Source organism: Paenibacillus sp. Soil750 (genome assembly GCF_001428045.1).
Lineage (GTDB): Bacteria > Bacillota > Bacilli > Paenibacillales > NBRC-103111 > Paenibacillus_E > Paenibacillus_E allorhizoplanae.
This window is the reverse complement of the sequence record NZ_LMSD01000040.1, coordinates 288357-346027: the sequence shown is the minus strand read 5'-3', so window position 1 is coordinate 346027 and position 57671 is coordinate 288357. Positions and strand designations below refer to the sequence as shown.

Genomic DNA, 57671 nt, shown 5'->3' with positions numbered 1-57671 from the left:
ATCAAAAGCTTCCTCGGCAAAGAGCCGCAGCGCCGCCTCCCCATCAGGGGCATGTCGAACGGTGAGACTCTCTTTGGTTAAATGGCCCAGGACCATTTCAGCAATTGCCGGGTCATCTTCTACAAGCAAAATGTGATTAGCCATGTCATTTCCACCTTTATGTCATATGCTTCCAGTATACTGCTTTGTCCGCTCATAATGAAACGGATGTAGCTTATATAGAAACATCACGCTTCGCGAACACATACCAAGCTAGAGCGAGGAAGAGCAGCTGATAACAGGCCAACATCATCAAGGAAAAAGATAAAGACATACTGGCTATGAGCGGTTTGCCATCCACATAACTCAGCAAATTCGTGTTGGCAAAAATCAGAAATTTGGACCATTCAAATTGTTTAAGCACGTAGGCTAATTGCCCACTGGTCAATAAGAAGAACAAGGAAATCCCGATGGCCATGGAACTTGCACGAAAAACAGAAGAGAACATGAACGCTAGTGTGACCATGACGATCATTTCGATGCCGCTATAGCCGATAGCTTTCCAGGAGTAAGCCACATTCGAGAACGCAGCCCCGGCATGAAGCTCGGAAGCACCGTCAAATCCGAAAAACATGCCACCTGTAAGAAAAGTGGTTAATACAAGTAATAGCATAAGGCCAACCCCGAGCAATAGGACGGTCACGAACTTGGAAAGTAAGATCGTTGAGCGGCTGAAGGGCCGGATCAGTAGTAATTTGATCGTACCGCCGGAGAACTCGGAGGCTACGATGCCCGCGGCAACGATAATCGTAAACAATGTGACAATATCCATGAGATTTGGAATGGCGGAAAGGCACAAGTCTAAGAACTCCCACACATTGTTCACGGTAAGCTCGTCTTGATTCGCATACTTACAGAGAAAGGCTACTGCAATAACAAGAATCGGAATGAAGGCAATCATCACCCAAGTTCCGATTTTGGTGAAGATCTTAATGCCCTCATTTTGCACTAGTTTGATGAAATTAAGCATAGTTGGCAACCTCCGTGAGCTCGATATATTTCTCTTCGAGTGTTTGTGTGTTCGTCTGCGTCTGAAAGTCTGTAAGTGCGAAGGTCGTTCGCAAACGCCCTTCGATTACGACGCCGAAGCGGTCGCACATTTGCTCCATTTCGGCGAGCAGATGAGAGGAGACCATCACCGCGATGCCTTCTTCAGCGGCTAACTTACGGACGAGCTGGCGCATTTCGCGGATGCCTGCCGGGTCAAGACCGTTGGTCGGCTCATCGAGGATGAGCACGGCGGGCTTATGGAGCAGGGCCTGGGCGATGCCTAGCCGTTGGCGCATGCCGAGCGAGTACGTCTTCACTTTATCGTGAATGCGGGCTGACAACCCGACTAGCTGCACGATCTGGTCGATGCGGCTCTGGGGGATATTCCCCACCATGCGAGCGAATTGCTTCAGATTTTGCATCCCGGTGAGATGCTTGTAGAGCTCTGGATTCTCGATAATGGCGCCAACGTGTCGAATCGCTTCCCGGAAGCTAGTGCGAATGCTGTGTCCGCTGATTGCGACATCACCGTCGCTCATGCCGATGAGGCCGACCATCATGCGGATGGTTGTCGTTTTGCCAGCACCATTGGGCCCGAGAAAGCCGAATACCTCGCCCGGAAAAAGCTCAAAACTAATCTGATCCACGATGTTCTTATGTCGAATCCGCTTCGTCAGATTGCGTACTTCGACAACGGGTTGAATGCTCAAACGGTTCATATGTGTACCTCCAATAAGTTTCATACACTTATCTTACTAGACACATCATGCATGACTCTTTCCTAAACCTTACGAAAGTCTTTCGATGTGCAGGGGAGTAGGAGGGGCGGGGGTTTTCTGAGGACTTTAAGGACATTCTGAGTACCCACGTGGGACTCTCTGGGGTCCGCTGTCGATTCCGCCAAGGACTTACTGAAGACTCTTCAAAAGCACCACCGTCTCAACTTACTGGAAAACATACAGCTATTTCCGCTGATTTCAGCCCATTCCTCCGATTAACTGGAAAACCTACAGCTAATTCGAGCATATATGCTCCATTGAGCCGGATATAGGGGAATTACCTGTATGAAATCCATCTAATCATCCATTCAAGGTTATATTGGTGAAAATAGATGGAATTTTTCCCGCTAATCAGCAACTAGCTGCTCATAGCTAAATCCACGCTCACATTCTCGTTTCCTCATCCAAATTCACGACCATGCTCCGTCTTTCACAAGCCAGCCCCTAAATGTTCCTCCTTATGGCAAACCCTGCATGTGCAACCCTCACCGGGTTCATACTAAACAAAAAGCGTCCCCTAGCGGACGAATGCGCTGATTAGGAGGTGCCACCATGCGAAATAGAAGCTGGACGCTCGGTCTGCTGGGCTTATTTCTCGTTTTTTGCTATGTGATGCTTCAATTTCTCCTATCCACCGCGCATATTGGCCAGCTCGTGGGACAGATGGAGCCGCGTAGCGAGGCTCAGCAGCCGTTCAAACACATTGTGCTCATCGCCCAAGAGCTGGACAACCCATTCTGGCGAACGGTCGAGAAGGGCGCGAGTGAAGCCGCAGCAAGCCGTGGTATGAAGATTGATTACTTGGGTCCAATCCGTATCAATCCAACTGAGCAAACGAGCCTGTTGGAGAAGTCGATTGCAGCGAAACCGGATGCCCTTCTTGTGCAAGGGATTAAGGAGCCGCAGTATGACATGTTGATCAGCAAAGCGATCGATCAAGGCATTCCTGTGATTACATTAGATGCGGATGAACCGGACAGCCGAAGATTGACTTATGTGGGCACGGATAATCGGGAAGCGGGCAGACGGATGGGGGAGCTTGTAGCAGGGGCAGCAATCGGCAAGGGGCGAATCGGCGTTATTATCGGAAGTGAGCAGGCGGAGAATCAGCAGCAGCGTTTAGAGGGATTCCGTGCTGCTATTGCGAATATGCCCTATTTTGAAATTATAGATATCCGCGCATCGAATATATCCCGCATTCAGGCCGCGAAGCATACAGAGGCGATGCTCAAACAATATCCCGCCATCCAGACGATGGTGGGCTTCAGCTCCTTAGATGCCGCAGGCATTGTGGAAGGGGTGAAAGCTGCGCATCGGGATGGCACGCTCGTGTTCGGCTTCGATGATATCGCAGCGACAAGGCAGGGGATCCGCGAAGGAACCATCAAGGCTTCCATTGTGCAGCAACCTTACGAAATAGGTGCGGTATCTGTACAGCTATTAGATTCGTATTTCAAAGGGGCGGCTTTACCGCAACAACATGTAATAGGCACCTACATTCTCGATGCGACGACGCTAACGCCTGTGAGTTCCCCGTGAACATACGTCGCATGCTGTTTATAGTGCTGCCTGCGCTGTTTATTTTGAATAACGCCGTGGCTTATTTCATCTTTCATAGTGGCAGATCCGTACAAGAAAGCTATAATGTTATGCTCAATCGGGTATTATTGTACAAGCAAATTGCCGGGCAAACGCAGGACAATCTTCGTGCTATGAACGGCTACATCGTGGACCGAAGCGAGGACAGCCGGTTGGCCTTTTTACGCCAGAAGGAAGCGTTGGAGGTATTGCAGCAGAAATTAGCTTCACAAAACACGATTCCAGCGACCGACCTCACGTTCCGCAGCTATACCCATATGGTCGATACCTTCATGACACAAGAAGCAGGCGTGATCCAAGCAGCCAGCAGTCCAGATCCGCTAGCGTATACAGCCTTTTATGAAGAAGCAGAACGGACAGCGACATTCATACAACTGGAAGGCTACCAGTTGATTGATTTGGAGTTGAGCTACTATCAGCCACTCTATCGGCAAATTTTGATCCAAACGGAGGGGATGAATCAGTGGGGGGTTGTTATTTTCATCCTGACTACCTTGATCAGTATCGTGCTGGCCTATCGCATTTCACTCGGTATCTCGCGCCCAATCAGACAGCTAGCACACGCGGCACAGCAAATGTCGAACGGTGATCTGCATGCACCCATTCCTCACTTGCCTGCAGAGCATGAGTTTGGTGTGTTAGCGCGAGCTTTTGGACATATGCAAGATAATCTCAAAGCGCTTATTGTGAAGGAAACGGAAGGATTGGAGAAAGACAAGCAGTTGAAAGAAATGGAGCTCGAGGTGTTGCAAAATCAAATGAACCCGCACTTTCTCTTCAATTCCTTGAATGTGTTGTCCAAGCTTGCCCTGTTGGAGGGCGCTGAGCAAACGAGCGATTTGACGGTCACCATGTCGAATCTACTCCGATATAATTTACGAAAGCTAGATCGACCTGTGAGGCTTAGAGATGAGGTGGAGCACGCCAAGCAATATTTCACCATCCAGCAAGCAAGGTTCCGTAATCGCATACAGTTTGTGCTGGAGATTGATGAGGGCGGCCTGGACGTTCCTGTACCGATGCTTACGCTGCAGCCGTTACTTGAGAATGTGTTCGTACACGGCATCGAGGGAATGGAAGAAGGAGCCGTCATTCAGCTTAAGATTACACAAGGGAGCGGCGAAACGCTAGTCGCAATATCGGATAATGGGGTGGGGATGAGCGAGGAGATCCGTGCAGCTCTGCTTGATGTGGACGGGGAACCGCAGGTTGCCCACCCTAACGGCCAGTCCACAGGTTTAGGAACACGAAATGTGTTCAAGCGATTAGCTTTATTTTATGGCAAAAAGGATCTCGTGCACATTGAAAGTGATCCTGGCCGAGGGACGAAGGTCGTCCTGCGGCTGCCTGCCGAAGGAGAGGAAGTTGGAGATGTATCGCTTACTGATCGCCGATGATGAAGCGTTAGAGAGAGAAGGCATCGAATGGATCGTCGGGCGGATGATGCCGAATACATTCGAGGTCATTCATGCGGAGAATGGCCGCACTGCGATTCAAAAAGCGGACGAGCACCGTCCCCACATCATCCTAATGGATATCCGTATGCCAGGTATTCAGGGCTTAGAAGCACTAAGGGAAATCAAAGCGCGACATCCTCAGACGAAAATGGTGCTAGTGACCGCCTACGAGCAATTTGAGTATGCGAGAGAGGCTCTTTCCTTAGGGGTTAAGGACTATCTAGTCAAACCAGCCAAACGGGATCAGATCGTTGAGCTCCTACAGCGCCTAGTTGCCGAAATTGAGCAAGAAGGGCGGAAGCGGGAGGGAGAACTCGCGATGCGGGATAACTATTTTCAACTGCTTCCGTTGGCCGAAACGGAAATGGCGCTGGTCATTATGTCCGATCCTGTGAATGAAACGGATGCCGGGTATTTGGCGGAAATACTGGAGATATCCACCGATCAGGGATGCGGGCTTGTGCTTGCCCTGCCAGAGCTTGGGCCTATATCTGATAAGGAAGCAGGCACCAATAAGAAGAAAATCTACGAAACTGTCAAAACCTTCACGAAAGGTTATCTCAAGAATCGTGTCGGATGTGTGGTCAGCTCGATGGTTCATTGGCATATGGCCATCTTTCTAGTTGATCGTGCGCAGCTGAATACCGAGGTTTTGCGGGAAGAAGCTGCTTCCTTAGGTGAGAAGCTCATAGAACACCTGCGGCAGATACGCGGCATTGACGTGAATATAGGCATTGGTTCGATTCGATATGAGATGGAGGGGATTCGAACTTCCTACTTTGAAGCGGTATTTGCTGCGACGTATGATAAAAAGTGGGGCAACCTGCGGTCCTTCGAGGAACTGAAAGAGCTCCCCACAGAAGGGCAGCGAAGCCTGGTCGAATCGCGTGCCGCCGACAATTTGTCGGAGCGTACTTACGTGGAGTTAGCCATTAGGCGAATCCGCGAGGAGCGTGAGCACCAGACGTGGACGGTACTGGATCGTGCACTGACTTACATACACGAGAAGCTTCAGGAAGATATTTCACTTGAGGATGTTGCGGAGCTTGTTCACTTGAATCCCCATTATTTCAGCAAAGTGTTCAAACAGCAAACCGGAGAAACTTTCATCGACTATGTGACACGACTGCGCATTGAGAGGGCCAAGGAGCTCATTAGCGAGGGTCAGCTTAGCCTGAAGGAAGTCTGCTATTTGGTCGGATATAAAGATCCGAATTACTTCAGCCGTGTGTTCAAAAAGGTAACAGGTGTTACCCCGACGGAATACCGTACGGGGCAATAAGGGAAAATAGTCCATGCTGGCGCAAGGACTATTTTGCTATTTCGGGACAAGATTGTGCTAGCCGGAGGCTGAGAAGAGGCGTGAGTCTGAGACGGAATATTTTTATGCTGGTATACCACAAATAAGTGCAGGGAAAGGTTCCCCAGCTGTCATATTACCCATGCTATAATGAGTCTCGCTTCATACAAAATGTAAGATTAAAGACTCGCATGAAGATGCGGTAGATGTCAGAAGGGACCATCATTATGAGTGCACATATAGACAATTCAAGTCAACAAGTTAGCATAAAATTCGTCACGCTTGTGTCCATCGTTGCTGCGCTCGGCGGGCTTCTGTTCGGGTTCGATACGGCTGTTGTATCGGGAGCAGTTGGTTTCATGAAAGAACGCTTTACGCTAAGCGAAGTGGAGGTAGGCTGGGCGGTTTCCAGCTTAATTATTGGGTGCATCGTGGGTGCAGCAGCATCTGGTGTCCTGAGTGATCGTTTCGGTCGGAAAAAGGTGCTCATTGCAGCGGCGCTATTATTCATTATTGGCTCTATTGGATCTGCGATCCCGGATACGTTCACAGGGTATATTATTGCGCGTATCATTGGCGGACTCGGCATTGGGATCACCTCAACGCTTTGCCCGCTGTATAACGCGGAGATTGCACCTGCGAAATATCGCGGCCGACTTGTGGCATTGAATCAATTTGCTACAGTGACGGGGATTTTCCTCGTCTATTTCATCAATACCAGCATTGCGAATCATTCGGATGAAGCCTGGAATATTGCGACGGGCTGGCGTTGGATGTTCGGCTTTGGAGCATTTCCTGGCTTAGTGTTCTTAGTTCTACTTTTCTTCGTACCCGAAAGCCCGAGATGGTTAATCAAGCAAGGAAGAGCAGCGGAGTCACTTCCGATCCTGCTTCGCATTCATGGGGAAGAACTGGCAAAAAAAGAAGTGATGGAGATCAAGGAATCTTTTAAACAAGAAAATGGCTCCATTCGCCAACTGTTCAGCCCAGCGCTGCGGCTTGCATTAATCGTCGGTGTGGGTTTGGCCATTCTCCAGCAAGTGACGGGCATCAACGCCGTTATGTATTATGCGCCAGAGATTTTCAAACAAACCGGCACAGGCACGAATGCTGCGCTGACGCAGACGATTTTAGTTGGATTAATCAATTTCCTCTTCACAATCCTTGCTATTTGGCTCATTGATAAAGTGGGCCGGAAGGTGCTGCTGCTGGTCGGTTCTGCTTCCATGACGATCTGCTTAGCGGTGATTGGCATTGCTTTCCACACGGGTCACACATCAGGGAATCTTGTACTCGTCTTTATCCTACTTTACGTAGCTTCCTTCGCGGTGTCCTTAGGGCCTGTTGTCTGGGTGATCATGTCCGAAATTTTCCCGAATCGTATTCGCGGCAAAGCAACGGCCATCGCTTCGATGGCACTGTGGATCGCAGATTATGTGGTCTCGCAGACGTTCCCTCCACTGCTTAGCTCTGCAGGTCCAGCGATAACCTTCTGGATCTTCGGCATCCTCTCCTTGGTGACGTTCGTCTTCACGATGCGAGTTGTGCCTGAAACGAAGGGCAGATCACTCGAAGAAATCGAGTCCCTATGGTCCGCGAAAAAAGCATAAAAGCATGAACAGAAAGGCCGGGGCCCTAACCTCGGCTTTTTTGGTTATTTCTTGATTTAAACCCGCACCTACAGGTAAGATGAAGCTAGGACAATTGGATGTACTTGTAAAAGGACAAAATGGAGGAGGCGTCGTATGATAGCTGCTCTGCAACCCGCCCAAGGTGGATATTTGGCTCGTTATGAGCGTCATTGGCAGCATGATGTGAAGGAAGTATGGTCATGGTTGACGGAAAATGACAAGCTCACGCAGTGGTTTCCCGAGTTAGAGGTGGGCGAGCTCCGTGAAGGCGGAGTGATAAAGTTCAACATGCCTAACGGGACAGTCATTCCTATGGACATTCTGGAGCTTTGCCAAGATCAGGTGTTGGCGTTTACGTGGGATGAGGATCGTGTTCGTTTCGAACTTCATGTGGAGCCACACGGTGGATGTCGTCTCGTGTTCAGTGAGTACTTACATCAAATAACGGAGCACACGCCAAGAGATTTGGCTGGGTGGCACGTGTGTCTAGATGTCATAGAGGCGTTGCTAGAGGGTAGAACGATTGCCTCACGTAAGGATATGTGGAATAGCTGGTATGTGAAGTATAAGCAGCTGACAGACACAGTTCTGACGAATCAGGCGTAATACATACATCAAAATGGGGATAATGGAGGCGAAATCATGAAGGCACTATTTATTGGCGGCACGGGCACCATCAGCTCGGCGATTACGAAACAACTGCTAGCCGCAGGTTGTGAGCTATATTTGTTGAATCGAGGCACGCGCAATGCGGACTTGCCAGAAGGTGCACGCATCCTGCAGGCGGACATTAACGACGAGGAGCGCGTGGCGAAGCTGATCGCGGACTTATCGTTTGATGTTGTCGCGGATTTTATCGCGTTCGAGCCGTCTCAGCTGGAGCGGGATTACCGTCTTTTTCAAGGCAAAACGAAACAATTCATCTTCATCAGCTCGGCTTCCGCATATCAGACACCTTTATCTGATTACCGGATCACGGAAGGAACGCCATTATCTAACCCCTTATGGGCTTACTCCAGAAATAAAATTGCCTGTGAAGAGTACTTAGTGAAGCAGTACAGGGAACAAGGCTTTCCGATAACAATTATTAGACCGAGTCATACGTATGATGAGCGCTCAATTCCACTTGGCGTCCATGGGACGAAAGGGAGCTGGCAGGTGGCCAAGCGTATGCTGGAAAACAAGCCAGTGATCATCCACGGAGATGGGACCTCGTTATGGACGATGACACACAACAGTGATTTTGCCAAAGGATTCATTGGTCTCATGGGCAATCTTCATGCCATTGGGGAATCTGTTCATATCACTTCTGATGAGACATTGACGTGGAATCAGATTTACGAAGCCATCGCGGATGGGCTAGGTGTGAAGCTTCACGCGGTGCATGTGTCGTCTGAGTTCCTTGACGCTTGCAGTGCACAGGACTACCGTGGAGGCTTACTTGGGGATAAAGCGAACTCCGTTGTTTTCGACAACGCGAAGTTGAAGCGGCTTGTGCCCGAATTCGTGGCTACAACGCGATTTGATCAAGGGATGAAACGGACGATCGCTCATATTTTGGCTAATCCTGAGCTGCAGAAGGAAGATCCGGAATTCGATGTGTGGTGCGACAAGGTAATTGGAGCGCTAGAGTCTGCGAAGAAAGCGATTCTCGCGTAAAAGAAGAGGCACCCTCGGGGTGCCTCTTTATGTTTGGGTAAGCGAAGCTTATGTGTGCCTAGGAAATCACACTTCACGTGATTTACAGCTTACTGTTCGCAGCCACCGCTCACTCTTCGCCCGCACCCGATTAAATGGAAATTATCCAGTTAAATCTTGCGAATTCTTCCGAAATCGACAATTGAATGGAAAATATACAGTTAAATCATCCGTTTCCGCCAATTTTCTCTCAAATTCTTGAAATTAGATGGAGAATTTCCAGTTATTTTACTGAAAGACGAAATAGCGTTGGAATTAGCTGTATAAAAATACAGTTAACCTTATGTTCGGCCCAAGGATGCTGCTGTATACAAAAAGGGACGTACTTGTCAAAGTACAGTCCCTTGTTCTCATGTAATGGCCTAAATCAGAATATCCAACGTACCGTTGGGATTCGTGTTCATTTTCTTGCTTGCAGCGCTGTTTGGACCGCTAGAGATGTTCGGGTTCCTAGCGCCAGATTCCTGCTGGCTAGAGCTGCCGTTGCTGCTGGATTTCGAGCTCGTTTGTGCGATCCGCTGATCAATCTGTTGGATTTGTTGCTGGATGAGCCGCACCTTGCGCTCCTTCGTCTTCTGGTCGTCTTTACTCTGCTGTTCCTTCGTTAGTTCGGCTTGCAGTTTGGCCTTTTGTTTCTCAAGAGCGACTGTATCCGTTGAGCTGGAGGTGAAAGAATACGAGCTGCTGCTAGATGTGGTTGACGCAATGGAAATCGACATGTTGATCTCAGCCTCCTTTCTAGCTTCAATTTGAAAGTGTAGGAAGCCCACAGGCGATTATGGCATGCCAAATTGAGGAAACGCTGAAGGTGGACTGAGAATTTGCTTAAAATGATATGTCCGGAGGGGGCAAGCTGGAACTTGTTCACCTTATTCCCAATGAAATCCGTATAATGGAGATATATAAGGACACGGATTTGAAAGGTGGATGACGATGTCGAATTTCATTAGAATCGGACTCTTTTCCAAAATCGCACAGGTGACCATACGTACCCTGCGCCATTACGATGAGCGCGGATTGCTAAAGCCTGCATATATCGACACCGTGACTAGCTATCGGTATTACACCTATGAACAGCTCATTCGAATTCATCATATCTTGGTGCTGAAGGAGACGGGGTTTTCGTTAGATGAGATCGCGACGATGATCGATCAAGCACTCACAATGGACGACATGAAGCAAATGATGCATAAGAAGAAAGCGGAGCTAGCGAATCAGATAGAGGAAGCTGCCCAACAAATGGCGCGCATTGAGTCTAGATTGCATCAACTAGAACGATTGGGTGAGAAGCCAGCGTATGAGGTTGGGATTAAGCAGGTGCCAGCACTCTTTATGGCCGGGCTTCGCCGAATCGTACCTCGCGTACAGGATATGCCCGTCTACCGCTGTCAGATGTTCGAGGAGCTCGAAGAAGGGCTGGGGGATCAGGCATTGATCGGGCATATGCAGCAAGAGTACGTTCTGTATCATATGACGGAGTTTATTGAGGAGAATTTCGACATTGAAGTGGGGTTTAGTTTTGATTCATTAGCCCGCCTACACCCAACTAGCCCCATCACCGTATATGAAATTCCAGCTGAGCCCATGGTAGCAAGCCTGATTTACAAAGGGCCTTTCATGGGTGTTGGAGAGGGAATTCTGGCACTTTTTACATGGCTCGGGGCAAATGGCTATGCACAAACCGGTCCGGTACGCGAGCTGCACCTATTCGGAAGAGAAAATCATCTTCACGATTACAACAATGTAGTTGTAGAGCTTCAAGTACCTATTTCCCAATAGGCTGCCAACTATTTTCTGAATGTCTCTTGACTCTCCCGTTACGGTAGACAATATCGTTAGGGTATCGAAGACGAGGGGGCATGATGAATGAGTAATCAAGTGCATGTAATTGTTGGAACGGGGTCGCTCGGGATGGCGGTTATGCGGGAATTAAAGCGGCGTGGGGTCGAGCGTATACGCATGGTGAATCGCAGCGGCAGATTGTCCGAGGCGGCAGCGGTGGAAGTGGCCAAAGGGGATGCGTCCCGACTTGTTGATGCAGTAGCGCTGTGCAAGGATGCTGCTGTGGTCTATCACTGTGCTCATCCGGGCTACACGAACTGGCCGACCCAATTCCCCGGCCTTACCGGAGGGATTATGGCAGGTGCTGCTGCTGCAGGTGCGAAGCTGATCTACGGTGACAACCTGTATATGTATGGCCAAGCAAATCAGCCTCTGACAGAGAACCTACCGGACCTAGCTACTGGCAAAAAAGGGCTAACACGCGCCCAGATGGCGGAGGAATTGTTGCTTGCGCATCAATCGGGGAAGGTCCGCGTGGCGATTGGCCGCGCATCGGATTTCTATGGGCCTGGGGTTAAGCAGTCCTCACTGGGGGAGCGCGTTTTTGGATTCGCTTTGGGCGGTAAGCCCGTTAGTCTGCTGGGTAATCTGGATATGCCACATACCTATACGTATATTGATGACTTTGCCAGAGGACTCGTAACACTCGCACAAGAGGATCGCGCTTTGGGAGAAGTCTGGCACATACCAAGCGCGAAAACACACACAACCCGGGAATTGCTCGAACTGATTTTCGATGAGCTAGGCTCCACAAGTAAAATAAGTACATTATCCCGTCCGATGGTGACGATGATCGGTCTTTTCCATCCCATGCTGAGGGAGCTCAAGGAAGTATTATACGAGTTCGAGCATCCCTTCATCCTGGATCACAGCAAATTTGAGGCTGCTTTTGGCCCGCAAACGACGACTCCGCATGTGGAAGCCATCAAGCATACCTTGCAGTGGTATAAGGAAATGATGCAGGAGCAGCGGGCTCGGTAGGGGGCCAACTACTGGGTGCCACGTTCCGTTTCTATCACAAGTCGGCGCACCCTTCACGTGGATGCTGCCTCCAAACCCAAAAAAAAGGCACCCCTACAGGGTGCCTTTCCTTCAATCCCTAATACCCGTCCGTCCGCTGCCCAGCGTTCTCCGCTAATTCAGCCCCAGCCTTTGCAGCGGCTGAACCCAAGTGCTCCAGCTCAACCTTCGCTTGAGCGAGCCCCTCAGACACACGCCGTCCGTAATCCGGATCAGCCTGCTCGAAATAACTGATCATGTTCGCCTGTATCACAGGCTTACAGATCTTCAAAGCATCGACCAGATTCGCGATCAACTCATCGCGCTCCCAATCCTCGAACTTGCGGTACGTATCGCCCGCCTGCCCAAAATCATTCGTGCGGCTTATCTTCTCGCGAACTAGCCGATCATTATACATCGGCTGATGCTCCTTGCCCGAAGGCGCCGCTTCCTGTAATCCGCCGAGCGAAGAGGGCTCGTAATTCACATGTGGATTTTGGCCAGGGGCCTTGTCCACCATCAACGTCATCTGCCCATCCCGCTGGTTCGTGGCAACTGGCGCCTTCGGCGCATTGATCGGCAGCTGCAAATAATTCGTTCCTACGCGATACCGCTGGGTATCTGAGTAGGAGAACGTCCGACCCTGCAGCAGCTTATCGTCCGAGAAATCAAGGCCATCGACGAGTACACCCGTCCCGAAAGCGGCCTGCTCTACCTCAGCAAAATAGTTCTCCGGATTGCGATCCAGCACCATTTTGCCCACTTTCCGGAAAGGAATCTTCTCATGATCCCACAACTTCGTTGGGTCTAACGGATCGAAATCGAGCTCAGGGTGCTCGTCGTCGCTGAGAATCTGCACGCACAATTCCCACTCTGGATAATCGCCACGCGCAATCGCTTCGTATAAATCCTGCGTGGCATGGCTAATATTTTTACCTTGAATCGCCTCGGCCTCGGACTGCTTCAGGTTCTTCATCCCTTGCTTCAGCGGCTCCCAATGGTATTTCACGAGCACCGCATCGCCGTTCTGGTTCACCCACTTGTACGTATTGACGCCCGACCCCTGCATCTGCCGATAGTTGGCTGGAATGCCCCATGGCGAGAAGAGGAAGGTGATCATATGCGTCGCTTCTGGCGTATTCGACACGAAATCGAACATTTTCTCCGGGTTCTGCAGGTTCGTGACCGGGTCCGGCTTGAACGCGTGCACCATATCAGGGAATTTCAACGGATCGCGGATGAAAAAGATTTTTAAATTATTGCCGACTAAGTCCCAGTTGCCATCTTCCGTATAAAATTTCGTCGCGAAGCCGCGCGGATCCCGTAACGTTTCTGGCGAGTACGTGCCGTGTACAACGGTCGAAAACCGCACAAAAACAGGGGTACGCTTCCCCTTCTCCTGAAAAAGCTTAGCCCGCGTATATGTAGAGACCGGCTCGTCGCCGACGGTTCCATACGCTTCGAAATACCCATGAGCCCCCGCGCCGCGCGCATGCACCACCCGCTCTGGAATACGCTCCCGATCAAAATGAGAAATCTTCTCGATGTAATGATAATTTTCGAGCGTCGACGGCCCGCGATTGCCTATTGTGCGGATGTTCTGGTTATCCGAAATCGGATGGCCTTGGCGGTTCGTTAAAGTCATATTCGTTTGATCTTCTACATTAGTTGGATCAATCTTGTCTTTGCTCATATCGTTAAGCAGCCTCCCAGCAGTAGTTACAAGTAACTTTTACCAATTAGAGGGAAATTATTCCTAGCAAAAAAGCCCTCAATCACTTTCCGAAGAAAGGAGCGAGGACTTGCCATGTTTCGTGAAATCTTCATCATCCTACATGGATTAAAAATCAAAATTGTCCGGATCCGGGCCGACACGCAGATTCTGATTCATGCTATTGATTGCCGCCATGTCCTCGTTCGTGAGCTCGAAATCGAAGATCGAACCATTTTCCAAGATGCGATGTTCTTTGGTCGATTTGGGAATGGTGACAATACCGCGCTGCAAATCCCACCGCAGGATGACTTGAGCAATGGATTTGCCGTGGCGTTCAGCCAATGATTTCACCGTAGGGTTATCTAAAAGCTGACCTTGCATCAGCGGGGACCACGCTTCTAACTGAATGCCATGCTCCTTGCAAAAGTCGTGTATGTCCGTTTGGGCTAAAAGAGGATGAAGCTCCACTTGGTTGACCATCGGTTTAATCGTCCCAGTGCCCATTACATCCTCCAAATGATGAATTTGGAAGTTGCTCACGCCAATCGCTTTGACGCGGCCCTCTTGATAGAGTGTCTCAAGCGCTCGCCACGCTTCTACGTATTTGCCTTGAACAGGCCAATGAATGAGGTACAAATCGAGATAGTCCAAGCCCAGCTTCTCCAAGCTCGCTTCATAGGCAGCAATCGTGGACTCATAGCCGAGATCGGCATTCCACACTTTTGAAGTTACGAAAAGTTGATCTCTTGTTAGACCATGCTCGGCCATACCTTCGCGAATCCCTTGTCCTACGCTGCTTTCATTGCCATAAATGGCCGCGGTATCGATGCTGCGATAGCCTATTTTTATGGCTGCTTTCACGGCTTGCACGACCTCTGGGCCGTCCTCTACTTTAAATACGCCAAGCCCTAGCCAGGGCATAGTTACGCCGTTATGAAGTGTAGTTTCAGCTTGAAGGTTGTTATTTATTGTGTTTTGTAGATGGTTTGTTTGATTTGTCATTGTGGTATTCCTCCTAAAATGGCTGGTTGTAATTGTTCCGTTTGATCTGATTTTTCAAGTTTGCGGCTCCAGAAGGTAAGTAGTACGGCACCGAAAACCATTACTCCACCTACCCAAGTTGTATGAATAAGACCGATGGAATCGGTAATGATGCCACCGAGGAATGCTCCCCCGGCAATGCCGGCGTTGAAAGCCGCAATATTGAAGGCAGATGCGACATCTTTGGCCTCTGGGGCGAACCGCTCAGCGAGCTGAACAACATAAATTTGTAAGCCAGGTACGTTCATGAATGCCAGTAATCCCATGAAAAAGATGGTGATTAAGCCAGCGGCTTTAAATGGTGCTGTGAACATAAAGAGAAACAGCACGAGGGATTGTAATAGGAACATAATGAGCAAGGCTTTGCTTGCATTACGGTTCGCGGCGCGACCTCCAATGATATTGCCGATCGCGATCGCAACCCCATACAGGAGTAGTATTAACGCAACTGTATGTTCTGCAAACCCAGTAATCTCATGTAACAGTGGAGATAAATACGTGAACACCACGAATGTGCCGCCGTAGCCTAAGGCTGTAATGGAGAAGGCGAGCAGCAGTCGCCCGTTGGTGACCAGCTTCAGCTGTGTACCAAGCGGTGTCCGAATGCCTTTGCGCAAATCGGAAGACACCAAGATCAGGTTTGCGATCAGAGCCACCACGCCAACCGCGACAATGGCGAAGAACGCAGCACGCCAGCCTAGCTGCTGGCCGAGGTAAGTACCGATCGGCACACCGGTCACGGTGGCGACGGTAAGCCCCGAGAACATGAGCGCAATCGCGCTGGCTCTGCGGTTCTCGGGAACGAGATCAGCGGCGATGGTTGAGCCGATCGACATGAAGATACCGTGCGCCAGCGAAGAGATGACGCGAGCGACCAACAGAACGACGATGCCACTTGCCGTGGCAGCCATTAGGTTGCCTGCGATAAACACGAGCATGATCCAGAGCAGCAGTGTTTTGCGCGAAACAGTTGAGGTTAGTGAAGTTAAGATAGGGGCCCCTAAAGTAACCCCTAACGCATATAACGTAACAGTTAACCCTGCACCTGTGATGGATATATGAAGGTCTTCAGCAATGAGCGGAAGCAGTCCGACACTGATAAACTCGGTTGTGCCAATGGCGAAGGCGCTAACCGCGAGGGCAAGCAGCGCTAGTGTATTTCCTTTGGTTTCTTGTTTCATAGCTATCACTCCAAACTTGTATGTCCCGGCCGGTAAGTGCTATTATCAGACATAATAGTCGGATTGACCAGTACGTACTTTTTAGTACGGTAGGTACTTTTCAGTGCCTATAGAATGGAAGGAGGGAAATCATCAGATGGCAAAAAAGCTGTACAACATCTCTGTAGAAGCCACGCTGGAAGTGATCGGCGGGAAGTGGAAATGCGTCATTCTCTGCCATTTGACCCATGGTAAACGGAGAACGAGTGACCTCAAGCGATTGATGCCTAGAATTACTCAGAAAATGCTGACACAACAGCTTAGAGAGCTCGAAGACGATGGGATCGTGGATCGGATCGTGTACAATCAAGTGCCGCCTAAAGTGGAGTATGCGCTCAGCGAGTATGGTGCAAGCCTGAAACCGATTTTGGATTCGCTCTGCAATTGGGGAGAAACGCATATCATCAAAGAATATGGAGATAAATTCGTTGTTCTAGAGGAAAATGTGCTGAATAAACGGGACGAAGATGTCCTAGTCGACGAACTTATGGAGAAAGAGGTAGAAATGACATGAATACAACGATCAATCAGAAGGGCGATTCTCAGGTAGCCATCGTGGAGAGCACGGACATTCTCATCAGCAACGTGCAAGATGCGTTAGATTTGATGGCATCCGTCCAATACCTGACAGGTTGCGATAAGTTTATTATTAATCAGTGGAATTTGACGGAGGATTTCTTTGAGCTCAAAACGAAACTCGCAGGCGATGTTCTCCAGAAATACACGAACTATCATATGAAAATGGCCGTTATCGGCGAATTCGATCAATACGACAGCAAAAGCCTCCGCGATTTCATCTACGAATGCAATCATGGTAAGCAATTCTTCTTCGTAGCAGACGAGCAGGCTGCTTTGGACGCTCTGCATGGTGTGAAGTAGCAGCATTGCTGACGCCAAACATCTAACACGCACCACATAACACCAATAAATTCAGCTACTCAATTCATTGAATCGGACGCATACTTAGTCAGCACCAGTGTCGAATGTCAACGTCCCAGCCCCCAACGTTTCCTCAAGCAGCCCCCGCGGCAATGATTAACTGGAAAAACTACAGCTAATCCTGCCATTATTTCGCCGAGACACGATTTAACTGGAAAACATGTAGCTAATTTGGCGCTTTCGAGCTGGATGAGTTCAAAACGCTAGAATTAGCTGTAGGAAATCCAGTTAATCGTATTTTTACCGCGGAATCAGCTGATTTAGCTGTACTTTTTCCATCTAATCTCTGTAAGCGTGCGAGCAAAAGTGTCCGCTATTGACGGACGGGTAGGTAGGCGGCAATGCAATGTTTGGGGCATTGTGCTTCTGTACCGCGCTGCCGCGAGTGCCCCTGCCAACCAACAAAAAAAGCAGCGCAGGATCTCCCCGCGCCACCTTTTTATTTCCCGAACTGGCCGGGCCGCACTTTCTTCACATCAAACATGCTTACATTTGACGAAATAACGTATTCAGGACGTTCCTGCCCTTTACTGTTACGGTGGCCCGCCAGATGCTCGGGGCTTTTCTCCCAGTTTTTCCACGCCTGCTCGGATTCCCAACGAATGAAAACGACGACCTCTTCAGACTCTTTGCTCCGTTTGTTGACCATAACGGTCACATCGATTAGCCCTTCCATACCGTCCAACGGACCTTCCTTGCTAAAGCGTTCAACGACTTTGTCGCTATTACCAGGTTGTACAATAATGGTTCTTTGTTGAATAAGCACGAAGCTCAGCTCCTTTTTAACAATACATGATTATGAGAATCATTATCATTTAAAAAGAGGAAGCCGTCAACATGTGCTTTTTATGTTTACTAAATCACCTGCCACCCTCGACCGCCTCCAGCAAAGCTTGCAGCGATAGTTCCGCCAAAGTCCCCACTGTACGCGGCTCCCCGTCAAAAGACAGGAGGTTCGTGACCGGGTTAGGCACCACGATGTAATGCATGCCAGCGGCCGCTGCCGCGCGAGCACCGTTAGGTGAATCCTCAATCGCAATCGCTTCATCCGGCTGTACGCCAAGGTCTTTCAACGCAAGCTCATACAGCTCGGGATGTGGCTTCACCAAAGCGACATCTTCAGCGGTGCGAATCGTTTCGAAATAATCGCCGATTCCCAACTGAGCTAAATACGTATCGACCCAAGCTCGCCGGGAGCTGGAGGCTAAACCAATGCGCAGGCCTAATCCTTTGGCCGTCTCTAAATAATCAAGTATTCCCGGGCGAATACCTTCATGCGCCATCTTCTGGGTATGTCGATCATGCACGCCTTGCCGAAATGACTCCCGATCCAACGGAATCTTCAGCTCCGTGATCAAATATTCATAGGGATCGAAGACATGCGAGGATGTTCCAATGCACTTTCCGTACATGTCCAAAGTCAGCTCCACCTCATGCTCGAGATAAGCTTCCCTGAACGCTTCATACCAAGCTGTCTCCGTATCCAGAATCGTGCCGTCAAAATCCAAGATCAATGCTTTTATCCTAGCCAAACTGCCATCCTCCTTAAGAACTACAACAAATTCTAAATAATATTGGGAAGGGTTTCTAAAAACTTTGTCGAAATCTAGAAGACTAGCCTGTATGACCTATATGACCTAGGTGTACCAAACCGCTATGCTGTACAATTCTGGAGGTGTTTTTGTTAATCATGTCACAAGCTAAATCACAAGGCAAGCAAACATCTGTAAGGTTCTTTCGATCACTCTCTTTCAAAATTTCAGCTTGGACAGCCGCCTGCTATATTGTACTTTGCGTGTTGCTTACCTTCGTTTCCTATCAACAGCATAGGCAGCAAATGTCAGATAACTTGGTCGCACTTGAAGGGATTTTCCATGCTCCCCTCATGCAGAAGATAGATTATATTGAGAAATCAAAGGAAGAATTAAAGAAAAATAAAGAAGCTTATAAGTATGAACCTGCTGTTATGAACGTACAGGAGGATATGGACCGTGTTTCTAAAGGGGATTTGGTCGAAAACGCCTACTTATTTTACCCAGAATGGACAACATTGGAGGGAGAGCCAGCTCTTCTGAACTTGCTATCCAATGCGGAGTTATATGTGGATGAGAAGCCAGCAGATCCATATGCACCAGTTCCTGAGTTGCTTGAGGCACTTAAGGAAGCTGAGAAAACAGGTTTCGGTATCACGGGTGTCTACCAAGATTCATTAGGAACTTGGGTGAGCGCGGTAAGTACGATTCGAGATAAGGACGGCAAACTTGTTGCTTTCGTTGGATTAGATTTCGATTATGGCGTTCTGCAGGCACAGATGAATAAATATACGCTCCAATCGATATGGACGGGGTTAATCGCCATTGTGATCGGGACACTTTTCATCGTCTTCATTGTACGATTGTATCTGCGCCAGATTACCCCATTAATGAAGCTGGCACAGTCGGCTGCAGCAGGGGATTTATCGGATGCATCGCTAGTCAAAAGCAAAAGCAGTGATGAATTGGGTGTATTAGGCAATCATTTGAAAGACATGGTCGGGAACCTACGTGGACTCATTGTTCAGATTGCGCAAGCAGCGCAACAAGTTTCGGCGGCTTCGGAATCGCTGCAAACGGGTGCTGAGCAGACGAGCCAATCTACCGCGTCTGTCTCGGAGATGATGGGACAGCTTGCTTCACATTCGGAGCAGCAGCGTCAAGGCACAGAGGAAAGCAGTCATGCCATGAATGAGATGGCTGTTGGGATTCAACGCGTAGCGGAATCAGCAGGGCATGCCACGGACATTTCAGGCCATGCACGCGCTCATACGAGCGAAGGCAACGCGCGGATGGGGCAGAGCATGCTGCAAATAACGGAGGCCCTGCGCTCCGTCCAACAGGCGGTACAAGCGATTCAGAGCTTGAAGTCGATGTCCGAGGAAATCGGCGAGATCACAGTCCTCATTACGCAAGTGACGAGACAAACCAATTTGCTAGCACTGAATGCCTCTATTGAGGCAGTGAGAGCTGGCGAGCACGGCAAGGGCTTCGTAGTCGTTTCCACGGAAATCCGCAAGCTTGCGGATCAATCTCGACTGGCGACAGAGCGTATTGCTGAGCTCGTGGAGCGTGTCCAACACGAGACAGGAGCCGCTGTTATCGCGATGGATCGCGGCCTTGGGGAAGTGGAGGCTATGCAGGCTGTCGTTGAACAAACGGACGGTACATTCAAGGATCTTTCTGGCACGGTGCAGGAGGTCGTCGATCAGATGACCGATGTATCTGCTGTATCGGAGCAAATGTCAGCGAGCTCAGAAGAGGTACTAGCCGGAATCGTGGAAATGGCGGAGCTAACTCGCATGACAACGGAGCTTACACAGGCTGTTGCGGCTGCAACGGAGCACCAATTAGCGACGATTTCGGAAGTTGCCAGGACGGCTAATGAATTAAACGGAATGTCGAATGAGCTGCAATTGGCTGTGGCTCGGTTTAAAGTTTAAGTCTCATAACAGGTGGAAGAAGTAGGATGCCTTCAGGCATCCTATTTTTGTATGAAAAGCCTTGACAATTTCATTGATAATGATTATCATTTTTAGTTGATGGAGAGAAATTATAGAATCATTGGGCCCTATATACATATTGGAAAAGGGGATGTTCCTCATGGCAATAGCAACGAGAATATATACCGAACAATTACATGTTTCTTACGATAAATTGAAAATCATCAATGATCTAAGCATCGAGATTCCAACGGGCAAGATCACCGCATTAGTCGGTGCTAATGGCTCGGGGAAATCAACGATTTTGAAAGCTATGTCGCGACTGTTGAAGCCAACAGAAGGGACCGTTTTCCTAGACGGTCATTCCATTCATCATCAATCGACGAAGGAAATCGCGAAGAAATTAGCGATTCTACCGCAGTCGCCATCTGCTCCGGAAGGTATTACAGCTGAAGAACTCGTAGGATATGGTCGTTTCCCGCATCAGCGCGGTTTCCAGAAGATGTCCAACGCCGATCGTGAGATCATCAACTGGGCATTCGAAGTGACAGGGATGACAGCGTTCAAGGATCGTCCGATCGATCATCTATCGGGTGGTCAACGCCAACGGGTATGGATCGCAATGGCGTTAGCGCAGCAGACCGATATGCTGTTCTTGGATGAGCCAACGACTTATTTGGATATGGCGCATCAGCTTGAGGTTCTCTGCCTGTTGAAAGAGATCAACGAGCGTCACAATACGACAATCGTCATGGTTGTGCATGATTTGAATCATGCGACGCGTTATGCGGACCATTTGATCGCGATTAAATCAGGGAATGTCGTCTATGAAGGCGCACCGATGGATATTGTAACACCGCAAATGCTGCTCGATGTGTTCGCTATTCATGCCGATGTCATCGTGGATAAACGTGCCGGCGTGCCGCTCTGTATCCCTTATGGCTTGGTATCGGATGATGAAGTCGTGGCGAAAGAGGAACGTAAAGTAGCAGTAACGAGTGCTTGATTAGCTCAGATGAGCCTGTGATAGAGGTGCCCCCGGATCGGGAGGTGCCTTTTCTTTGTGGAAATGATAGGCTTCCCTTGTGTTCAGGGAGGATTTTTGGCACAATACTAACTAGAGAGATTGAGATGGTACGCTTCGGCTGCTTAGAAGAACTGGACTGCATGTGATAGTCTTGAAAAGAGGATAACGGAATGAAACTTTCATCCATATATGGATTAACTTTTGATCAATTGGTCGCTTGGCTGGCCGAAAAAGGCTACAAAAAGTCGCGCGCCCTGCAAGTATGGGACTGGCTGTATCGCAAGCGGGTCGCTTCGTTCGCGGAAATGACGGATGTGAAAGAGGATTGCTTGGCCACCTTAAGCGAGCATTTTGCTATTCATACCTTGAATGAGCACACGCGGCAGGAATCGGCGGACGGCACAATGAAATTCCTGTTCAAGTTATCGGACGGCAATTTGATCGAAACTGTGTTGATGCGTCATAAATTCGGGTTATCCGTCTGTGTGACGACGCAAGTGGGTTGTAACATTGGCTGCAGCTTCTGTGCCAGTGGCTTGTTAGCCAAGAGCCGTGATTTGTCCGCCGCGGAAATCGTGGAACAAATTATGAAGGTCCAATTTCATTTGGATACTATGGGCAAAGCTGAACGCGTTAGCCATATTGTGGTGATGGGGATTGGCGAACCGTTCGACAATTTCGTGAATATGGTTGATTTTATCCGCGTCGTAAAGGATCAGAAAGGTTTGGATATTGCTGCTAGACACATAACAGTATCCACCAGCGGTCTTGCGCCTAAAATTAAAGAGTTTGCAGACTCGGATTTGAAAGTGAATCTAGCAATTTCCTTGCATGCGCCAACGAATGAGCTTCGTACACGCATCATGAAAATCAACAAAGCGATTCCGATCGAGACGTTGATGGAAGCGATTGAGTACTATTTGGAGAAGACGAATCGCCGTATTACGCTTGAGTATATTTTGCTCAAAGACGTGAACGATGGCAGAGAACATGCGCTTCAACTGGCTGAGCTAATTCAGCATATCCGCCAGCTGGCGAATGTGAACTTGATTCCGTACAATCCGGTGGATGAGCACAGCCAGTATCAACGGAGTGAGCGCGAATCGGTGCGCGCTTTCTACGATACGCTCAAGAAGCAAGGCATCTCATGCAGTGTGCGATTGGAGCACGGGACGGACATTGATGCCGCTTGTGGACAATTGCGAAGCAAACAAATCAAACAATCCACAGGGGATAACGTTGTGGCGGGATAATAGAAAGGCCTGTGAATGATCTTCATTCACAGGCTTATTTCTTGTCCATTTTTCCAAATAGAGGAATTAAATGGCTGAAGTAGAATGAGTAAAGTGAAGATCATTAAGTTTCACCAACCGGATTGAATGCGTTTACAATAGATGTAAGCTTAGTCATACAATTTTAAAAGAGTTCTGGGGGAGCGTAATGAAACTTATTCAAGTAGAGGAACTAACCAAAAACTTTCGCCAAGCTGTCAAAAGTCCAGGATTGGCCGGTGCTGTTAAGCATTTATTCACCCAGTCCTATCGCGAGAAACTGGCTGTTGACCGTATCAGCTTCTCGATCGAGGAAGGGGAGGCAGTGGCCTATGTAGGACCGAACGGGGCAGGGAAGTCGACCACAATTAAAATGCTGACAGGCATTCTTACGCCCACCACGGGAAGCATTGTTGTCGATGGGCTAGTCCCGTACCAGCAGCGCAAGCGCAACGCCAAAACGATAGGGGCTGTATTCGGTCAACGCTCCCAGCTTTGGTACGACATCCCAATCATTGAATCGTTCTCCTTAATCAAAGATATTTATGAAATTCCGTCTGACGTTTACAAACGAAATATGGATCGGTTTACAGAAATGCTTGGTTTGGCTGAATTTCTGAATCTTCCCACACGCAAGTTATCGTTGGGGCAACGAATGCGAGCCGATTTAGCGGCAGCCCTGCTGCATAATCCGAAAATTATTTATCTTGATGAGCCCACGATTGGACTGGATATTTCGGTAAAAGTGAAAATCCGTCAATTCATCAAGGAGTTAAATAAGGAACAAGGGACAACCATCGTGTTAACGACGCATGATCTTGAAGATATCGAGGATATTTGTCGCAGGCTTATCATTATTGATCACGGAAGGATCCTCTATGACGGGTCGCTTCAGGCGGTGAAAGATTCATTTGCGCGCGAGCGGACGTTTCACGTGCAATTGAAAGAGGAGGCTCCTCAGCTCGGTCATATCATCCGGCAGCACCCGGAAATGATCCTCGAGGAACAACAAGGACGACAACTGTCCATTCGTTTCGATCGGCTGCGATTTACAGCGGGCGAGATTCTCGCACTCGTCATGCAGCATGGCGAAATCATCGATTTTCGCATCGATGAACCGAAAATTGAACAGGTGATTCGCAAGCTATATGACGGAGAACTGGAGTTGAGTCAAGAACTCATGGGGGCTTATAACCGATGAGAAAATACATCACACTCGCCAAGTTGGCCATGCAAGCTGCCGTCGCGTATCGGATGTCTTTCTTGATTAATATGTTAGGCGGGATGTTTTTCATCATTGCCATGTTTTACTTGTGGGAAGCGATCTATCAAGGGAAACCAGTGTTTGTTAATTTTACATGGGAACAGATGAAAACATATTTATTTATCGCCTATTTGTCTAACTCTTTACTCTCCTTTTACTCGGAGGGGAAAATTGGAGGTCGTATTCGGAGCGGTGAGGTGGCGATCGACTTACTTAAACCGCTCGATTTTCAGAAAGCTCGTTTTGCCGAGACGATCGGAACGAGCATTATTGAAGGTGGTTTGACCGTTGTCTTGATGGTCGGGCTGGCCATCGTATTTGAAGGCATTCAGCTGCCGACACATGCGCTAACATGGGTGTATTTTATCATCAGTATGTTGGGAGCGGTTGTGATCAAATTCGGAGTCGTTTATTTGTTTGCGCTATGCTGCTTCTATACGGATAGTTTATACGGCATATCATTAGCACGAGCAGCGCTGACGAATTTGTTTTCAGGTGCGTTAGTGCCGTTTGCTTTTTTGCCAGGTTGGCTCAATACCATATGTGAGGTGCTCCCATTCAAGGGGATTGTGTATGTCCCTTCCATGATTTATTTAGAGCAAATGAATGGAAGTGTGCTGTGGCAAGCCATTGGCGAGCAGTTCCTATGGGCTGTCGGATTATGGGTGCTTGGCGCCCTATTATACAGCAGAGCCGTTCGTCAAGTGACGATCTATGGAGGGTAACCGTATGCGTCGGACTATGTATTTATATGCGCGTCTGTTTAGCCAGCAGCTGAAAGCGATTCTGGAATATCAGGCGGATTTCTTAATTCTGGTGGTTGCCGCTATGCTCACACAGGTGCTTGGATTAGTGTTTATTTGGCTCGTATATCAGCGGATTCCTGTGGTGCATGGATGGAGCTACTGGGAAGTGATATTTGTATTTGCGATGGTGAACTTCTCTACGGGGATCTCACAGTTTTTCTTTGAGGGAACGTGGCGCATTAGCGGATTAATTAACACGGGTGGCTTTGATCTTATTCTCCTTCGCCCCATTTCGCCTACCTTGCAAATCTTGAGCGGTGCTGTTGGGATGAATGGGCTCGGGAATGCCCTGCTAGGCGGTATCATGCTGTTTCAAGCGCTATCACATGTTGCCATCGATTGGTCCATTCTTCGCGTAGTGATCTTCATTCTGCTCTTTCTATGTGCGCTAGTGATTCGTGTGGCGATTAATTTGGCCTCGAATAGCTTATCCTTTTGGACAGGCGCGCCAGGCAACGCATTTCCCATGATGGTGAGCAGCTTGTCAGAGTTCGTGAAGTTTCCTTTGACGATCTACGCTACGGGTGTGCAACTGTTTTTCTCGATCATTATTCCTTATGCATTTATTAATTTTTATCCTGCATCCTACTTGTTTAATAAGCCGATGGGAGCGACGATGGGGTTGCTGACACCGATCGTAACAGTGGTTTTTACAGCTGCATCCATCTGGATGTTTAGAAAAGGTCTGAAACGGTATGAAGGTACGGGGAATTAACGTGTACATAAAGGGAACGAGCACTTCTGGCGGATATCGGGGGTGCTTTTTGCTTGTATCGGTATATGGAAAAAGAATTGATCTGATGCTGATGTGGACAATCGCGGCATACAATGAGTACAAATGGTCAACACTGTCAACCTGCTGTCTAAAACTTTTCCAAAGTGACTCGAAGGGAGTGGTGAACTTGAACAAATGGTTGTTGACTCTAATCTGCAGCATGGCTTTATTCACAGCGACAGCTGTCTACGCTTCTGACACGATTCAGAAAGGCAGACAAGTTAAGGTGAATGGCAAAGTGCTCGACACACAGGTGGAAGTAACGAAAGATGGAACAACAATAACTTCGACTCGGGCAATTGCGGAGGCACTCGGTGCTAAAGTGATTTGGAACGCACCTTCGAACACGGTTGAAATTCATCGTGCAGAAGGCAAAATGACGTACGATGATAACCAGATGTCATATGCCCATTATGTATCCTTGCTGCTTCACGGTACATATAGCTTGAAGGTTGAGGTTATAGGAGAGAACCTTGGGGCTCATTCAGACACGACAATCGTGTTTGCGGATGGTTATGTGGATGTGCCAGAAAATACGGATTTTCAGAAATTGTTTCTTTTACTGCTGGCAGATCAAGTGGGGGAGTTACCTAACAAGCGTATCGAGTTCTGGTCCAATAAAGAGCTTGCTAAGGCGTATGTCTCTGGGGAATATCGCGTGGATGGGCTGGAAGGATGGTCGGGGTTGAATGCCCGGTTCGGCTTGTTAACGAACGAGGGAGGAAGCGTATCGCTTTCGCATATTCTCAGTGTTCATGAGCATGACAACGTCTCGATTGGTAAATATAAGCCCCAATGACACCGAAAGCCGTCCCTGCAGTGAACCTGCGGGACGGCTTTCTCATTGGTGATTAGTTTCGACTACGTACGATCATCATGAGGCCGCCAACAACGATAAGCCCAATAGCGATGATTGAATTGTTATGGAAGAGCGTCCCGAAGATAGAACCGATGGAGAAGATCGCGAAGAACAGCAGCGACATCACGGATAGGATGTTAATCGGAATAAGCAAGTACTTATTGCGGCCACCGAACCAATATAGTTCGAACAAGCCGACAGCCACAGCGAGCATGAAACCTGGCCACATGAGGTGCCAAATATCAAAAAGCGCTGAGATTTGGCACACGATACCTGCCGTTAGTAGAATACCACCCGGAACAAGTACGCCTACGCCCCGTCGTTGCGTGATGAAGAAGTACAACCAGTGGAAGAAGACTCCGACGGGAATAACGAAGAGTGTCGGCCAGAAATATTCAAAAATAGTGCCTGAGCTAAACGATACATCCCCTTTTAAGAACAAAAAAACACCTAGCAGAATCAAGATCGGGCCGAGAAAGGCGCTGCGATTCATATTCATATTCAATTTGTTCACTCCTATTGTTGGATTCATTATTCTAAGAATACCATGACAGGGTACAAGTGTCTTCAGACTATAGGGAAGGACGAAGATCGGTCTGAGGACTGATTTAACTGGGAAACATACAGCTAAATTTGCCCAATTCGTCATTGGAAAAGGAATAACTGGATTTCCTACCGCTATTTTCGCACATCCCGTCCCAAACCGCCTTAAACCCGAAATTTAACTACCTAAAATCCATCTAATTGAATAAACTTGCCCATTTTTGCTTGAATAGATGTAGTTTTTCCAGTTAATCCAATTGCAATCTACTTAAGTCCCTGAGGTGTGCTAATTGTGGGCTTGGAGGGGAGGTGTTTGTGGGGAAGTCATGCAGGTGGTGTAGCAACAGGAGTAAGTGATGGAGGAGCAATAATAAGGGTGTAGTAGCTGAATAATAAGGTCGGGGATACAGATAGAAGTAGTAGTAGTAAAAAAGGATCCCCCACACGCCAAAAAGCCTTCCCTCCACAACGTGGAAGGAAGGCTTCTACAGAAGGGGCAGAAGCCCCTATAAACCCTTACTAGAAAAACTTCACGAGTTCATTCTTGATCTCGTCGTTCGAACCGCCAACCACCTTCTGGAACTGTGGTTTGTCGAACAGCGCTTGGATTTGCTCTGGATACGTCTGCGCAATACCGCGCAAGCGGATCGACTCATCGAACTTCGCCGGATGCGCAGTGGACAAGGATACCGTTACCTCGCCAGCGACGGCGAGTTTATCGGCTGCAGCAACACCGCATGCGGTATGCGGATCAAGCAAGTACTCGTACTTCGCGTGGTAGTCGCTGATCGTGTCGAGACACTCGTCGTTCTTCACGCCGTACGCAGCGAAATCAGCCTGTACGGTCTTCAACTTGTCGGCTGGGATGACGACGCGGCCCTCGGCCTTGAACTGCTCCATGATCGCGTTAACAGCCGCAGCGTCCTCGCCGTACAGATAGAACAAGTAGCGCTCGAAGTTGCTCGCCACTTGAATGTCCATGGACGGGCTATACGTACCGCGGAACTCGCCTGGTTGATATATGCCTTCTTGTACGAATTTCTCAAGAATATTGTTTTCATTCGTTGCAAGAATGAGCTTGTTGATCGGAAGTCCCATTTTCTGAGCTAGGTAGCCAGCAAAAATATCGCCAAAGTTCCCCGTCGGCACGCTGAAATTCACCTTAGCAGCCTGCGCCTCTTGTGGCAGTTGGAAGTAAGCGTAGAAATAATACACGGTTTGCGCCAAAATGCGGGCAATATTGATCGAGTTAATCGCGCGTAAATGGTAGCGGTGCTTGAACTCAACGTCAGCGAAAAGCTCCTTGATAATGCGTTGGCAATCATCGAAAGTACCTTCAACGGAAAGATTCAATACATTCTCGTCATTGACGGTTGTCATCTGAAGCTCTTGCACCTTGCTCACCTTCTGGTGCGGATGCAGGATACAAATACGGATGCCCTCTTTACCGCGAACGCCCTCGATTGCCGAAGCGCCTGTATCACCGGAGGTAGCTCCAAGGATGTGGATGATGGAATTCGTTTTGCGTGAAACATACGAATACAGATTGCCAAGGAACTGCAGGGCAATATCCTTGAAAGCAAATGTAGGCCCGTGGAACAATTCAAGCACATATGTGTCATCGCTTAGGCGCTTAACCGGTGTAACTGCTTCATCACGGAACGTTGCGTAGCTTTCATCAACAAGCTGCTTCAGCTCATCGCGAGGAATTTCGTTGTTCACAAAAAGTGAGAAAATTTCAAGAGCGAGCTCTGAATAGGAGAGCTTCGACCAGCTTTGAAGTGTGTCAGCGGATAGCTGCGGGAGGCTTTTCGGTACGAGTAGACCGCCGTCATTGGCCAATCCCATCAGGATCGCATCGATGAAGCCGATAGGTTCTACTTTGCCGCGAGTGCTAATGTATTCCATATGAGTCCCCTTATACGATTGAATTTTCAGTTATTGTATCAAAAAACAGAACATTTGGACAGTGCACATCCGTCACGGATAGGACTCTTTCAAAAACAAAGAAACCTTCCCCTTTAGGGAAGGTTCAACGAAGGTTCTATCAAGCAAATATGTTATTCTTGCTCTGCTTCTACAACGATTTTCCAAGCGTTGCTGATAGGCGGCAAGCTTTTGGTCATCATAGGGCCGTAGAATCCGATAACGTTCGTGCCTTTAACAAGCGCGGATTTGTCAATGGCCTCACCTTTACCGTCTACTATGGCTGTGTCAGCACTAACTGTAAGAACAACCTCACCTGGGGCATCTTCAGTAAGTCCTTGGCCTTTGACAAGAAGGCTGCCATCTTCGCGTACAGCTTCAATCACGCCAGTTGTACCTAAGGCACCCTTATGAGCTGCTGTATCAAGCACAGTGATGTTGGATGCAGACGTTTGCGGCGGCAAGCTAAGTGTCATCGCCATGGAATGCTCTGCAGTGATCGTTAAACCAACGTGAAGATCAGCAAGTGTCAGCTTCGTGCCGTCAAGCATTTGGTAAGTCGTTTCCGGGCTCACATTGAGAACGATACCGCCAGTGCCCGTGTCTTGAATTTGAATTTGTGCGTTATCGCCTGTTGTACGAATGGAGGTAATGACGCCGGTCGATTGCACTTTCTTGGTCGCCTCTTTCATTGTAATTCCGACGGAGCTTCCTTTAGCAGAAACGGTCCCATGAAGAATCGTGCCAAAGAAGGAAGCAGGCACATACATCATGCTGTTCACTAATTGAGGTGCTGTGCCGAGTTGTGTCAGCATTTTATTTATCGTGTAGCGATCTTCGCCTATTTTCACCGTTGTAAATAGATTCGCCTTCGTCAGATCAACCGCATAGGTCGTAGGATTCCATGTGAGCGTGAAGCCAAGGCTTTCAGCAACAGCGCGTAGTGGGAGCATGGGCTCTGTGATTCCCGTTTTCTCAAATCCGGATTCACTAATCGCATTACCATTAACTTGAACGGTGACAGGGGCTTCGAAAATCGTCTTAACAGGCTGAATTTGCTTAGCGTGCATATCTGGAATAACAGCTTCTGTGGTAGCAGCATAAGCAGCTCCAGTTGTCAGCATGCTGGATAAGGTGAGGATGGTTAGCGTTTTTTTCATCATAGGTTTCATCGTGTGTAACTTCCTTCCTGTATGTAAAATATGGGTAATGTTCTGCTTTCTCTAACGCATGGTTCTGTGACAAGGTTGCAGACGAGCTGAAAGTTTCATTTTAGATAAGATACAGAGTGGACTTCATTGGGTGGAAACTATAGAATCAATGAGTGTGCCAAGAAATTGTAAAGAGGTGGTAATGGTGTCTTTTGTTATGAAGCTTCGCTGGTTTTTCAAAGAGAGATGGAAGTATTATGTACTAGCAGTCTCCCTCTTAATCGGTGTGAATATCTTAGCGACGATTCCGCCCAAAATGATCGGGAATATCATTGACCATATTCGTACTGGAAATTTAACAGCTTCCGGGCTTCATTATACGGTTTACTTGCTGATTGGGCTTTCGTTGCTTCTGTATGTCATGACCTATTTGTGGATCACGAACTTATTCGGGAACTCCGCTTTGGTGGAGAAGTTGCTTCGAGGGCGATTGTTAACGCATTTGTCCAAAATGTCTCCTCCGTTTTTCCAACGCAACACGACGGGACAGCTGATGGCACTGGCGACGAATGATATTCTAGCCATTGGTCAAACCTCCGGGTACGGCGTCATGACGCTCGTTTCTACGATTGTAGGGGCTTCCGTTGTCATCATCACGATGGTGTCGCTGATCTCCTTCAAGTTAATGCTAGCGGCGTTAATACCGCTGCCTTTTCTAGCTGTCATGATTAATTTGTTAGGCAAAAAGGTACGCGTACGCTTCCTTGCGGCTCAAGCCTCCTTCGGTGTGATGAATGATCATGCACTGGAATCAATCTCCGGTATCCGGGTGATTCGTTCTTATGTGCAAGAAGCGCACGATTTAAAAGCCTTCGATGAAGTTACATCGGATGTGATGAACAAAAACCGCCGCGTATCGATGCTCAACGCGCTGTTCCAACCATTGACTTCGTTGATCGTTGGTCTCAGCTATTCGATCGGTATCGGATACGGGTCGTATCTCGTGTTCCAAGGCGAAATCACGCTGGGACAGCTGATTTCGTTCAATATTTACCTCGGTATGCTCATCTGGCCGATGATTTCCTTTGGCGAGTTTATTAACGTTCTGCAACGGGGCAGCGCCTCGGCAGATCGTCTCGATAAGGCACTGACGCAACAAGCTGATATTGTTGACGCTGAGAAGCTTGTCCACGTCGCTGTGCCTGAACGCATTGAGATGAACGATTTAACGTTCACCTACCCGACAGCGAATCATCCGAGCCTCGTCCATGTCTCCTTTGAGTTGGAGCGAGGACAGACGCTTGGGATCGTCGGCCGGACCGGCAGCGGCAAAAGCACGCTCCTTAAGCAACTGCTGCGTCAATATCCCATTGATCCAGGCAAGTTGAGCATCTCGGGTGTACCCATCGAGCAAATTACCATAGATCAAATCAAACGCTGGGTTGCCTACGTGCCACAGGAGCATCTGCTGTTATCGAAATCCATTCGCGACAATGTCGCGTTAGGTAAACATACGGCTTCACCGGAAGAGATTGCGCACGCCGTGGAGATGGCTTCTTTTACTCAAGATATTGCCCAAATGCCAGAAGGTTTAGCAACCATTGTTGGTGAGAACGGCGTGATGTTGTCCGGCGGACAGAAACAGCGTTTAGCGATTGCGCGTGCGCTGTTGATTGATTCGGAGATTTTGCTGCTGGATGACTCGCTCTCCGCGGTAGATGCACGTACGGAAAGTCGCATTCTCCAGCATATCCGTAAGGAACGAGCGGGGCGTACGACTCTCATTTCCACACACCGACTGTCTGCTGTGAGCCACGCGAACTGGATTCTTGTCCTGGATGAAGGCCGAGTCATTGAAGAGGGCACCCATGAGGAGCTTATGCAGTTCGGTGGCTGGTACCGGGAACAGTGGGATCGTCAACAGATGGAAGCCAGTCTTGAAGAGTGAGAAAGGAGGACAACTATTTTGTCTAAACCGACTACGGCCAGACGACTCATGTCTTACGCACTCGTCTACAAGTTCAGAATTCTCGGAGCGCTGCTCATTCTTTGTTGTTCAGTAGCTGCCGAGCTGGGCGGGCCTTATATAACGAAAACGATTATTGATACCTATCTCTCCACAGGTGCGAAAGAAATAGCTCCGGTACTCAAGTTGCTGGGCTTGTATATGGGTTTACTGTTAACAGCAGGTCTATGTAATTATTCACAAGCCTATATTCTTCAGTCTACCGCCTTACAAATTATTAAAAACATGCGGATGGATCTGATGGGCCACATTCAGCGTATTTCCCTGCGTTATTTCGATAACACGCCGATTGGCCAAGTTGTATCTCGTATCGCCAATGATACGGAAGCTGTCCGCGATCTGTTCATGAGCTTCATGGCTACGTTCGTTGTCAGCATGCTGCAACTGGTGGGGATTTACGTTGCACTCTTCCTATTGGATTGGCATCTAGCTTTGTTCTGCTTGGTACTGCCGCCGATTTTTGTGGTGATAATGTATGTTCATCTCAAATATTCGAAAATCTTCATCACCATTATGCGCGCCAGACTTAGCGATATGAACGCGATGATCAATGAATCGATCGTTGTGATGCCGATTATTCAGGCTTTTCGCCGCGAGAAAGTCACGCTAGATGAGTTCGAAGTGCTGAACATGGATCGCTATGTGAACCAGCGGAAGCAATTTCAAATTTACGGACTTTCCACACGTAATGTGGTGGGGACGATCGGCAGCTTAGTGACGGCGATGGTCATTTGGTATTTTGGTGGAAAATCGCTGGAGACCGCTATTTCGTTCGGAGTGTTTTATGCGTTTATTGATTATTTGGGTCGGGTTTTTCAGCCGATCATCGGGATTTTCGATCAATTGACGAATGCGCAGCGGGCTTTTGTATCGGCGGAAAAGGTGTTCACGATTCTTGACATGGAAGGTCAAGAGGTTGAAAAGGTTGGCCACGTTGAGCGACCTGAGGGCATTGTGAAGTTCGATAATGTCACCTTTGCTTATAAAGAAGGGGAAAATGTTCTGAAGAGCATTTCGTTCGAGGCGCGAAAAGGGGAGACCATCGCCCTAGTCGGGCACACCGGCTCAGGCAAAAGCTCCATCTTGAACTTACTGCTCGGTTTCTACGAGCCTGGTGAGGGCTCGATCACGATTGATGGCCGCGACATCAGAGGCATGTCCAAGCAAGCCCTGCGTAAGCATATGGGGATCGTGTTGCAGGATCCGTTCCTGTTCGCAGGGGACATCAAGTTCAACGTCAGCCTGTACAACCAGGACATCTCGCTGGACAGAGTGAAAGCTGCGCTGCGGGATGTAGGCGCAGCTGGCTTTATCGAGCAGCTGCCGAACGGCTACGACGAGCAAGTCGTCGAGCGGGGCAGCACGCTGTCCTCTGGCCAGCGACAATTGATCTCGTTCGCACGCGCGCTTGCGTTCGATCCGTCGATCCTGATCCTCGATGAGGCGACAGCCTCCATCGACAGTGAGACGGAAGGACTCATCCAGCGCGCGCTGAAGGTTGTGAGTGAAGGGCGGACGACACTCGTCATCGCGCATCGGTTGTCCACGATCCGCGATGCGGATCAAATTCTTGTACTGCACCGCGGCGAGATCGCCGAGCGGGGCAATCACGATACGCTCATGGCGCTAGGCGGGCGCTACGCGAAAATGTATCAACTGCAGAAGGGTTCTTCGGCAGTTGTAGGATAGAGAGAGGCGCTTCCTCGGTTGATGAGGAAGCGCCTTTTGTGTGTGTGCAGTGGCACACTACCACTCCCCCCGTCACAGGAGCGCTTGTCGGATTAACTGGAAAAACTCCATCTATTTTCGTGGATTTTGCCCCTGATGGACGATTAGGTGGAAAACCTCCAGTTAAAATCCCCGATTTTGGGTTATACGGCATAATACGGCCAAATTAACTACAGGAAATACAGTTAAGTTATCGAAAGTGAGGAAAGTGGCGAAATTAGATGTACTTTTTACAGTTAACATGTGGGCGGGCGAGGGGTGAGTAGTAAGAAGTTAGCAGTAAGCAGTAGGTATGAGTATGAGTAGTGATTACTAAGAAACAATGGAAAAAAGGCTGAAAGAAACAGCTCAACTGCTAATTTGTTTAAAACACGTGGGCCCCCAACAGAGCTCTAACCCGCGAATAGAACGCTAACCCCTCAACAGAGCTCTAACCACCAATAGAACGCTATCCCACCAACATGACAACGATCTGTAACACGCTAATTCATCAGGCTCCACGACTGCCACTACTACATATCCACTACCACTACACAACCCACCACCAACAAGCCTGTTCTTATTACTTTACTCGCTAAATCCTTGGCCTTACGTCGAAACTCGTAACAAAGCCGTTGTTCAAGCCCACTCTCTAACCAATGATGTGCATAAAGCAAACCTTATTTTACAAATTTTGGTTGACATGCAACTAAAATGTTGCATATAATAGGCGCATGGACAAACTTTTTAAAGCACTTGCAGACGGAACACGCAGAGAATTACTAGACATCTTGTTCGTGAGTAACGGACTGTCCTTAACAGAGCTCTGTCAGCAAATGACGATGAGTCGCCAAGCTGTTACCAAGCACCTTTTGCTGCTGGAGGAGGCAAATTTGGTTACAGTCATGTGGCATGGCCGCGAGAAACTTCACTATCTGAACCCGGTACCGATCGGGGAGATTTATCATCGCTGGATCGGTAAGTTTGATCAACGCCGGATTGAGGCGTTAACCAATTTGAAACAAGCTCTAGAGGAGGATTCGAATCATGAATAAGAAGTCTTTCGTTTATGTAACATACATCGCAACGACACCTGAGAAGCTGTGGGCAGCTTTAACGAGTAGTGAGTTTACGAAGCAGTATTTTTTTGGCCGTGAAATCATTTCGGATTGGCAAGTTGGTTCGAGCTTTCACTTAATGAATAAAGACAAGACGGAACACTACGGTGAAGTACTTGTCTATGAGCCGTATCGCTTGCTCGCGATTACTTGGAGTGTCAAGGACGCGGAAGGCGATCGGATGTCCAACGTGACGTATGAATTAACACCATTGAACGGCACGATCAAGCTAACACTTCGCCATGAAGAGCTGTTAGAACAGGATATCCGTAAGGATGAAGGCAAAATTGAAGGATTTAACAATGGCTGGCCTGTTATTCTCAGCAATTTGAAGAGTCTGCTCGAAACAGGCAAAACGCTGCCGGCGTTCTAAAGGAGGGCAAGATGATGAGTGCAAATCAACTGAATTACTCGGTTAGCAACGCAGGAGCATTTGCTGATTTTGCAAGTGTAACGGAAGGCATGTTGAAGGGTAAAATCTTTCTAAAAGACGCACTACAACTAACGAGTATGGAAGTTTCACTTAATCACGTACCCCCGAAGGGGGAAGTCCCCTTTTATCATAAGCACCAGCAGAATGAAGAACTCTATATCTTTCTTCAGGGGCAAGGCCGAATCCAAGTGGACGGAAACGAAGTGGATGTACACGAAGGCACATCCATTCGCATTGCACCTGACGGTGTGAGAGCGTTAAGGAATACGTCGGCGACACAAGGCCTGCATTTTATTGTCATTCAAGCCAAGGAGAATAGTCTCACCCAATGGGTGGAGACAGATGGAATTATTCTGGATCAACCCGTCCAATGGGATAACAAGATCTAGTTGTTTAAAATAAAAAACCAGCGGCAAGCTAAGACTGGTTGATCAAGTCCTAGCTTGCCGCTGGTTCGTTATATTTACTTCACCTTACGATCCCGCAGATAGCTCCAGAGCATCAAAACAAACCCCGCCCCGGTCAATCCCGCGCCGATCCAAGGCAACGACGACAGGCCGGTGTGGGTAATCGCCCAACCGCCTAGAAAGGCGCCGCCAGCGTTCCCGAGATTCAACGCAGAATGCGTTGAGGTGGCCGCCAGCTCGGGCGCTTCTTTAGCCAGATTCATGATGCGAATCTGCAGTCCAGGCAAAATCCCGAAAGCGGCAATCCCCCATATGAATATGGTGATAATCGCAGCAACCGGGAATTGATCCGTATACGCGAATACAGCTAGTATGAGCGACAACGCGGCAAAGTTGCCGATCAAGGACGGCATGAGCTTCCAGTCAGCCATTTTGCCACCGACAATGTTGCCTAGTGTTACACCAAAGCCGAACAAGATGAGAATCCAGGTCACGCTGCTCTCTTTGAACCCTGTGATGCTGATAAGGATTGGCGCGATGTAGGTGAAGACTGCGAACAAACTGCTACAACCTAATGCTCCGATCAGAAAAACGAGTAACAATCGCGGCTGCAATAGAGCGCGGACCTGCTTAACAAGGCTGCTATTCGTTTTCTGAGTAATCTTTGGAATGAAGATGAGGATACCGATGAACGAGATGATCCCCATAATGACAACGGAGCCGAAGGATGCCCGCCAGCCGAGATGCTGACCGATGTAGGTGCCGAGCGGTACGCCGAGAATATTCGCGATGGTTAAACCCGCCATCATCACCGAAATAGCACTGGCCCTTTTTTCAGGCCGAACCAAATTCGCCGCGATCACTGAGCCGACACCGAAGAAGGTACCGTGAGCCAAAGCAGTGATCAGTCGCGCTACCATCACGACCCCATAGGACGGGGCTAGCGCAGCTAGGCCGTTGCCTAAGATGAAGATGAGCATCAGCACAAGAAGAAGGCGTTTTTGCGGCAACTTATGAGTCAACATAGCGAGAATCGGAGCACCGAATGCCACACCAAGTGCATAGCCCGTGATCAATTGACCCGCTTGCGAAATGCTAACATTCAAGTCATCCGCCACATTGGGCAGAATCCCCATAATTACGAATTCGGTCATACCGATCGCGAAGGCGCCAACCGTTAGGGAGAAAAGGGAAATAGGGAACCGTTCTTTCTCGGTCGCTGTCCCTTGTAAGGCATGTGAAGTGTTCATGATTGCATAGAACCCACCTTTCTATCTTAAAGGTTTAATCATACCACGAGGACAGGCGACAAGGTGTGACATTCTTTGCATTTTTTTTGCCATAAATAATAATTTCAAAGTTGCCTGTTGACATTTATCTTTAAATAAAGTATCTTTAAATCAAGATAAACGAAGCAAACAAGAAACGAGGTGAAGCGACATGAGCGAAGCAAGAAACCATTCTTTAGATCTTTACATCGCCCTTTCTAGAGCGAGTGAGTGGGTGAACGCCCACGGAGATCGAGATATTCGCAAGCATGGACTGAACCGCACAGAGTTTGGTGTACTGGAACTGCTTTACCATAAAGGAGCGCAGGCGATCCAACAAATAGGTAGCAAGGTATTAATGAGTAGCGGGAACATCACCTATGTGGTCGATAAGCTAGTCAAAAAGGAATTCGTTATACGCAATACCTCGACGGAAGATCGCAGATTAATTTTTGCTGAAATCACGGAAAAAGGGAAACAATTTATTGAGGACGTATTTCCGAAACACGCTGAAGTAATCGAGAACGCAGTAGCGGGGTTAACGGAAGAAGAAAAGCAGCTTGCAAGTCAGCTGTTGAAGAAGCTAGGCAGGTATGCGCAGGAAGGATTCAAGTAGTGACTGGCATCCAGCTCAGCATGAAGGGACTTCCAAGATGTAAATGGCAACATCGCACGTAAACTATCTTAAAACAAAGATTCTTAAATATGAAGGAGTTGGCTATTATGACAACAACACAACAACAAACCGCAGGTATCCACCATATCACAGCTTTCGTACAACATGCTCAGGCGACAGTAGATTTTTATGCAGGTATTTTGGGGCTTCGTTTGATCAAAAAAACAATCAATTTCGATGCACCTGAAGTCTACCATCTCTATTTCGGTAATGAAGCAGGCAGCCCAGGTACGATCATTACCTTCTTCCCTTACGCGGGATCTCGCAAAGGTCGGGTCGGCGGTGGGCAAGTCGGCATCACAACTTACGCCGTTCCAACAGGCAGCTTATCTTTCTGGGAAGCACGCCTAACCCAATTCGGTGTTGCGTATGAGAAAAATTCGCGATTTGGCGAAACATATGTACAGTTCAAAGACCCAGATGGTCTAAGACTTGAGATTGTTGAGCGCGAGCAAGGCGCGCCAAGTCAGTGGGCGTTTGGCGGCGTACCTGTGGACAAAGCAATCAAAGGCTTCGGCGGCGCTGTTCTATACAGCACGGCACCTGACAAAACTTCGGAGCTTCTCGTGAATGTCATGGGTCTGAAAAAAGTAGGGCAAGAAGGGGCTTACGCACGCTTCACTTCCTTCGGTGACTTGGGTAACATCATCGACATCAACGTAACGCCGATGGATTACGGCGCTGGCGGTGCGGGTACGGTTCATCATATCGCATGGCGTGCGAAAGATGATGCTGAGCATGCACTATGGAGAAGTCATGTAGCAAGCAATGGCTACCACCCTACACCAATCGTGGACCGTCAATACTTCAATGCGATTTACTTCCGTGAAGAAGGCGGCATCCTGTTTGAAATTGCTACTGATCCTCCAGGGTTTGCAAGAGATGAGGCGCCAGAAGCACTTGGCGAGAAATTAATGCTGCCAGAATGGTTCGAAGCAAGCCGCGATCAAATCGTGCAAAATCTGCCGCCAATCGAAGTGCGGGTATTGGAAGGTGATGGGCAATGAGACATATCTATCAGCAAGGATCTGATGTGACTGCTCCCGTGCTCGTTCTGTTTCACGGAACGGGCGGGACAGAGAACGATCTGCTGCCTTTGGCGCAGGCGATTTCACCAACCTCCTCCGTACTTAGTGTACGGGGGAACGTCCTAGAGAACGGCATGCCGCGGTTCTTCCGTCGGCTGGCTGAGGGTATCTTCGACGAGGAGGATCTCATCTTCCGTACGAAAGAAGTGTACGATTTCCTCGACGAAGCAGCCGTCGAGCATGGCTTCGATCGCAGCAACGTAGTCGCGATCGGCTATTCCAACGGCGCGAACATCGCGGGCAGCCTGCTGTTCCACTATCCGAATGCGTTTCGCGCAGCCATTCTGCATCATCCGATGGTGCCGCGGCGCGGCATCCCGCTGCCTGATCTCTCAGACACCCCTGTATTCATCGGGGCTGGCAAGAACGACCCGATCTGCTCCCCTGAGGAGTCGGAAGAGTTAGAACGCCTGCTGAGCGATGCTGGATCGGATGTTCATGTACACTGGGAGAATTCAGGCCATCAATTGACGCGCTCAGAGGTTTTTGCAGCAGCAGAGTGGCTCAAAGGGATCTCGCTCTAATAGATGAAGAGGGGAGACTGTCACCATGACAATGCTAGGTATTGATCCATCCGCACAAAGTGAGCGAGAGAACTATAAGCTGCTCATTGGGAGCATTATTCCGCGGCCGATCGCCTTTGTCTCGACCTTATCGACCGATGGCGGCGTGCTGAACGCCGCACCTTTCAGCTATTTCACCATCGTCACGGCAGATCCGCCGATGGTAGCCGTTTCCGTGCAGCGGAAGCAGGGTGTCCAGAAGGACACCTCCCGCAACGCGGTCGATTCAGGAGCCTTCGTCGTGCATATCGCAGACGAATCCTATATCGACCAGATCAACCAGAGCGCCGCTGCGCTGCCTCCAGAGGAGAGCGAAGTGACGCTGACGGGGCTAACGCCCGTCGCGAGCAGCCATATCGGCGTTCCGGGCATCGCCGAAGCCAGCATCCGCATGGAATGCGTCCTCGAGCAGGTGATTCCGCTCGGCGGAACACCGGACGCACCTGCGGCAGATTTGTTAATCGGACGCGTCGTATTTTTTCACATCGATGAGAGCTTAGTTGACAACGGGCGTATTGACCCGATGAAACTGAAGCCTGTAAGTCGGCTAGCGGGCAACTCTTATGCGAAGCTTGGCGAGCTTTTTGAGATAGATCGACCCGTTTAATAGAGAGGCGAATCGCTTCGTTCTAACGCAGAACGAGAGTCGATTCGTCTCTTTTTATGGCGACTTACTTATATTGCATTTTACAAAAAGGGTTTACCCACGTATGATGAGTTAGCTATGTAATATTTCTTATCCTATAACGGGAACTTATTTCGATTCGTAACGTACTACTTCAAGGAATATAAACTTACGAGATCCGACACGACGCGGAGAGAGGGAGTTCTAACAGGATGAAGCATGAGGATAAGGGTGGGTGGCGGAAAGATATCGCGCCTTTCGAAAGACCACATATGAAGCATAGTGTGTGGCAAATCATCAATACAGTGGGACCCTTTTTCGTGCTTTGGTATTTTGCTTTTCTAAGTCTTTCCGTTTCAATTTGGCTAACTTTCGTGATTGATCTAATAGCTGCAGGTTTTTTGATCCGGATATTTATCATTTTTCATGATTGTTGTCACAAATCCTTTTTCAAAAACAAACTCGCCAATGAAATTGTTGGCACACTAACAGGAATATTAACCTTCGTACCGTACCATCAGTGGCGTCATACACACTCTGTTCACCATGCATCCAGTGGTAACTTGGATAAAAGAGGCGTAGGTGACATCTGGACGCTAACCGTGGATGAATATATGGAAGCAACATGGCTGAAAAGAATGACATATCGCCTATATCGCAGTCCGTTTGTGATGTTTATTATCGGACCAATCTTCATCTTCTTGATTGATTACCGGTTTAACCGCCGGAAGGCAGGCATGAAAGAAAGAATCAATACCTATATCACCAATATCGGTATTGTTGGCAGTATTGCACTGCTTTGCTGGGGCATGGGTTGGCAGTCTTTCCTGTTAATTCAAGGACCAATGTTCTTCTTCTCAGGTATGGCGGGCATTTGGTTGTTCTACGTTCAGCATAACTATGAAGAAACCTACTACGAGAATGATGCAGAATGGGATTATGTGAAAGCCGCGATGCATGGCAGTTCGTTCTACAATTTGCCTCGTGTTCTACATTGGATCACAGGCAATATTGGCTATCACCATATTCATCACTTAAGCCCGCGCGTACCTAACTATCATTTGGAAAAGGTGCACAACAAGAACGCGGCACTTCGCAATGTGCAGACGATTACACTGAAAACGAGTCTGGAATCTCTGAAATTCCGTATCTGGAATGAAGAGTCCAAGAAATTCATTCAGTTCAAGGATTTGAAGCAGTTCCGTGTGAAAGTGAAACCGCGAATTATAAAAGCTGTAGATGTGGAATAACAATGGAATAACAAACTTGTGTCTGACCTGTGATCATCTGCGGGTTGGGCACTTTTTTTATCAAAATAGCGTTGAAATGCCCAAATAGGCGCTGTATAATCCTACTATGACGTCAAATAGTGAACGGGTGTTTATTAATGCAAATTTTAAAAGATGAAGTCAAAAAAAGTATCCGCCAAGCGGCTTTGGCCGAGTTCAAGAAGCATGGATATTTGAAAGCCTCCATTCGGCAAATTGCAGAAGCTGCTGGTATAACACCTGGGAACATCTATCGCTACTTCAAGAGCAAGGATGATCTGTTCGATGAGCTCATTCAACCCATTCAAGAGCAATTAGCTGAGGTACTGCGGGTGTGCAAGCAAGAGGTAGATGATACCCTTTGTACGGCTTTATCTGATCATTTACTCATCCTGCGTCGAATTGATGCCTCTCTGATGCTGCTTTTCAAGGAGTCCAGCACCGAGCTTACGATTCTGCTGAATCTGAGTGAAGGCTCTCGATTTGCTTCGGCGAAACAAGACATGATTACACTGGTGCATCAGATTATTTCGGAAGTATTTACAGCCGAATTGGCGCCATCAGGCACGCTATCCCAGAAGGATCAGCTCGCTGCGCGCATGATTGCGATGACAATGATGGAGAGTATTTGTCTTATTTTGCGCGACCATGAGGATGGCGATACGATTAAAATGCTCGTTGATGAACTGTTGTACCTGTATTGCACGGGTATTTCAGAAAAAATAAAGCTAGCACAAGCATAAAATTTTTTAACTCAATAATGAACGCTTGTTTACTACTATTTGAAGTGAGTGGAGGAGAAGAGAGAGATGAAATCCATTATTAAATGGCGCTGGGCGATTCTAGCGGTATGGTTGGTGGCGACGGTGTTGCTGACGGTTTTTCAACCCAATGTGAATGCGATCCTTGGACTTAGAGGACAGGATCCGTTGCGTAGTGACGCACCGTCAAAGGTTGCCTCAACGATTTTGAACAAAATCAATGGGGTCGAGGGCACGAGTGATATCGTGGTTTTCCATAACCCGAATAAGCTGTCAGATGCCGATATGAAAGCGATCGAGGCCGGTATTACGAATTTGAAAAGCCATCAAGACCAGCTCGGCTTCAATCAGTTGATTGATCCATTTACCATGCCTGAGGCGAAGTCATCACTGATTTCTGAGGATGGCACGACCTTGATGGCGAGCTTTTCTTTGGATAAAAGAGGGCGTCACGTCGAGGACATTAAGCTGGAATTTGAAGATGTTCTGAAGGACATGAAGGTGGAATATTACCTCTCTGGGGAGGATTTTATCCAGGATGATTACATTAAGGCTTCCGAATCTGGTGTTGAAAAAAGTGCCGCGCTAACGGTCATTTTCATCCTCGCTGTCTTGGTAATTATGTTCCGTTCCGTCATTATTCCAGTAGTTTCCTTGCTGGCTGTCGGTATTTCGTACCTGGTGTCGATGGGGATTGCCGCGCAGCTCATTGATAAGTTCAATTTCCCGGTGACGAGTGTTACGCAAATGCTGTTAATCTTGATTCTTTTCGGGATTGGGACCGATTATAACATTCTCTTATTTAATCGATTCAAAGAGGAATTATCCCATGGCTTATCCGTGGATGAAGCGATTATTGTGACCTACCGTACGGCGGGTAAAACGATTTTTTACAGTATTTTGACCGTGTTTATTGCGTTTGCTGCTCTGACGTTATCGGATTTCGGTATTTACCAATCAGGTAACGTAGTTGCGATTGGTACGGCGATTCTCCTGCTCCAAATCGTAACAGTGACGCCGTTTTTCATGAAAATGTTGGGGAATAAACTCTTTTGGCCTTCCAAAGGTGCAACAGGTCATAAGGAGAGTAAATTCTGGGCAGGCTTGACCAAAATCGCAGTGAAAAGACCGATTATTACGACAGTCATTATTCTGATTATTACAATTCCGCTTGCGCTTGCGAATCATCAGAAACTGTCTTTTGACCAGTTGAAGGAGCTTGGGAATGATCACCAATCCACCAAAGGTTTCAGCCTCGTTGCGGATCATTTCAGCCGAGGTCAGGCACTCCCAACGATGGTCGTTATTGAGAATGACAAACCACTTAACACGAATGATGGTTTAGCGGCAATTGATAAAGTGACGGAGAAGCTGAAAACCATTCCAGGTGTCGATATGGTATCCAGCGTGACACAGCCGCAATCGAAGCCGATTGATGACTTCTATATTTCTACTCAAACGAAGACAGTTGCTGATGGTATTACAGCTTCGCAAAAGGGTGTAAATCAGATACGTGATGGACTTTCGTTGATGCAAAGCAAGCTCGAAGTGCCTGACACATCAAGTGTTGGCCAACTTGTAGATGGCACAAGTCAGGTGCAGGATGGCTATAGCAAGCTGACGACTGCACTGGATAAAGTGGCTAGCGGTATCGCGCAAGGTGCAGGCGGTGCGGGTGAGTTGAGTACAGGTATCGCTGCTTTGAAGGATGGCATGGACCAAGTCAGTGTCAATAGCGTTAAGATTACTGAAGGGCTGACGCAGCTTGGGCAAGGGTATAGTGCTGTGACAGATGGTTACAGTCAGATTGAGGGGCAACTTACGGGGATTCAGCAAGGACTCGTTGGCATGAATGGCCTGATTGGTGGGCTTGGCAGCAAGTACAGCCAGCTGGCGACTGATGCCGACTACATCAAGCTGAAACAAACGGGTGAAGGTCTTGCCTCCGGTCTGACGCAGTTGAGCGGCGGGTTAGGAGAGCTTGGCAAGAACTCAGCCAAACTGAACAGTGCTTTCGCCGAGGCGACGCAAGGCCTGGCGCAAGTGAACGGTGCGCAAGCGCAGCTAGCCGCGGGACTTACGCAGCTGGAGAGCGGCGCAGCTGAGCTCGCCAAAGGGCTGAAGCAAGGCAGCGCGGGCAGCCGCGAGATCGCTGCGAACATGGCGAAGCTGAACGCTGCGCTAGGCAGCGTCAAAGACGGTCAGCAGAAGCTGAGCGAAGGCTTATCGGGTCTTGGCAGCGGCATGGGCCAGCTGAAGGACGGCCTTGGTCAGAGCGGCAACGGACTCGGTGACGTGTCCGAGGGGCTGGGCATGACGAGCCAGTTCCTGACGCAGCTGAATGGCTCGAAAACGTTCTTCATCCCGAAAGAAGCGCTCTCGAGTGCGGATTTCGGCAAGTCCTTGGACAGCTTCATGTCCAAGGATCGGACGATGACGAAGATGATCGTCATCTTGAAGGACGATCCGTATTCCTCGGCAGCGATGGATACGATTGAAGGCATTAACGCGGAGCTGGCTGCTAGCGTGAAAGGCACAGTGCTGGAGAAAGCGAAGGTCGGCGCGGCAGGACCGAGCTCGACGACGTATGACACGAACAAGGCGCAGCTGAAGTCGTTCAATAGCACCGCGATTATCGTCATCATCGGTGTGTTCATCGTCTTGCTGTTCGTCATTCGTGCCTTCTGGCCAGCTGTCTACATCATCCTGAGCCTCGTGATTTCCTACTACGTGGCGATGACGGCGACGAATGTCGTAACAGATAAAATCATTGGTGCCGATGGGGTCTCCTCCTTCGTACCGTTCTTCTCCTTCATCATTATTATTGCTGTCGGCGTCGACTACAGCATCTTCCTGATGATGCGCTACAAAGAGCTTGGCGACCTATCACCTTCGAAAGCGATCGTGCAAGCCGCTAAGCACATCGGCGGTGTGGTGATCTCGGCGATGGTCATCCTTGGCGGAACCTTCGCCACGCTCGTACCATCCGGCCTCGTCCTGTTGATCGAGCTAGCGGTGGCCGTGATCGTTGGCCTCATCGTGCTCTGCTTCGTCTTGCTGCCGATGCTGCTGCCTGCGCTGCTGGCTATGCCAGAAGCGCTACGGGCAAAGCGCGGCGCCAGCGCGCACAAAGTGTCGACAGAGAGTCGCACGGTGTACGAATCGTAGTCTAAATCAAAAAGTGCCTTTCCACCTATTGTGGAGGGCGCTTTTTTTGCGTGTAAAAAGCTAAACATGAGGTGTTGGTTGGATAAAATTAGAAGTAAAAGCAGAACCTACGTGTAAAACACATGGGGGGGGATGCCTGTGATTCCACTGATTGTTGCTCTTATTCTGTTTGTAATCGGTCATCCAAAGAAAAGTGTTCGCCAGCAAGATCACAGAATTGTTCCTGCTTATGTCACTTTACTGCTAATCGCTCTCATTCTTGCTGTACTTCATGCAACGGGAACCTCTTATGTGCTAACGGACATGATGCAAAACGTAATGAATAGTCTTGTTGAAAAGGTAGGCGGATAGTTTGTCGTTCTTAGGAAAACTCCTCAAAAAATCAGCCTCTAGCGCATCGCACGGACCGCTGTCTGAAGCTGCTGATGCACCTGGTCCCACAGAACAACAATTAAGCGGGAATCTCGAGAAAGACTTACAGTTAATCCTCTCGACCACTCAGAATCCATCCGATCTTATTATTCGTGAACTTCTCATCCCGTTGGGGGATGGTTCGGAGATTCGTGCAGTCGTTCTCTATATTGATGGACTCGCTGAAAAGGATATTGTACACCAATGTGTCATTCTCCCCCTGATGCAAATGGGTCTTCAAGATGAGGTTACCTTAACGTATATCGAGAAATTTGTGATAACAGCTAGCGGTATCAAGCGTGTAAACTCGCTCGCCGAGAGTATCAAGGGATTGCTGTATTCGAATACGCTTGTTTTACTTGATGGGATTGCGGAAACCTTGCTCATCACCTCGGAAGGATGGGAGCATCGATTTGTAAGCAATCCGACCAGTGAACCGATTATTCGAGGTCCTCAGGATGCTTTTAATGAAGTGCTGCGCACCAACACAGCCTTAGTAAGAAGGAAAATTAAAGATCCCAAATTGGTTCTATTTCCGATTCAGATTGGCACGCGCACGTTGACGGATGGGGCTATCGCGTATCTGCAGGACGTAGCCAATCCCAGCATTGTTGGCGAGGTGAAGAGAAGACTGATGGCGATCGAGACCGAGGGAATTCTGGATAGCGGTCAGCTTGAAGATTATTTGGAGGATTCGCCGCTCTCGCCATTTCCGCAAATTAGCTCGACAGAGCGGGTGGATAAAGCGGCTGCGGCCATCTTAGAAGGTAAAGTTGTCGTTCTAGTAGACGGCACACCATTTGCTTTAACCATGCCGATCACCTTCACTGAATTTCTGCTATCGACAGAGGATTACTACACGAGTTATATCGCGGCTACGATGCTGCGCTGGGTGCGATTCTTAGCGATGATGATGGCACTTACGCTGCCATCCATCTATATCGCGATTACAACCTATCATCAAGAAATGATTCCGACGGAATTGATGCTTGCCATTGCAAGCAATCGCAGCGGCATTCCATTCCCTGCCTTTGTGGAGGCGCTGATTATGGAAATCAGCTTGGAGCTTCTGCGAGAGGCGAGTCTGCGGCTGCCGGGCACGATGGGGCAAACGATTGGTATCGTCGGCGCGCTTGTAATTGGACAGGCGGCGGTTCAGGCGAATATCGTTGGCCCTGTACTGACCATCATCGTCTCCTTTACAGCGATTGGCGCCTTTGCCATACCCAATTACAATGCGTCCTTAGCCATCCGCTTGCTGCGTTTTCCTATCATGTTACTAGCCGCTGTTTTCGGTATTTTTGGGATTGTATTCGGCACCAGCGCCATCCTCATACACATGATTCATTTGCGCTCTTTTGGTGTCAGCTACTTGGCTGCTTTAACCCCGCAATCGTTAAAAGCCGTCGATGATTCGATTGTCTTTAAGAAACCAGCGCCATCACTCAAATATCGTCAATCATTTCTTGGTCCTAAGAAGCAAAAACCTTAAGTGAGAAGAGGGACATCCTTGTCATCCGCCCAACTAACAACCAAGCAAATTATGATTCTTCTCTGCTTTACTGTGTTTGGCACGATTTTTTTTACACTTCCACGTACGATAATGCAGGCTTCGGGGCACAGTGGATGGGTGTCCATTCTGATCGGCAGCCTGATGGTGATCCCCCTTCTCTGGCTAATGACACAAATTGGTTCGTCTATGCAAGAGATGAGCATTATCGCTTATTGCTTGAGCTTATTCGGACCCTTCTTTGGCCGCGTGTTTGGACTTTTCATTTTGGTGCCACTGGTATTTCTTTCTGGCATCTCGATCAGACTCGTTGGCGAACTATTCGTTACGCTGATTCTTCCAGAAACGCCATTGGAGATTATTGCTATCATGTTGATTGTCCTGCGCTATTATTTGGCGAAAGGAGGGATGGCTTCCATTGCGCGATGGGGAGAAGTGGTTATGCCCGGAGTTGTCGTATTGATCATTATTATGTTTGGGCTATCTTTTCAAAAAGTGAGTATGGAACGCATACTGCCACTTTTGAATGCTTCCTTCATGGATGTAATTAAGGGCTCTTTAGCCATTTGCAGTGTTTTCTCTGAAATTAGTGTGCTGCTATTTATTTATCCGCAAATCAAGAATAAAAGCCATATGTTCAAGAAGCTGATTTGGTCCGTGATCATTATTATGTTTCTATTCGAAGTTATCTTTCTAGTGACAATAGGAACCTTTGGCAGTGCGTATACGCAGAGGCTTATGTTCCCGGTCGTCGAGTTAATCAAAGATATTGCGATCTTTGATTTTATTGAGCATTTGGAGAGTATCTTCTTGGCGCTATGGGTATTCATCAATGTGTCAAAGGGGGCATTATCGTTCTATGCCTGCTGTATCGGTACAAGAGACTTGTTCGGAACGAAAGATTATAAGGAATTGATGCTGCCCATTTCTGTCATTATGTTTTATATCTCTCTACTACCCGACAATATTTACGTGTCCATTGTTAGTTTTGAAATCGCGAAAGGAGTTACCTTTTGTTGGTATTCCCTCATCCTTCTCGTGATTGTTTGGATAGCGGGTAAGTTGAAAGCAAGGAGAACCGCGAATGAACAGAATACTTAGAATGGTGCTATTGCTGGGCCTCCTGCTGAGCGTAACCACAGGCTGTTGGAATCGCCAAGAACCGGATAAAGTCGAATACGTCCTTGCCGCAGGCATTGATCTCAACGATAAAGGGCAAATCGTTCTTACCGTGCTTACGCCTGTGTTGGAGGCATTAAAGCCGATGAGCGGTTTAAAGGGGGAGCAGAAGAAGACCCTAAGTGTTGTTGGGAATACGACTTTCGAGGCCGTACGATCGTATATAAAAATAACTGGCAAAAAGCTGTACTGGTCCCATTTGCAAATACTGCTCATTGGAGAATCCGCTGCGAAAACGGATGCGCGATATTACTTTGACTTCTTCTCGTCGGATCCCGAGCTTCGGGGTACGGCTTATATAGCCACGGTAAAAGGACGGGCACTGGATATGCTGGAGTCCAGTCCAGACATTACCGCTTTATCATCGAATTATTTGAAAGAAATCATCAAAAACTCGGATTTGGAAGGGAAAGCTGCCCAGGTGTATCTATCTGAGTTTGCTCGAAAGCTTGCACAACCAATAGGTGCTCAGCCTTTCAGTCCGATTATTCGTTTAATTGATCAAAGCGAGTACGTCAAAACGATTGTTGGCGTGAAGCCCTATCAAAAGTCGGACACCCATCAATCGACGTTATTTTATGCCAATGGAACAGGCGTGTACTCTGACGGGAAAATGATAGGGACATTGAATGGGACGGAGACAAGGGGTTTTTTGTGGGTCATGGGGAAAATAAAATCGGCACTTGTTGTCGTGCCCTGCCCGGATGAAACCGATTGTAACATATCATTGGAGCTATCCGGTGAAAAGGTTAGTAAACGAAGAGTGGACTATCAGGACGGTAAAGCCAAGATTAAACTTTCTATTGCTGTGGAGTTCAATATCGGAGATAAAGCGAGCACCAAGTTCAAAACAGATCCCCAAACGATCGCCTATGTCCAAGATCAATTTTCCAAAACGATACAAAACGAAGTGAAAATGGCTTTTCGTAAAGTTGCTGTTGACTATCATTCGGACATATTCGCTTTCGGCAACAGCCTTGAAGATCGAAATCCTAAATTGTGGAAACAAATTAAAGATCGGTGGGAGAATGAGATATTACCAGAGGCCGAGCTGGATATACAGGTCATTTCAAAGCTTCGCAGAACGTCAAGAACGCTCTATTCGCCTTGGGTGAAGGCTGATCATTCTTAAATAGATGTAAGTGAGGGGGACGTATGATGCACGTTATTAAGCATGATCGTCCTCTTTGCTCCCCAAAAACCTAAAAAAAACACAAGTGAGTGAAAAGCCATTCCATAGTTGAAAGCGCTGTATCAGGGTACGATAGACTTATAACATCGACGAAGATTAGTGAGGGGGGCCAGAGGATGGCGGTCAACGCACAAGCGGTAAAGCAAATGAGTGGACGTAAGCAGATGAGCAAAGGCAAGTCCTTGCTGCGAACGTTTTGGAAGTATAGGGCGCTATATCTAATATCGCTGCCGGGCATCATTTATTTTATTGTTTTCAAATATGTACCGTTGCTAGGATCCGTTATTGCTTTTCAGGACTACAACATTTTCGACGGCTTCACAGGCAGCAAATGGGTAGGCCTTGAGCATTTTACTCGGATGTTTGCACACTATGATTTCCTTAATATTTTGAAAAACACGGTACTCATCGGTGTTTATGATTTGCTGCTAGGCTTTCCAGCGCCGATTATTCTCGCATTGCTCTTGAACGAGCTGCGCATCGTGGTGTACAAACGTATTCTTCAAACGGTCGTGTACATGCCTCACTTCCTGTCCTGGGTTATCGTGAGCGGGATTGCGATCGGTATTCTATCCCCGTCTACAGGGGCAGTCAACCACTTCATTACTTGGTTAGGCTTTGAGCCTATTTATTTCATGGGTGAAGAATCGTGGATTCGTACCGTATTGATTTCCTCAGGTATCTGGCGGGATTCCGGGTATGGGACTATCATTTATCTAGCGGCACTAGCGGGGATTAATCCTGATCTATATGAAGCGTCTGAGGTAGATGGCGCCAATCGGTGGAGACAAACAATATCCATTACACTACCTTCCTTGTTGCCGACAATTATGATTTTGTTCCTCTTACACATTGGTAAATTCCTTGACTTTGGCTTCGAGCGCGTTTATGTATTCTTGAATCCGCTTAACAAAGAAAGTGGCGAAATTCTAGATACGTATATTTATGCACAAGGTTTACAAGGCCAACAATTTAGTTATACGACAGCAATTGGACTATTCAAAGCCGTTGTAGGCGTGATTTTTATTGTAACAGGTAATATTTTAAGCAAAAAAACAACGGGTGAAAGCTTGTACTAAGACGGAGGTGAACGCTATATGAATCGCAAGCCGACAGCCGGCTGGCAAGTGTTTAACGGCTTTAATATATTATTTCTATCACTCCTATCTTTAGCGATGCTCCTGCCGTTCTTAAACGTGCTGGCTCAATCGTTCAGTTCTTCGGAATCTATTGTGAATGGGAAGGTATTGTTCTGGCCCGTTCAGTTTACATCGATCAATTATCAATATGTATTTAGTGATGCTGCAATCTGGCGTTCATTCGGAGTAACTGTGTATATTACTGTAGTGGGAACACTCATTAATTTGATTGCGACTGCCTCACTGGCATATCCAGTGTCGCGTCCGGAGTATGCCGGCCGTAATATGGTTGTTATTATGGTCCTGATTACGATGGTTTTTACAGCGCCGCTCATTCCTAACTTTATTTTGATGAAAAATTTACACCTGACGAACTCGCTCTGGGCTTTAATGATTCCAGGTGCGATCAGTGCCTTTAACTTTTTCATTATGCGTTCGTTTTTCATGCAAATTCCGAGTGAGTTGATTGACTCAGGACGTATCGACGGCTGTTCCGAGCTCAGAATGATTTGGAATATTGTTTTGCCGCTATCCAAACCGGTTATGGCTTCTCTAGGGATTTTCTACGCTGTCAGCCATTGGAATACGTTCCAGGCCGCATTGTACTACGTAAATAAGCCTGCACTATGGCCGCTTCAAGTAAAACTCCGTCAACTGATTGTGTCCGAGGACATTAGTATTGATCCGAACGCCTCCCAGTTCAGTGGACTTGCTCACATGGATCCAGAAGGCATCAAAATGGCGACGATCATTATCGCAACGCTTCCGATCATTATTATTTACCCGTTCTTACAACGTCATTTCGTTAAAGGTATGATGGTTGGATCGGTTAAATCCTAGTTGGTCGACAGATTTATACAAAAAACCTACTTATTAACTCTTTTTACACAATTCTAAAAAAAAGACAATTCGAACTAAAGACAGTCCATAGTCGCTAATTGTAAACGCTTTTACAATGAGGGTATGAAAGTGTTAGTTACTTAGTCGATATGAAAAGAGGGGTAGAAATGAAAAAATGGATTCCCACGACGATGGCTGTCGTATTAATGGCCAGTGTGATGGCTGCTTGTTCTTCTTCCAAGACTGAGGATAAACCAGCATCTAATGCTGGTGCGACTACAACGGCTAGTACAAAGCCAGCAGAGAAAACGAAGTTCTCGATCTCCTTGCGTACACTTGCTTTCGGACATGTTGAGAAATCGCCTGATATTAACCAAGACAAATGGGTGAAAAAGCTCGAAGAACTAACAAACTCCGATATGAATATCGTGCTTGTTCCACACAAAGAATATGAACAAAAAATGATCCAAATGTTTGCAACAAATGACATCCCTGATGTCGTACAAGGCAGCGGTGGCGTGAACGGGAAGGAAATGGCAGGTTCCGTAAAAGCCGGCGTATTCCAACCGCTTGATGAACTGCTGAAGAAGTATGGTCAGAATTTGTTGAAAAAAGTTCCGAAAGACGCTTGGGATAACGTAACGTACAACGGTAAAATCTATGCGATTCCTGAGTACTTGTCCAACCCATCCCGTCGTTCGATCTTTATCCGTAAAGATTTGTTAGACAAAGCAGGTTTAGGCGTTCCGAAAACAGTAGATGAGTACATGGCTGTTCTGCGTAAGTTCAAAGAAATGGGTGTTGAGAACCCATACATGGGCCGTGAGAACTTCAAGTATGCTGATTCCTTCTTCGGTGCTTATGATGTGTATCCGTACCTGTCGATGTTCGAGAAGTCTGGCGATCAAATCCTGCCGAAATTCTTTGATACAGAGAATATGACGAAAGCCCTGCAAACGTATAAAACGATGTTTGACGAAGGCTTGATCAACAAAGAATTCGCAACCATCAATGCGACTGTGTTCAAAAACACGATTCTTGCAGGTAAAGCAGGTATGTGGTCCATGAACGCTAATGAAATGCTGCAATGGGAGACACAACTGAAAGCAACAGTGCCAACGGGCGATATCGAAATTATCAGTTCCCCAACTGGACCTGACGGTAAAGGTGGTCACTACTTGTATGGACCAGCGCCGCGTGCTTACTTCATCAACAAAAATGTGAAAAATGCTGAGCAAATTATTAAGTTCTTCGACTGGATGATGTCCGATGAAGCTGAGAAATTCTTCACATTCGGTATCCAAGGCGACACGTATACAGAAGCTAATGGTAAAATCGACTACAAAGCACCAACAGATCCAGCTGCAGTCGATGAAGAGCGTTACCGTCAATCTTTCTTGTGGCTTGTCCAAGATACAACCTATAATAAGGGTACACTTAGCTTGACAGAAGATGGTAAGAAATTGATGAACGTGTATGACACGACATTGAAGAATGAAGGACGCGATGGTATCAACTTTGAGCCTCGTCTAGAATCTTTGATGAAAAACCCTGATATTTCACCGCTTTCCGACCAAGCGCCTCCAGTTATTCTTTCCCACATGGTGAAAATGGTTTATGGTAAAGAACCAATTTCCGACTGGCCGAAAGTATTGGAAGAGTGGAAGTCCAAAGGTGGAAACGAAGTTATCAAGGAAGCAACAGAGAAATTTAATAGTAAAGATTCCGGTACGACTGTGTCGATGCCAAGAAAATAAGCTCAGTTCCTGAGCATGCCGCCTCCTCACGTGCCCAACGGTACGTGGGGAGCGTGCATTTCATCCCATTTTGAAAGGAGAGTTTCTCATGTACCGCATACTCATTGTCGATGACGAACCGATGATACGCAGAGGATTACAGAAGCTTGTGGAACAATCGGGGCTGCCCATTGAAAGCTTGCGAACGGCTGAGAATGGTGTTGTCGCAATGCAGCGGATTCAAGAGGAACGACCTGATTTTCTTTTTACAGATATACGCATGCCGAAGATGGATGGTCTGGAGCTATGTGCGCAAATTGCCGAGATGGATGCTGACATTCAAGTGGTCGTGATCTCGGGCTATGGTGATTTCGAGTACGCGCAGAAGTGTGTGTCTTACGGGGTCAAAGAATATTTGTTGAAGCCAGTCAACATTAAGGGGTTTCAGCTCGTGTTAGAGAAGCTCATTCTGAATAAAAGCAAGGTCAGTTCGGAGTCTTTTGTCGCAGTCACGAAGCTAGAGAGCTGGGCTACTCGTTTGGAGCAAGCGGTGTGGATGCTGCAGCAAGAGGAGCTTGACCGGGATCTCGAGGAGATCCAAACGGAGCTAGGCGCATATAAACTAAAACTCAATCGTATGAGCGATATTGTGCAGGAGATTTATACCCTTGTACATGGGCGGCTTACAGTCCGCGATGTGTATATGATTCAGGAAGAGCCCCAGATTTCTGCTTCGCTCAGCGAGGAAGATGTGTGGCTGTGGTTTACGACCTCTGTGAGAGGATTGCTGCAAGAGCTCAAAAATAAGCGAAAAGGCAAGCAGAAGGACCCTGTCGAAGAAGCGAAACAGTATATGGAAAAGCATCTGGCGGAGGAAGTTTCCTTAGAAGAGGTAGCCGAATTCATTGGATTGAATCCCTCCTACTTTAGCCAATTGTTTAAGCAAAACACGCAAGAAACCTTCGTTCAGTATCGAACACGTCGACGTATGGAGAAGGCGAAAAAGCTGCTGCAGCAGCCGCATTGGCGTATTACCGATATTTCCGGTGAGGTTGGGTATGCGGATCATCCGCATTTTACCAAAACGTTCAAAAAGTATGAAGGCTGTCTACCCTCGGAATACCGTCAGCGAATGGGGATCCGGTAATGAAGAGAAAGTCGCTATCGCGTCAAATTTATGCGTATTTTCTCATCGTTATCGTCCTATCATTGGTGTCCGTTGGGGCTGTGTCCTATGTGCAATCTTCACGAGCGCTGGATGATCAAGTGAAGCAATATATGGAGCAGATGGTCGATAGTGCGAACTATCAAACGGATAGCTATTTACAGGCGTATGAGCTGCTCAGCAATGCCTTTTCGTCGAATTCGGACGTGCGAGCGTTCATGGAAATCAAGCCGGATGATGGTTATGAATACTATGTGTATTCGGAAAAAATCAAGGAGTTCGCCCGCATTTCGGTCACTTCCGTCATTACCCTGTATAAACAGCTAAACATGAGCTACGTCGTGGGTCAGCACGGTAGATCTGTTATTTATGAGAATCAGAACCTGCTGAATTTCGATCCAGTGCTTGTTCGTGAAAAATTCGACTACTTGATGAAATCAACGCCAGGTGATGGCAAAATTGCGCTGCTCAATATGAGTATCCGTCCTGTTGATGAAGGGTCCGTTGTAACGATGGCTCGCAAAGTGAGGGGTCCATCCTATGGGGATGCCAACCGCGGAGTTGTTGCCATTGAAATTAAGCTAGATGAACTTGCGAAGACGTGGGACCGTGTTAGCTTGGGGAAAGAAGGCTTTTTCTTCATTGTGGATGACACTGGCAACTACATTTATCCACGTACGATGAGTGAACGCAAATCACAGGATGAGTTAGCTTCGCAAGTGCTGACAAGTGGAAATCAAACATTTTTGTCCAAATATAATGGCGAAGAACGTATGTTTGTGTCGAGGAAATCAGGATATTCGGATTGGAACCTTGTTGCCTCTATGCCGGTGCAGGAGCTGCGCCGACCTGCCAACACGATTCGAACAACGACGATCATTGTAGGTTTGGTTACATTGGCTGCTGCACTTGTGCTTGCTTCTCGCTTTGGTCGCTCCATTATAAGGCCGATTCGGGATCTCAAAGACAGCATGCGGGAGACGGAGAAAGGGAACTGGCAGTATATCGAGGACGCGGGGAGAACGGATGAGATGGGTGGACTCATTCACAGCTACAACCTGATGGTAACGCGTCTGTCGGATATGATCGAGCGTGTGTATGAGGCCGAGCTAGAGCAGCAGAAAAACGCACTCGAGCTTGGCGAGACCAAGCTCGAACGGCAGAGGGCTGAATTTCAGTCCCTGCAGCTGCAAATTAACCCACACTTCTTATACAACACGTTGGAAACGATTAACTGTTACGCCATTGTTCAGGATTCGGGAGAAATCACGGAGATGGTTGAGGCCATGGCTTTCATGCTTCGCTACTCCGTTCAGACCAACCTAGAGGAAATCACGGTTGCGAATGAGCTGAATCATGTACGGAACTATATGATTATTTTGCAGCATCGTACGGAGCGGGAATTCGAGATTGATGTAGCGATCCCGCCAAGCCTACTGCTAGAAAAGATGGTCCGCTTGACGTTGCAGCCGTTGATTGAAAATATTTTTCAACATGCTTTTCCAGATGGTGTGGAAGAGCGGCATACCATTCGCATCGATGCTCGCAAAGAGGGCGGCTTGTTTCAAGTTTTCATCGAGGACAATGGCACGGGCATGATGCCCGAAAGACTTGCTGAGTTACGTAGGAAACTAGAGGAGAATCGTCTGGCGGAGCCGGAAGAAGCGAGCACCGGGACGAAGCGGGGTGGCGGCATCGGTCTGATGAACGTCCATCGACGGATTCAAATGGTGTTCGGCGAAGCCTACGGGCTGTCCGTTGACAGCGAGTGGGGACGCGGCACCTGCATCACGATGACGATGCCGGAGACAGCGCGGCCTCGGCTGCGTGGGTGAGTGGAGGGGCGCCAGGGAGCAAACCGAACCCTTCTCCCGTCTCTGCCCCACGGATTGCCCCTTCGCCCCCGTACCCCGCCGCCTCGTCTAACGGACACAGGGGACGTTATTCGGTCTTTTAGCGGGATTCACATGTTCTAACGGACAACAGGGCCGTAATTCCCTTGTTTGGGGCACAATTTTGCCTCCTAAACAGTAAATAGCTGCGCTGGTGTCCGTTAAACAAGGAAACTGACTGCTTTTTTCGAAATAACGGCGCTAGTGGCCATTAGAAATAGAAATAGAATTAGAATTACACAGGTAATTACGCTGCATAAGTAGCGATTCAAATAAAAATAAGGTTACATCCATGGGAGGATACCACAATGAACATCAACTTAACGGGGAAAATAGCACTTGTAACAGGATCGAACGCAGGGATTGGACGCGCGATTGCACTAGCGTTGGCTAGCAACGGTGCTAAAGTTGGCGTGAACTGCTTGAACAATGTGGCACAAGGACAGGAAGTTGTAGCGGAAATCCAAGCATTAGGTGGGGAAGCGGTACTTGTACAAGCAGATGTAACGAATGTGGAGCAAATCGACAGACTAGTGAGCGAAGTTGAGCAGGCGTTGGGTGGAACAATCGATATTCTAGTGAATAACGCGGGTCACCTTGTACAACGCGTTCCGAATGTAGATATGTCCGAGGAAATGTACGATCGCATCATGGATGTCAACTTGAAAAGCACGGTATTCGTATCCAAACGCGTCCTTGCAGGTATGAAAGAAAAAGGCTACGGCCGAATCATCAATATGACTTCTGTAGCTGCACATAATGGTGGCGGACCAGGTGGAAGTGTGTATGCGGCCAGTAAAGCAGCAGTGCTTACTTTCTCTAAAGGTTTGGCGAAAGAAGTTGCCGCAAGTGGCATCACCGTGAACAACGTTTCACCGGGTTTCATCGGCAATACGATGTTCCACGCGACATTCACAACGGATGCTGCGCGCCAAGCAACAATCAATGGCATTCCACTGCAACGTGAAGGAACTCCAGATGATGTAGCTGGAGCAGTTCTTTACCTGGCTTCCAATTTAGCTGCTTATGTAACAGGTGAAACGATTGAAATCAACGGCGGGATGATGATGCGATGAGTACCGCGATCCCTTTGGCCGCTAAAGTAGAGACATTGACGTGGGCGGGTCAAACCGCTCACAGACTTAAAGAAGAAA

General features: G+C 48.0%; 53 protein-coding genes (2 of these 53 cut by a window edge). 40 read left to right on the top strand and 13 right to left on the bottom strand.

The window, feature by feature from the left end; translation table 11 throughout:
- The 3 genes from ASL11_RS28940 to ASL11_RS28930 all read right to left on the bottom strand — a co-directional run.
- A protein-coding gene (locus ASL11_RS28940; protein WP_056622468.1) for a response regulator transcription factor crosses the window boundary here: on the bottom strand, positions 1-144 show its 5' portion. 555 nt of this gene lie to the left of the window's left edge; 144 of the gene's 699 nt are visible here — the first part of the coding sequence; the start codon lies at positions 142-144; its stop codon lies beyond the left edge, outside the window.
- Positions 145-214: 70 nt separating this feature from the next.
- Positions 215-1009, bottom strand: a complete 795-nt coding sequence (locus tag ASL11_RS28935; protein WP_056622467.1) for an ABC transporter permease — start codon at positions 1007-1009, stop codon at positions 215-217.
- On the bottom strand, positions 1002-1748 hold the full coding sequence (locus ASL11_RS28930; RefSeq protein ID WP_056622465.1) for an ABC transporter ATP-binding protein: 747 nt from the start codon (positions 1746-1748) through the stop codon (positions 1002-1004). Before ASL11_RS28930 ends, ASL11_RS28935 begins: the two co-directional genes overlap by 8 nt.
- 612 nt (positions 1749-2360) lie before the next feature.
- Between ASL11_RS28930 and ASL11_RS28925 the strand changes: the two genes are divergently transcribed.
- The 6 genes from ASL11_RS28925 (at position 2361) to ASL11_RS28900 (ending at position 9454) form a co-directional block, all read left to right on the top strand.
- A complete protein-coding gene (locus ASL11_RS28925) occupies positions 2361-3347 on the top strand; it encodes a substrate-binding domain-containing protein (RefSeq protein WP_056622462.1) in 987 nt (328 codons plus the stop codon).
- Positions 3344-4804: a sensor histidine kinase gene (locus ASL11_RS28920; protein ID WP_056622460.1), complete on the top strand. Its 1461-nt coding sequence runs from the start codon at positions 3344-3346 to the stop codon at positions 4802-4804. The genes ASL11_RS28925 and ASL11_RS28920 overlap by 4 nt, the downstream gene beginning before the upstream one ends.
- Positions 4779-6146: a response regulator transcription factor gene (locus ASL11_RS28915; RefSeq protein WP_056622457.1), complete on the top strand. Its 1368-nt coding sequence runs from the start codon at positions 4779-4781 to the stop codon at positions 6144-6146. The genes ASL11_RS28920 and ASL11_RS28915 overlap by 26 nt, the downstream gene beginning before the upstream one ends.
- Before the next feature lie 245 nt (positions 6147-6391).
- The gene (locus ASL11_RS28910; RefSeq protein ID WP_082595922.1) at positions 6392-7774 is read left to right on the top strand and encodes a sugar porter family MFS transporter; all 1383 of its coding nucleotides are present in this window, start codon (positions 6392-6394) and stop codon (positions 7772-7774) included.
- Positions 7775-7909: 135 nt separating this feature from the next.
- On the top strand, positions 7910-8401 hold the full coding sequence (locus ASL11_RS28905; RefSeq protein ID WP_056622454.1) for an SRPBCC family protein: 492 nt from the start codon (positions 7910-7912) through the stop codon (positions 8399-8401).
- Between the two features lie 36 nt (positions 8402-8437).
- Positions 8438-9454: an SDR family oxidoreductase gene (locus ASL11_RS28900; protein WP_056622452.1), complete on the top strand. Its 1017-nt coding sequence runs from the start codon at positions 8438-8440 to the stop codon at positions 9452-9454.
- A gap of 401 nt (positions 9455-9855) precedes the next feature.
- On the opposite strand, the gene ASL11_RS28895 is transcribed toward ASL11_RS28900, so the two are convergent.
- Positions 9856-10212, bottom strand: a complete 357-nt coding sequence (locus ASL11_RS28895; protein WP_056622450.1) for a FlxA-like family protein — start codon at positions 10210-10212, stop codon at positions 9856-9858.
- 214 nt (positions 10213-10426) lie between these two features.
- Here ASL11_RS28895 and ASL11_RS28890 point away from each other — a divergent pair, with 214 nt between their 5' ends.
- Entirely contained in the window at positions 10427-11272 is an 846-nt protein-coding gene (locus ASL11_RS28890) for a MerR family transcriptional regulator (protein ID WP_056622448.1), read from the top strand.
- Between the two features lie 87 nt (positions 11273-11359).
- Positions 11360-12316 carry an NAD-dependent epimerase/dehydratase family protein gene (locus tag ASL11_RS28885; RefSeq protein WP_056622446.1) on the top strand — a complete coding sequence of 319 codons (957 nt, stop codon included), beginning with the start codon at positions 11360-11362 and terminating at the stop codon, positions 12314-12316.
- A 118-nt stretch (positions 12317-12434) separates the two neighbouring features.
- Here the strand turns inward: ASL11_RS28885 and ASL11_RS28880 are convergent, their stop codons facing one another.
- The 3 genes from ASL11_RS28880 to ASL11_RS28870 form a co-directional block, all read right to left on the bottom strand.
- Complete coding sequence (locus ASL11_RS28880) at positions 12435-14027, bottom strand: catalase (protein ID WP_056622444.1); 1593 nt, start codon at positions 14025-14027, stop codon at positions 12435-12437.
- Positions 14028-14174: 147 nt separating this feature from the next.
- The gene (locus ASL11_RS28875) at positions 14175-15017 is read right to left on the bottom strand and encodes an aldo/keto reductase (protein ID WP_157257094.1); all 843 of its coding nucleotides are present in this window, start codon (positions 15015-15017) and stop codon (positions 14175-14177) included.
- Positions 15018-15046: 29 nt separating this feature from the next.
- Positions 15047-16270 (bottom strand): MFS transporter, encoded by a 1224-nt coding sequence (locus ASL11_RS28870; protein WP_056622440.1) that lies wholly within the window; start codon positions 16268-16270, stop codon positions 15047-15049.
- A gap of 136 nt (positions 16271-16406) precedes the next feature.
- Here ASL11_RS28870 and ASL11_RS28865 point away from each other — a divergent pair, with 136 nt between their 5' ends.
- The gene (locus tag ASL11_RS28865) at positions 16407-16823 is read left to right on the top strand and encodes a winged helix-turn-helix transcriptional regulator (protein WP_056622438.1); all 417 of its coding nucleotides are present in this window, start codon (positions 16407-16409) and stop codon (positions 16821-16823) included.
- Entirely contained in the window at positions 16820-17188 is a 369-nt protein-coding gene (locus tag ASL11_RS28860; protein WP_056622436.1) for a DUF4180 domain-containing protein, read from the top strand. The genes ASL11_RS28865 and ASL11_RS28860 overlap by 4 nt, the downstream gene beginning before the upstream one ends.
- 499 nt (positions 17189-17687) lie before the next feature.
- Here ASL11_RS28860 and ASL11_RS28855 read toward each other — a convergent pair whose 3' ends face one another.
- Both ASL11_RS28855 and ASL11_RS28850 read right to left on the bottom strand, forming a co-directional pair.
- A complete protein-coding gene (locus tag ASL11_RS28855) occupies positions 17688-18014 on the bottom strand; it encodes an antibiotic biosynthesis monooxygenase (RefSeq protein WP_056622434.1) in 327 nt (108 codons plus the stop codon).
- A gap of 94 nt (positions 18015-18108) precedes the next feature.
- On the bottom strand, positions 18109-18780 hold the full coding sequence (locus tag ASL11_RS28850; protein ID WP_056622432.1) for an HAD family hydrolase: 672 nt from the start codon (positions 18778-18780) through the stop codon (positions 18109-18111).
- 158 nt (positions 18781-18938) lie between these two features.
- Between ASL11_RS28850 and ASL11_RS28845 the strand changes: the two genes are divergently transcribed.
- The 7 genes from ASL11_RS28845 (at position 18939) to ASL11_RS28815 (ending at position 26665) form a co-directional block, all read left to right on the top strand.
- Positions 18939-20723 carry a methyl-accepting chemotaxis protein gene (locus ASL11_RS28845; RefSeq protein ID WP_056622430.1) on the top strand — a complete coding sequence of 595 codons (1785 nt, stop codon included), beginning with the start codon at positions 18939-18941 and terminating at the stop codon, positions 20721-20723.
- A gap of 160 nt (positions 20724-20883) precedes the next feature.
- A complete protein-coding gene (locus ASL11_RS28840) occupies positions 20884-21729 on the top strand; it encodes an ABC transporter ATP-binding protein (RefSeq protein ID WP_056622428.1) in 846 nt (281 codons plus the stop codon).
- A gap of 191 nt (positions 21730-21920) precedes the next feature.
- Positions 21921-23003 (top strand): 23S rRNA (adenine(2503)-C(2))-methyltransferase RlmN, encoded by a 1083-nt coding sequence (rlmN, locus tag ASL11_RS28835; RefSeq protein WP_056622426.1) that lies wholly within the window; start codon positions 21921-21923, stop codon positions 23001-23003.
- Positions 23004-23190: 187 nt separating this feature from the next.
- A complete protein-coding gene (locus ASL11_RS28830; protein WP_056622424.1) occupies positions 23191-24222 on the top strand; it encodes an ABC transporter ATP-binding protein in 1032 nt (343 codons plus the stop codon).
- Complete coding sequence (locus tag ASL11_RS28825) at positions 24219-25010, top strand: ABC transporter permease (RefSeq protein WP_056622422.1); 792 nt, start codon at positions 24219-24221, stop codon at positions 25008-25010. The genes ASL11_RS28830 and ASL11_RS28825 overlap by 4 nt, the downstream gene beginning before the upstream one ends.
- Before the next feature lie 4 nt (positions 25011-25014).
- Positions 25015-25806 carry an ABC transporter permease gene (locus ASL11_RS28820; RefSeq protein WP_063795712.1) on the top strand — a complete coding sequence of 264 codons (792 nt, stop codon included), beginning with the start codon at positions 25015-25017 and terminating at the stop codon, positions 25804-25806.
- Between the two features lie 187 nt (positions 25807-25993).
- Positions 25994-26665, top strand: coding sequence for a stalk domain-containing protein (locus ASL11_RS28815; RefSeq protein WP_162261684.1), 672 nt, complete (start codon positions 25994-25996; stop codon positions 26663-26665).
- 52 nt (positions 26666-26717) lie between these two features.
- On the opposite strand, the gene ASL11_RS28810 is transcribed toward ASL11_RS28815, so the two are convergent.
- From ASL11_RS28810 to ASL11_RS28800, 3 genes are all read right to left on the bottom strand, one after another.
- Positions 26718-27224 carry a hypothetical protein gene (locus ASL11_RS28810; RefSeq protein WP_235550614.1) on the bottom strand — a complete coding sequence of 169 codons (507 nt, stop codon included), beginning with the start codon at positions 27222-27224 and terminating at the stop codon, positions 26718-26720.
- A gap of 563 nt (positions 27225-27787) precedes the next feature.
- Positions 27788-29176, bottom strand: a complete 1389-nt coding sequence (gene thrC / locus ASL11_RS28805) for a threonine synthase (protein ID WP_056622416.1) — start codon at positions 29174-29176, stop codon at positions 27788-27790.
- 152 nt (positions 29177-29328) lie between these two features.
- Complete coding sequence (locus ASL11_RS28800; protein ID WP_056622414.1) at positions 29329-30366, bottom strand: copper amine oxidase N-terminal domain-containing protein; 1038 nt, start codon at positions 30364-30366, stop codon at positions 29329-29331.
- Positions 30367-30547: 181 nt separating this feature from the next.
- Here ASL11_RS28800 and ASL11_RS28795 point away from each other — a divergent pair, with 181 nt between their 5' ends.
- The 5 genes from ASL11_RS28795 (at position 30548) to ASL11_RS28775 (ending at position 36018) form a co-directional block, all read left to right on the top strand.
- The gene (locus ASL11_RS28795) at positions 30548-32293 is read left to right on the top strand and encodes an ABC transporter ATP-binding protein (protein WP_056622412.1); all 1746 of its coding nucleotides are present in this window, start codon (positions 30548-30550) and stop codon (positions 32291-32293) included.
- 48 nt (positions 32294-32341) lie between these two features.
- Complete coding sequence (locus ASL11_RS28790; protein ID WP_056622813.1) at positions 32342-34060, top strand: ABC transporter ATP-binding protein; 1719 nt, start codon at positions 32342-32344, stop codon at positions 34058-34060.
- A 752-nt stretch (positions 34061-34812) separates the two neighbouring features.
- The gene (locus ASL11_RS28785; protein WP_056622409.1) at positions 34813-35133 is read left to right on the top strand and encodes an ArsR/SmtB family transcription factor; all 321 of its coding nucleotides are present in this window, start codon (positions 34813-34815) and stop codon (positions 35131-35133) included.
- Positions 35126-35569: an SRPBCC family protein gene (locus ASL11_RS28780; RefSeq protein WP_056622407.1), complete on the top strand. Its 444-nt coding sequence runs from the start codon at positions 35126-35128 to the stop codon at positions 35567-35569. The genes ASL11_RS28785 and ASL11_RS28780 overlap by 8 nt, the downstream gene beginning before the upstream one ends.
- Positions 35570-35580: 11 nt before the next feature.
- Positions 35581-36018 (top strand): cupin domain-containing protein, encoded by a 438-nt coding sequence (locus ASL11_RS28775; protein ID WP_056622404.1) that lies wholly within the window; start codon positions 35581-35583, stop codon positions 36016-36018.
- Between the two features lie 74 nt (positions 36019-36092).
- Here the strand turns inward: ASL11_RS28775 and ASL11_RS28770 are convergent, their stop codons facing one another.
- A complete protein-coding gene (locus ASL11_RS28770) occupies positions 36093-37286 on the bottom strand; it encodes an MFS transporter (protein WP_056622402.1) in 1194 nt (397 codons plus the stop codon).
- Between the two features lie 190 nt (positions 37287-37476).
- Between ASL11_RS28770 and ASL11_RS28765 the strand changes: the two genes are divergently transcribed.
- The 18 genes from ASL11_RS28765 to ASL11_RS28680 form a co-directional block, all read left to right on the top strand.
- A complete protein-coding gene (locus tag ASL11_RS28765; protein ID WP_056622400.1) occupies positions 37477-37920 on the top strand; it encodes a MarR family winged helix-turn-helix transcriptional regulator in 444 nt (147 codons plus the stop codon).
- 107 nt (positions 37921-38027) lie between these two features.
- Entirely contained in the window at positions 38028-38987 is a 960-nt protein-coding gene (locus tag ASL11_RS28760; RefSeq protein ID WP_056622398.1) for a ring-cleaving dioxygenase, read from the top strand.
- A complete protein-coding gene (locus ASL11_RS28755; protein WP_056622397.1) occupies positions 38984-39592 on the top strand; it encodes an alpha/beta hydrolase in 609 nt (202 codons plus the stop codon). The genes ASL11_RS28760 and ASL11_RS28755 overlap by 4 nt, the downstream gene beginning before the upstream one ends.
- 31 nt (positions 39593-39623) lie before the next feature.
- Positions 39624-40238 carry a flavin reductase family protein gene (locus ASL11_RS28750; protein WP_056622811.1) on the top strand — a complete coding sequence of 205 codons (615 nt, stop codon included), beginning with the start codon at positions 39624-39626 and terminating at the stop codon, positions 40236-40238.
- A 230-nt stretch (positions 40239-40468) separates the two neighbouring features.
- Positions 40469-41506, top strand: a complete 1038-nt coding sequence (locus tag ASL11_RS28745; RefSeq protein WP_056622395.1) for a fatty acid desaturase — start codon at positions 40469-40471, stop codon at positions 41504-41506.
- A 137-nt stretch (positions 41507-41643) separates the two neighbouring features.
- A complete protein-coding gene (locus ASL11_RS28740; protein ID WP_056622392.1) occupies positions 41644-42267 on the top strand; it encodes a TetR/AcrR family transcriptional regulator in 624 nt (207 codons plus the stop codon).
- A gap of 66 nt (positions 42268-42333) precedes the next feature.
- On the top strand, positions 42334-45453 hold the full coding sequence (locus ASL11_RS28735; RefSeq protein ID WP_056622390.1) for an MMPL family transporter: 3120 nt from the start codon (positions 42334-42336) through the stop codon (positions 45451-45453).
- A 138-nt stretch (positions 45454-45591) separates the two neighbouring features.
- Entirely contained in the window at positions 45592-45804 is a 213-nt protein-coding gene (locus ASL11_RS28730) for a hypothetical protein (protein ID WP_056622388.1), read from the top strand.
- A gap of 1 nt (position 45805) precedes the next feature.
- Positions 45806-47356, top strand: coding sequence for a spore germination protein (locus tag ASL11_RS28725; RefSeq protein ID WP_056622385.1), 1551 nt, complete (start codon positions 45806-45808; stop codon positions 47354-47356).
- Positions 47357-47374: 18 nt separating this feature from the next.
- A complete protein-coding gene (locus ASL11_RS28720) occupies positions 47375-48475 on the top strand; it encodes a GerAB/ArcD/ProY family transporter (protein WP_056622383.1) in 1101 nt (366 codons plus the stop codon).
- Positions 48459-49685: a Ger(x)C family spore germination protein gene (locus ASL11_RS28715; protein ID WP_056622381.1), complete on the top strand. Its 1227-nt coding sequence runs from the start codon at positions 48459-48461 to the stop codon at positions 49683-49685. Before ASL11_RS28720 ends, ASL11_RS28715 begins: the two co-directional genes overlap by 17 nt.
- Positions 49686-49891: 206 nt before the next feature.
- Positions 49892-50824 (top strand): ABC transporter permease, encoded by a 933-nt coding sequence (locus ASL11_RS28710; protein ID WP_235550613.1) that lies wholly within the window; start codon positions 49892-49894, stop codon positions 50822-50824.
- Positions 50825-50842: 18 nt separating this feature from the next.
- Positions 50843-51724, top strand: a complete 882-nt coding sequence (locus ASL11_RS28705; protein ID WP_056622378.1) for a carbohydrate ABC transporter permease — start codon at positions 50843-50845, stop codon at positions 51722-51724.
- 167 nt (positions 51725-51891) lie between these two features.
- Positions 51892-53481: an extracellular solute-binding protein gene (locus ASL11_RS28700; RefSeq protein WP_056622376.1), complete on the top strand. Its 1590-nt coding sequence runs from the start codon at positions 51892-51894 to the stop codon at positions 53479-53481.
- Between the two features lie 88 nt (positions 53482-53569).
- Positions 53570-54607, top strand: coding sequence for a response regulator transcription factor (locus tag ASL11_RS28695; RefSeq protein WP_056622374.1), 1038 nt, complete (start codon positions 53570-53572; stop codon positions 54605-54607).
- The gene (locus tag ASL11_RS28690) at positions 54607-56460 is read left to right on the top strand and encodes a cache domain-containing sensor histidine kinase (protein WP_056622372.1); all 1854 of its coding nucleotides are present in this window, start codon (positions 54607-54609) and stop codon (positions 56458-56460) included. Before ASL11_RS28695 ends, ASL11_RS28690 begins: the two co-directional genes overlap by 1 nt.
- A 365-nt stretch (positions 56461-56825) precedes the next feature.
- The gene (locus ASL11_RS28685) at positions 56826-57593 is read left to right on the top strand and encodes an SDR family NAD(P)-dependent oxidoreductase (RefSeq protein WP_056622370.1); all 768 of its coding nucleotides are present in this window, start codon (positions 56826-56828) and stop codon (positions 57591-57593) included.
- Positions 57590-57671 carry the start of a heparinase II/III domain-containing protein gene (locus ASL11_RS28680; protein ID WP_056622368.1) on the top strand. 1988 nt of this gene lie beyond the right edge of the window, so only the first 82 of its 2070 coding nucleotides appear in the window; it begins with the start codon at positions 57590-57592; the stop codon falls past the right edge of the window. Before ASL11_RS28685 ends, ASL11_RS28680 begins: the two co-directional genes overlap by 4 nt.

Coding starts and splice junctions, on each gene's coding strand:
- ASL11_RS28935 (WP_056622467.1), bottom strand. CDS start 1,009: ATGCTTAATTTCATCAAACTAGTGCAAAATGAGGGCATTAAGATCTTC.
- ASL11_RS28930 (WP_056622465.1), bottom strand. CDS start 1,748: ATGAACCGTTTGAGCATTCAACCCGTTGTCGAAGTACGCAATCTGACG.
- ASL11_RS28925 (WP_056622462.1), top strand. CDS start 2,361: ATGCGAAATAGAAGCTGGACGCTCGGTCTGCTGGGCTTATTTCTCGTT.
- ASL11_RS28915 (WP_056622457.1), top strand. CDS start 4,779: ATGTATCGCTTACTGATCGCCGATGATGAAGCGTTAGAGAGAGAAGGC.
- ASL11_RS28910 (WP_082595922.1), top strand. CDS start 6,392: ATGAGTGCACATATAGACAATTCAAGTCAACAAGTTAGCATAAAATTC.
- ASL11_RS28905 (WP_056622454.1), top strand. CDS start 7,910: ATGATAGCTGCTCTGCAACCCGCCCAAGGTGGATATTTGGCTCGTTAT.
- ASL11_RS28900 (WP_056622452.1), top strand. CDS start 8,438: ATGAAGGCACTATTTATTGGCGGCACGGGCACCATCAGCTCGGCGATT.
- ASL11_RS28895 (WP_056622450.1), bottom strand. CDS start 10,212: ATGTCGATTTCCATTGCGTCAACCACATCTAGCAGCAGCTCGTATTCT.
- ASL11_RS28890 (WP_056622448.1), top strand. CDS start 10,427: ATGTCGAATTTCATTAGAATCGGACTCTTTTCCAAAATCGCACAGGTG.
- ASL11_RS28885 (WP_056622446.1), top strand. CDS start 11,360: ATGAGTAATCAAGTGCATGTAATTGTTGGAACGGGGTCGCTCGGGATG.
- ASL11_RS28880 (WP_056622444.1), bottom strand. CDS start 14,027: ATGAGCAAAGACAAGATTGATCCAACTAATGTAGAAGATCAAACGAAT.
- ASL11_RS28870 (WP_056622440.1), bottom strand. CDS start 16,270: ATGAAACAAGAAACCAAAGGAAATACACTAGCGCTGCTTGCCCTCGCG.
- ASL11_RS28865 (WP_056622438.1), top strand. CDS start 16,407: ATGGCAAAAAAGCTGTACAACATCTCTGTAGAAGCCACGCTGGAAGTG.
- ASL11_RS28860 (WP_056622436.1), top strand. CDS start 16,820: ATGAATACAACGATCAATCAGAAGGGCGATTCTCAGGTAGCCATCGTG.
- ASL11_RS28845 (WP_056622430.1), top strand. CDS start 18,939: ATGTCACAAGCTAAATCACAAGGCAAGCAAACATCTGTAAGGTTCTTT.
- ASL11_RS28840 (WP_056622428.1), top strand. CDS start 20,884: ATGGCAATAGCAACGAGAATATATACCGAACAATTACATGTTTCTTAC.
- rlmN (WP_056622426.1), top strand. CDS start 21,921: ATGAAACTTTCATCCATATATGGATTAACTTTTGATCAATTGGTCGCT.
- ASL11_RS28830 (WP_056622424.1), top strand. CDS start 23,191: ATGAAACTTATTCAAGTAGAGGAACTAACCAAAAACTTTCGCCAAGCT.
- ASL11_RS28825 (WP_056622422.1), top strand. CDS start 24,219: ATGAGAAAATACATCACACTCGCCAAGTTGGCCATGCAAGCTGCCGTC.
- ASL11_RS28820 (WP_063795712.1), top strand. CDS start 25,015: ATGCGTCGGACTATGTATTTATATGCGCGTCTGTTTAGCCAGCAGCTG.
- ASL11_RS28810 (WP_235550614.1), bottom strand. CDS start 27,224: ATGAATATGAATCGCAGCGCCTTTCTCGGCCCGATCTTGATTCTGCTA.
- thrC (WP_056622416.1), bottom strand. CDS start 29,176: ATGGAATACATTAGCACTCGCGGCAAAGTAGAACCTATCGGCTTCATC.
- ASL11_RS28800 (WP_056622414.1), bottom strand. CDS start 30,366: ATGAAACCTATGATGAAAAAAACGCTAACCATCCTCACCTTATCCAGC.
- ASL11_RS28795 (WP_056622412.1), top strand. CDS start 30,548: ATGGTGTCTTTTGTTATGAAGCTTCGCTGGTTTTTCAAAGAGAGATGG.
- ASL11_RS28790 (WP_056622813.1), top strand. CDS start 32,342: ATGTCTTACGCACTCGTCTACAAGTTCAGAATTCTCGGAGCGCTGCTC.
- ASL11_RS28785 (WP_056622409.1), top strand. CDS start 34,813: ATGGACAAACTTTTTAAAGCACTTGCAGACGGAACACGCAGAGAATTA.
- ASL11_RS28780 (WP_056622407.1), top strand. CDS start 35,126: ATGAATAAGAAGTCTTTCGTTTATGTAACATACATCGCAACGACACCT.
- ASL11_RS28775 (WP_056622404.1), top strand. CDS start 35,581: ATGATGAGTGCAAATCAACTGAATTACTCGGTTAGCAACGCAGGAGCA.
- ASL11_RS28770 (WP_056622402.1), bottom strand. CDS start 37,286: ATGAACACTTCACATGCCTTACAAGGGACAGCGACCGAGAAAGAACGG.
- ASL11_RS28765 (WP_056622400.1), top strand. CDS start 37,477: ATGAGCGAAGCAAGAAACCATTCTTTAGATCTTTACATCGCCCTTTCT.
- ASL11_RS28760 (WP_056622398.1), top strand. CDS start 38,028: ATGACAACAACACAACAACAAACCGCAGGTATCCACCATATCACAGCT.
- ASL11_RS28755 (WP_056622397.1), top strand. CDS start 38,984: ATGAGACATATCTATCAGCAAGGATCTGATGTGACTGCTCCCGTGCTC.
- ASL11_RS28750 (WP_056622811.1), top strand. CDS start 39,624: ATGCTAGGTATTGATCCATCCGCACAAAGTGAGCGAGAGAACTATAAG.
- ASL11_RS28745 (WP_056622395.1), top strand. CDS start 40,469: ATGAAGCATGAGGATAAGGGTGGGTGGCGGAAAGATATCGCGCCTTTC.
- ASL11_RS28740 (WP_056622392.1), top strand. CDS start 41,644: ATGCAAATTTTAAAAGATGAAGTCAAAAAAAGTATCCGCCAAGCGGCT.
- ASL11_RS28735 (WP_056622390.1), top strand. CDS start 42,334: ATGAAATCCATTATTAAATGGCGCTGGGCGATTCTAGCGGTATGGTTG.
- ASL11_RS28715 (WP_056622381.1), top strand. CDS start 48,459: ATGAACAGAATACTTAGAATGGTGCTATTGCTGGGCCTCCTGCTGAGC.
- ASL11_RS28710 (WP_235550613.1), top strand. CDS start 49,892: ATGAGTGGACGTAAGCAGATGAGCAAAGGCAAGTCCTTGCTGCGAACG.
- ASL11_RS28705 (WP_056622378.1), top strand. CDS start 50,843: ATGAATCGCAAGCCGACAGCCGGCTGGCAAGTGTTTAACGGCTTTAAT.
- ASL11_RS28700 (WP_056622376.1), top strand. CDS start 51,892: ATGAAAAAATGGATTCCCACGACGATGGCTGTCGTATTAATGGCCAGT.
- ASL11_RS28695 (WP_056622374.1), top strand. CDS start 53,570: ATGTACCGCATACTCATTGTCGATGACGAACCGATGATACGCAGAGGA.
- ASL11_RS28690 (WP_056622372.1), top strand. CDS start 54,607: ATGAAGAGAAAGTCGCTATCGCGTCAAATTTATGCGTATTTTCTCATC.
- ASL11_RS28685 (WP_056622370.1), top strand. CDS start 56,826: ATGAACATCAACTTAACGGGGAAAATAGCACTTGTAACAGGATCGAAC.